Genomic DNA, 57,671 nt, shown 5'->3' on the forward strand with positions numbered 1-57,671 from the left:
GTAACGATCCGCATGGCTGGAGCCTGATTGTGCCGCAGTGGGATAACACACCGGACGCCGTTAACCGCTACCGCCTGTCGGTGACGCTGGAGGACGACAAGCAGCAGTTGGTGACTTCTAACTGGATCCAACTGCAGGTGACGCCGCCGCTGACCGCCTCTTCCGATGTGGATCCGGGGCTGCCACCGGCGAAAATACTGCAAACACCGCCGATCCCGGCAGAAAGCGGTCCGTTGAACGGTGCGGACTAACCGTTCTTCCCTTGCAGCACCCAGACGGCGGCTTCAACGCGTGATTTCAGCTTCATTTTTTTCAACAGGTGTTTGACGTGCACCTTGACGGTGCTTTCAGTGATGGTCAGCTTGCGGGCGATCATCTTGTTGGGCAGGCCCTGAGCGATCAGCTTGAGAATATCGCGCTCACGCGGCGTGAGTTGTTGGATGTCGCGTTCGGTGCTGGGACGGTTCTCACGCAGGCTGGCGGCCAGGATCGGCGTCAGAGCTTCGCTTAACACCATCTGACCGGCCGCCGCCTGATGCAGTGCCTTCAGCAGTTCCTCGGGCTCCATATCTTTCAGCAGATAACCATCGGCACCGCGTTTTAGCGCGCTGACGACATCATCTTCATGATTCGACACGCTAAACACTACGATGCGTCCGGAAAGGGCGGTCAGGCGCAGGCGATCCAGCGTTTCCAGTCCGTTGATGCCAGGCATGTTCAGATCGAGCAGGATCAGATCAGGATCATGTTCCTCGGCCAACGCGACCCCTTGTTCACCGTTACCGGCTTCAGCAATCACCTGCAGGCGTGGGTCCATGCCTATAAGCTGTTTTACGCCGTTGCGCAGCATCGGGTGGTCGTCAATCAGTAAAATAGTGGCGGCAGTTTCGGTGGTCATGGTTTTTCCCATTAGTCGATGGCGTGGTTGTCCGGTTTAAATACCACCCGGACTTCAGTGCCGCCGCCGCCGCGAGGTAAAATTTCGCAGTGGCCGTGCAGGCTTTTGGCGCGATCGCGCATAATAATCAGGCCGTAGTGGTCGGGACGATCGGTTTCTTCCGGCAACCCGCAGCCGTTATCGCAGACGCTCAGGGTGACCTCGCCACGTTGATTGACCACCTGAATGTTCACCTGGCTGGCCTGGGCATGTTTGTTGATGTTACTTAACGCCTCACGGGCGATTTGCAACAGGTGGATGGCCTGATACGCGGGCACCGTACGCGGCGTTAACTGGTAGTCGAGGTTGATGGTGATACCGAGCCGTTGGCTAAACTCTTGCACCGTCGACTGTAGCGCCGCCAATAGCCCCGGCTCCGTCAGCCGCAGGCGGAAGGTGGTCAACAGCTCACGCAGTTGACGGTAGGCAATGTTCAGCTCTTCACGCATCTGTTGCACCAGTGCCAGGTTGGCGGGCGACAGCTCGGCACCCTGCATTTGCAGGCAACTGGTTTGCATCTTCAGGCACGACAGCGACTGAGCGATGGAGTCATGCAGCTCGCGCGCTATCGCTGCGCGTTCTTCCATCAGCATCAACTGCTGTTGATGATCGACCTGGCGTTCAATCGCCAGCACGCTGGTCAACTGTTCGACCAGGGTATTCATCAATTGCCGATGATCGTCATTCAGCGGCCACTGTGGGGCATGTTGCGCGACGATCACCCCGTAATCTCCCAGCTTGTCGCTCAGACTCCAGCTTAGCGAGGGGTAGTCGGCATGCTGTTGACCCTCGCTGTTCACGCAGGCGCTGCACACCGGATTATTACAATACTCCGGCCGCAGCGGCTGGTTGCCGCTCAGTTGCACAAACTGCTCCTGACTGTTGTTTTCGTACAGGCGCACCTGAATGGCACGCAGCGGCGTCAGGGTTTGCAACTGATTGAGTATTGGCGTCAGGCGGCTGCATAACGGCTCATTGGCATGCAACTGGCGACTGGCGCGATATAAAAAGCTCAGCACCTGATTTTTTTGCTGCAGGTCGGCGGTTTTTTCCGCCACCCGCAGCTCCAGCCCGCTGTACATGGCGGCAAGTTCGTCGGACATGGTGTTTAATGCGCCGCCGAGCGAGGCCATTTCATCCTGATGCCCACGCTGGGCAAAACGGCGACTGAAATCGCCGCGGCCTGCCGACAACGCCATCGCCACCAATTGCCGCCAGGGGTGTAACAGGCGACGGCGCAGATAACAGATGGTGCCCACCAACAGCAGCAGCGTCAGTGCAATAAACACCCCCTGCACCAGCGTTACCGTCAGCAACCGGCGTTCGGTATGGTGGTCGATATCGGAAACCAGCTTATCCAACTGGGCGACGAAATGTGCTACCTGTGGCGCGGCGTCAGCCGGTTGCTGGGCTGCTCGCAACCTTGGCAACAGGGTTGTTTGCCAGTAGCCGTATAGCGCCTGAAATTGTTCGGTCAGTTGCTCTTGCGTCACCGAGTGTTGGAGATCAGGGCTGTTGGCATCCTGATCCAGCTCGCGGATCAGGGCTTCGCTGTGTGCATCCAACGGCACCTGTGCCAGCAGGCGGTAACTTTGCATCCGCAGCGAACCGGCTTTGTTGATGGCATGTGCGTTGCCCTGAATGCTTTGTGACATCCAGGCGGAAATGCTCATGCCGGCCACGCCAAGAATGCCCAGCAGCAACATCAATATGGCCACCTGATTAACGATGGAAAGCGGAGCTAACAGGCGTTTCATAGATTTTGGGTCCCCGGCGCAGAGCAAGACAACGGCGGGTAACCAGAGGACAAAGCAGGTGGCACCAGCCGGTGTGGTAACGATTCAGCGCCATTTTTTATCATACCGGGGCATAACCCCATACCTCTAACGAAGTACCCCCTAGTTTCCGCACTACGATAGTAGCGAGTGACCAAGGCGTGGAGTGCTTTTCAATCGATTGATTTATTTTGCTTTTATGAGTTACCTCGGCTTACTCACAAAGGGATGGCGAGCCTTTTTAGACCGTTGGCTACCTGCACCCGGGTTGATTTACATCAACTTTGCCATGGGGGGCGCCGCCTAGGGTGGGCGGAGTTATCATCCTGTGTCTGAGGTTTTTATGTCGCAATCTGCAACGTCATTATCAAAACAAACAGGCGCGGTTATTCAGGACTGGCAACCTGAGGATGCCGCATTCTGGCAACAGCGTGGCCAACGCATTGCCAACCGCAACCTGTGGATTTCCATTCCTTGTCTGTTATTGGCTTTCTGCGTCTGGATGTTGTTTAGCGCGGTCGCGGTCAATTTGAATAAGGTTGGCTTCAATTTCACCACCGATCAACTGTTCCTGCTCACTGCATTACCTTCCGTTTCTGGCGCTATCCTGCGCGTGCCTTATTCCTTTGTGATCCCGCTGTTCGGTGGCCGTCGTTGGACCGCCATCAGTACCTGTTTCCTGTTGGTACCCTGTCTGTGGCTGGGGTTTGCGGTACAAGACGCCACCACCCCTTATAGCGTGTTTGTGATTATCTCCCTGTTGTGTGGCTTTGCCGGCGCCAACTTTGCCTCGAGCATGGCCAATATCAGCTTCTTCTTTCCGAAGGCCAGTCAGGGCGGTGCGCTGGGTCTGAATGGCGGTTTGGGTAATCTGGGTGTTAGCGTGATGCAATTGGTGGCTCCACTGGCCATCTCTGTCGCTATCTTTGGTGCCTTTGGCGGCACGGCTCAGACACAGGCGGACGGCAGCTCACTGTGGCTGGAAAACGCCGCCTGGATCTGGGTGCCGTTCCTGCTGGTCGGCACGTTGGCGGCCTGGTTTGGCATGAACGACCTGGCCGCCTCCAAAGCGTCACTGCGCCAGCAACTGCCGGTACTGAAACGCGGTCATCTGTGGGTGTTAAGCCTGCTGTATCTCGCCACCTTTGGTTCATTTATCGGTTTTTCTGCCGGTTTCGCCATGCTGTCTAAAACCCAGTTCCCGGACGTGGTGATCCTGCATTATGCCTTCTTCGGCCCGTTCCTTGGTGCTCTGGCACGGCCGGTCGGCGGCGCGCTGTCCGATCGCTTCGGTGGCATTCGCGTCACGCTGATTAACTTTGTGCTGATGGCGGTGTTCGCTGCCTTGTTGTTCCTGACCTTACCGGGGGCGGGGCATGCAGGGTCGTTTATTGCGTTTTATAGCGTCTTTATGCTGCTGTTCCTCACCGCCGGGTTGGGTAGCGGTTCTACTTTCCAGATGATTGCCGTGATCTTCCGTAAAATTACCGTAGATCGGGTTAAGGCTGGCGGCGGCAGTGACGAAAGCGCTCAGCGTGAAGCGGTGACCGATTCTGCGGCAGCCCTGGGCTTCATCTCGGCGATTGGTGCTGCCGGCGGCTTCTTTATTCCGCAGGCCTTTGGCACCTCGCTGGCCCTGACCGGTTCACCGGCGGGGGCGATGAAAATCTTCCTGGTGTTTTATGTGCTGTGTATCCTGGTCACCTGGGGAGTCTACGGCCGTAAAAAATAGTAAAGCGTTCGAGTAACACCCGTTCCTCCCCCGCAGGGGAGGGACTCATTCCCCGCTGTCCCCGATGAAATTTTACGCCCTCAGTGAAATCCCCGCCTCCTTAGGTAATATTCTTATTATTGCGTACTGCTTTTTCCTTTGTTTATAGGTATCTCTCTCAAACTGTGACTTTCCACTGTTGATGGTTGAATATTTTTCTGTGTGTTATTTTCCATTTTTCCGTCGAATTCCTTACGAAAATAAAGCACTGTGTATGACGCATGGAAGGGTAATGAATTTTTGTTTTTTTCTGTTATTAGAGATTTATCTCATCAGGACAACAATAGGTCTGTGTATTTGGTGCTATATTTTAACCTGGCGTTCCGTGAAGGATTAAATCAGATAACTCTCATTCTGTTTTTGCAGGCTTTTTGTAGGCTATCTGGCAATCGGATTAGACGGAAAACAGAGGGTGTCCTTGACGGTGAGTATGAAATTTCACAATTTCACTTAAATAACAAAATTATAACATATTTGCATTTTATGTTTAAAAACAGTAAGTTGGCTGTATTTTATTGCCGGTAAACATGATAAGAAACCATGATGCCAACAGGGAAATAGAGACATTCAAAGAATCAGAACCTCCATTTGAGAGGTAATGTAAAAAATGAAATCAGCAAATTTTTATAAAAGTTAATATCTATTGAATGCAACCTGTTGAGTTTACATTTAATTTCTTGAACATTTTTTCATATTTCTATACAAAGTGTGCAGGACAGGCACGCTAAGGAAATTAAAAGTGAATCTTGATAAAAGAATAAAGATTAGGAATCTAGATGTTCTGACACCGTCCAGGGAAAAATTTCGTCTACGTTGGAAGGAGTATCAGATACTTTCACTTCTTGTCGCCAGATCCCCTGAACTGGTTAGTCGTACGGAAATTATAGAAAACATATGGAAAGGAACTTATTGTTCGGATTCAACGATAAATCAAACAATTAAATCAATTCGTCAAAAAATCGGTGATGCAGAACATACGCTTATCAGAACTATTCCTCGCCTGGGTTATAAGGTTGAGAATAAGGCTGTTTTTCACTTTATTTCCGAAGAAGATGAATACGTCACCGACGAAATATGGAATGTTAATGAGGATGCTAATAAAGATATTCAAGCGGAACTTTCTGAAAATGACAATAAAGATGATGAAATTCCTACTGAAGAAATAGAGCAATCGGAGGGGGATGTTGCTCCAGCGTCTTCGGCTACCACAGCTGAAATGCTTAAAAATACGGCGATAAGAAAAAAAGTGTCGATGCCGGCAGGTTTTTTCTCAGTTCCGGCCGTCAGAGTTGTAAAATATCTGTCGGTATTCGTATCCCTGCTGATAATTTCACATTTTTCATATGTGCTGGGGAATCAAACTCGTCCGCCCATTATCAATGATATTCAAAACAATACCCGCGTGGTACTTACCCTGACACTGAACAACCCACGGACTAACGGGCCACAAACTTTACTTTGTCTGTATCAGGGGGAGAGTCTGGATCAAGCGACCATAGAGTGTGTCGATCCCAAACAGGGAAAGTTGAAACAGCCGGTGAAATACGAAACCTCAGATGCGCAGGGTGCGGGTAAGATTAATCTTATACTACCGAATAAAACCATGGAATATCAGGTCGCTTACGATGTTAAAAATTAGCACGAGATAATATTTCACCTTTATCGATAATTTTACATTCGGCCAATATTTTTATTTCATTATTTGTTATTTGAAAGCTCGGTCTGTTTTGTCCAGTCTGGTTTCCATGTTCTAACGCCAATTAGCGTCCTGCCTCAATCGTGTGGTAGGGAATAATGGGAAACCGGGTTGAGTGACAAATTATGGATAAGCGTAAAGTAGCTATCATCGGGGGTTCCGGTTTTATCGGGACGCGCTTGGTTAAACGTCTGAGTGCGCGTAACGACCTGGTGTTGACCATCGTGGATAAAAAGCGGAGCGAGCATTTTCCTGAGCTCTATCAATTTGGTGATGTAACCCAGCCCGAGACCCTGCGGCAGCCACTGGCGGATTGTGACGCCGTGATTAATCTTGCGGCCGAGCATCAGGATAATGTGGATCCTATATCACTGTATTATCAGGTTAACGTTGAAGGCGCGCGCAATGTCTGCATGACAGCCTCGGCGCTGAATATCAAGCAAATCGTCTTTACCTCATCGGTGGCGGTCTACGGTTTCGTGGCCCAGGAAACCGGTGAAGAAGGGCTTTTCGAACCCTTTAACCATTACGGCAAATCCAAGCTGGAGGCCGAGTATGTCTACGAAGCCTGGCGCAAAGCCGAGGGCAGCAACAAATTAACCATCATCCGCCCGACGGTAGTGTTTGGTGAAAATAATCGTGGCAACGTCTATAACCTGTTCCGGCAAATCGCCAGCGGTCGTTTTGTGATGATTGGCAGCGGCAATAATATGAAGTCCATGGCTTACGTGGAAAATATTGCCGCCAGACTGGAGCATGCGCTGGATCAGCAGGCAACCTATCAGGTCAGTAATTATGTTGATAAACCTGACTTCACCATGAATCAACTGGTCGACGTTATTTCTTCTTCATTAGGAAAAAGTAATAAGACTATTCGCATTCCCTATTTATTTGGCCTCTGTGGCGCCACGGCATTGGATTTGGTGAGCAAAATAAGTCGCCGTAAATTCCCTATTAGCCGGGTGCGGGTGCAAAAATTCTGTGCCAGAACTCAATTTAAAAGCAATGTGCAAAGTGGTTTCGTGGCGCCGGTTGAACTTGATTCGGCAATCGAAAGAACAATTAAACACGAGTTTTCCGAGGGATAACCTTTCCTAAGGCCAGGGTTGTTTATTTTTCGCCGCTGACAAGCGGATAAATCTGTATTTAACAGGATTAACTCATGCTGACTTATATCCTGGCACTGTCAATTTTATTTCTGTTAATAGCGCATTGGGAGCTGTAACTCAAGGGCGGTAGCGTGCTTATTCGCTGGAGGGATCATGTTATATCAACTGAGTGTGATATTTATTTTGGCGCTGATGCTGGTGGTTATTGCCAGGCGCGCAGCACTGGCGGTGGGGTTAGTGGATAAACCCAATGCCCGCAAGCGCCATCAGGGGCATATTCCGCTGGTCGGTGGCATTGCCATTTACCTGATCATGACGCTGGTGACCTTCTGGCAGCCGGACTGGCTGCCGCACAGCACCACCTATTTGTTGTGCGTCACGGCGTTGGTGATGCTGGGAGTGCTTGATGACCGTTTTGATCTGCCGGTGGCGCCACGCGTCATTGTGCAGGGAGGGATTGCGTTGGCGATGATGCTGGCAGCAGGGATGCAACTTACTTCCTTCGGGCATCTGTGGGGTCACCAGGAGTTGTTGCTGGGTTATGCCGCCTTGCTGATTACGCCGCTGGCGGTATGGGGGGCGATCAACGCTTATAACATGGTTGATGGTATCGACGGCCAGCTCGGTGCGCTGTCCTGCGTCACCTTTATGGCGTTGGCCATCTTGTTCGGTCTGGCCGGGCATGACGCGCAGGCGTTGTGGTGTCTGAGCCTGATAGCGGCCCTGGCAGCGTACCTGTTGTTCAACCTCAGCGTGTTCGGTGCGCGTAACAAGATTTTCATGGGTGATGCCGGCAGCATGGTCATTGGCTTCAGCGTGCTGTGGTTGTTGATTGTCGCTACTCAGGGAGAGGACGCAATAATACGGCCGGTGACCGCACTGTGGTTAATCGCCATCCCGCTGATGGATATGGTGACGGTGATGGTGCGTCGTCTGTTGCGTCGCCAGAGCCCGTTCAAGGCCGGGCGTGACCACCTGCATCACATTCTGATGCGTCGCGGCCTCAATGCACGCCAGGCGCTGGCCATGAGCTGCATGTTGGCGGTCACTCTGGCCTGTGTGGGCATCTGCAGTGAAGTGTTGCAGTTGCCGGACCACCTGATGCTGTTGGCCTTCGTATTTTGCTTCTTCGGTTATTTTGCCCTGCTGCACGAACCTCGTCAGGCAAGGATCTTTACCGATAACCCTACCGCCGATCGTTAATCCTCCAACGGGCCGCAACGGCGGCCCGTTTTCTCACGGTACCGTTATGAACCTTCATTTGCCTCATTTGATGCCACTGGTGCTGTCCAGCGTTTTGCTTAGTGGTTGCACTGCCTTTCCGGGTTCACACTTGCCGACCCATGGCAAAGAGACAGTGACTCAACAGGACGAAGACTTTGATTTGAATAAACAGGTCCAGGTGTACCGCGTTACGCCGATGCTGCTGCAAAAAATGCGTCGGGTTGAGCCGGTAGCGCGACCAAACCTGGCACTGGACCAGCGTCTGCAAAGCTATCAGTACCGTATCGGTGTCGGCGATGTGCTTAACGTCACCGTCTGGGATCACCCCGAACTGACCACGCCCGCCGGGCAATACCGCAGCGCCAGCGACACCGGCAACTGGGTGCATGCCGACGGCTCGATCTTCTATCCCTATATCGGTCGGGTGAAGGTGGTGGGAAAAACAGTCACTGAAGTGCGTAACCAGATTGCCGGCCGACTGGCCACCTATGTGGAAAGCCCGCAGGTGGATGTCAGCATCGCCGCCTTCCGCTCGCAAAAAGTCTATGTGACCGGTGAAGTGAAAACCTCAGGGCAGCAGGCGGTGACCAACGTGCCGCTGACCATTCTTGATGCAATCAATGCCGCCGGTGGCCTGACCGATAACGCCGACTGGCGCAACGTGGTGCTGACGCATCAGGGCAAAGAGCAGCCGATTTCCCTGCAGGCACTGATGCAACGTGGCGATATCAGCCAGAACCACCTGCTGGAGCCGGGCGACATCCTGTATGTGCCGCGCAACGACGAACTGAAAGTGTTCGTTATGGGTGAGGTCGGCAAACAGTCGACGCTGAAAATGGATCGCAGCGGGATGACATTGACCGAGGCGTTGGGCAGCTCCGAAGGGATCAGCCAAACGGTCGCCGACGCGACCGGCGTGTTCGTGATCCGCCCGAACGGCGGCAAACAGCCACAGCGGCTGGCGTCGCTCTACCAGTTCGACCTGTCTGATGCCTCCGCGCTGGCGATGGGTACCGAATTCCAATTGGAACCTTACGATGTGGTGTACGTCACTGCGGCGCCGATCGCGCGCTGGAACCGTTTAATTAGCCAGTTGGTACCGACCATTTCCAGCTTTAACGACCTCAGCGAGGCCACGTTGCGGATCCGTAACTGGTAAATCCGTAACGGTGACTAAAGGAAAACCGATGATGAAGAACAATGCATTGCCGATTGTGATGGCTGAGCAGGATGACAAATTGGAGTGGGAGCGACTGATTGGCCCGCTGTGGGACAACCGCTGGCGCATTCTGCTGGTAACCGGCGTGGCCGGCATTCTCGGCTGCGCCTATGCGTTGATGGCAACACCAATCTATCAGGCTACCGCACTGGTGCAGGTGGAAAAACAGCTATCGGGTGACTCGCTGCTGCGTGAAACGCTGGACAGTTCGATTGGCGGATCCATCGGGCAAAACTCGGCGACCCAGGACGAGGTTTCGCTGGCGAAATCGCGCTACGTGATTGGCAAAACCGTCGACGATCTTGGCCTGACGGTGCGTATCAGCCCGGATTACTTCCCGCTGTTTGGCAAGGGCATTGCTCGTCTGAGCGGCGAAACGCCCCCGGTACTGAATATTTCCGGCATGAAGGTCCCGGCCGTCATGCAGGGCCAGGAATTGACCCTGACGGCGGAAGATCAACAGCGCTATAGCCTGAGCTATGACGGTAAAACCCTGTTCAGTGGCAGCGTTGGGCAGGTCGTGCAGCAGGGCGGCTGGACTGTCAATGTGACTGCGCTCGAAGCCTTGCCGGGGACCACCTTCAGCGTGGTTAACGTGCCACGCCAGAAAGCGGTGGACGATCTGCGCAACATGCTGGATGTCGCCCCGGGTGGCAAGGAAAGCGGCATCATGACCTTCAGCCTGGCGGGGGAGGATCCGCAGCGGGCGGAGGCGGTGCTGAAGAGCATCACCGATAACTACCTGCAACAGAACGTGGATCGCAAAACCGAGGAGGCACAGCGCATGCTGGCCTTCCTGCACGAACAGTTGCCGCGTACCCAGAGTTCGCTCAATAACGCTGAGAATCAGCTTAACCAGTTCCGTCAGCAAAACGATTCGGTGGATTTGTCACTGGAAGCCAAATCGGTGCTGGATACTCAGGTTCAGTTGGAAGGCCAGTTGAATGAACTGACGTTTAAAGAGGCGGAAATCTCCAAGCTTTATACCCGCGTACACCCGGCCTACCGGGCGCTGTTGGAAAAGCGCGCCACGCTGGAAGCGGAAAAGGCGCGACTGGGCAAGCAGGTACAAAGCTTGCCAAAAACCCAGCAGGAAATTCTGCGCCTGACCCGGGACGTGCAGGTGGATCAGCAGGTCTACATGCAACTGATGAACAAGCAGCAGGAATTAAGCATCAGCAAGGCCGGCACGGTGGGAAACATCCGCATTATCGATGAAGCGGAAACCGGTCTGCGCCCCGTTCAGCCGCAAAAAGTGATGATCGTTTTCTTCGCTCTGTTGATGGGCGGCGTGCTGTCGGCCTCGGTGGTGGTGTTGCGTGCCGCACTTCATCGTGGCATCAGTGACACCGATACGCTGGAAAAACGCGGCATCAGCGTGTATGCCACGGTGCCGTTATCTCCGTGGCAGCAAAAGCGTAATCGTACACAGCAGCAATTGTTGACCAAAAGCAGCAGCGGCAAACTGCCGATCCTGGCGCAAGAGGAACCGGAGGACTTGTCGGTTGAGGCAATCCGCAGCCTGCGCACCAGCCTGCACTTCGCCATGATGGAGGCCAAAAACAACATTCTGATGGTCTCCGGCGCCAGTCCCGCCAGCGGCAAAAGCTTTACCAGCACCAACCTGGCGGTGGTGATCGCTCAGGCCGGTCAGCGGGTATTGTTGATCGACGCCGACATGCGCAAAGGCTTTTTGCACCGCTGGCTGAACAACAGCGCCAAGGGCGGTCTTTCAGACATGCTGTCGGGGTTGATCGCCCCAGACCAGGCGGTGAAGAAAACCGACATTACCAATCTGGACTTTGTGCCGCGCGGTCAGGTGCCACCGAATCCGTCTGAACTGCTGATGCACCAGCGCTTTGCCGACTTCTTGCGTTGGGCGGGGCAGAACTATGATCTGGTGCTGATCGACACGCCACCGGTGCTGGCGGTGACCGACGCTGCCATTGTGGGCCATCATGCCGGTACCGCGCTGATGGTGGTGCGTTTCGAGGTCAACACCGTCAGGCAGATTGAGACCAGTATCCGTCGCTTCGAGCAGAACGGGGTGACCATTAAAGGGGTGATCCTCAACGGCATGGTGAAGAAAACCGCCACCGACGCCGGGTACTACGCCTTCGCTTACCCCAGCCATCAGGAAAAGGTCCAGTAGCCGCATGAAAGCGATGCTGATGAACTCCCTGTGGTTGATGTTGGAACGGGTATCGCTGAGCCTGTCAGGCATTTTCGTTTCGGTGTACGTGGCGCGTTACCTGGGACCGGCGCAATACGGGCTGATTAACTACCTGCTGTCGGTGATCGCCATCGCCGTGCCGCTGGTGCAATTGGGGGCCGACGCGGTGTTGTTTAACCGCGTCGCCCGGCGACGGCACAGCGGCATTCGGCTGATGCTGGCCTCAATGCGCCTGCGCCGACAGTTGTTTGCGCTGATCGCCGTGCCGCTGATGGCCTGGGCGCTGCTGACACAGGATCGCACCAGCCAGATCATGATGGCGTTGATGCTGATCAGCGCTTATTTCTCGGTGCAGGACGTTTATAAAATCTATTACGACGCGCTGCTGAAATCGAAGTTGAACACGCTGATCAACAATCTGGCGCTGTTACTGTCGATCGTGGTTCGGCTGGCGCTGGTGCATGCCAGGTTGCCGCTGGAGTGGTTTGCCGTGCCTTATGTGTTGAGCAGCCTGATCCCCTACGCGGTGCGTTGGGTGCTGTTTCGCCAAGAGCGCAGTGGGCTGCGGCCGATCAGCGGGCGTCATCAACGACGCTACGGGCGTTACCTGCTAAAGGTCGGGCTGCCGTTGGCGGTCTCAGGACTGTCGATTGTCATCTATACCCGTATCGATCAGATCATGATCGGCAACTATCTGGGCGAGCACAGCGTTGGGCTGTACAGCGCTGCCATCACCCTGAGTCAGGGGTGGATCTTTGTGCCGATTGCGCTGATCACCTCGATGATGCCGGGTGTGGCAAATGCCCGCACCCAGGTCGAACAGGAAGGGCGCATCCGGCTGTTGTATCTGGTGGTGCTGTTGCTTTCGATGCCGGTCATTTTGCTGTTGTCGCTGTTCCCCGGGCCGATAGTGGCGCTGATGTTCGGCGACAGCTACCGTGAAACCGCCACTATTCTGGCGCTGTGTTCGGTGACTTCTTTATTTTCGGTGATGGGCACCGTGTCCTATCGGGCGATTGTGCTGTTTGGCGGTTATCGGTTTATCGCGATAAAAATGCCGTTGGCCGCCCTGGCCAACGTACTGATGAATCTGCTGTTGATACCACGTTACGGCATAGCAGGCGCTGCGATTTCCACCCTGATCACCGAGTTTATTTCATTCTTTGTACTTAATGGTTTCTTCAGGAGAGGACAAATTACCCGGTTGCAGGTCACCTGTTACCGTTGTTTACCTCAATTAATAGGGAAGGTGCGAGAACTTTATGCTAAATAATCTGGTGAAGGGTTTTTACCGTAATATACCCGACGCATTATATCATCAGTTAAAATACGCCTTGTTTTTCCACAAGGTGCCACACCTGGCCAAGCCGGTAGGGTATAGCGAAAAACTGATGCGCAGAAAAGTATATCCTCTGGCAATGTACACTCAGTTATCCGATAAATATCAGGTTAGAGAGTATATCAAGAATTTGTGGGGGGAAGAGTACCTGATTGAGCTTTATGCCCAGGGTGAGGAATTAACTGAGGAGATGTATGAGGCACTGCCTGATGCATTTGTTATTAAGGCCAATCACGGCAGTGGTTATAACAAACTGGTGTTTGATAAAAGCCAGACCAGCTTCAATGAATTGAGAGTGCTGACCAACAGTTGGCTGCGACAGAATTTTTATCAGGTCTACCGCGAGCGTCATTATAAGGATATTCCCCCCTGTGTGATGGTGGAGAAAATGCTGCTGGAAGACGGCAAGACACCCAATGATATCAAGATCCACTGCTTTAACCGCGGCGGAGAAGTGCGGTTTTTCATCCAGATCGATTACCAGCGGTTTATCGATCATCGTCGCGACTTTTTTGATGCCGACTGGAACCGTACCGAGATCCGTCTGGGGGTACCCAACAGCGACGTGCCGATGGACAAACCCTGCCGGCTGGAGCAAATGCTGGCGCTGTCGCATCAGGTGGCGGAGCAGTTTTCCTATGTCCGTGTCGATTTTTATCAGGTGCAGCAACGTATCTATTTTGGCGAGCTGACATTCACCCCGGGGGCCGGCCTGCAAAGGTTGATGCCAGAAACCATTGAACAGGAGTGGGGAGGTTATTTCCAGGAGTAGTTGAATAACCGGTAGGCTGCGCGAATTTTAACCGCGTCAGGACGGGGGGTAATAACCGGACAAGGAAATTCTGGGATAACAAACTATTCCGTTGGCAATAATGCTGTTATGCCAAATGATAATATATTGTTGAGGTAATAAATGGACTTATCGATTGTCATGCCCGTTTTTAATAACTCAGCCAGTTTGGCCGCCACGCTAGTCCGGATGACCAATGCCTGCTCCGGCTTTGATTATGAAATTATCGTGGTTGATAATGCTTCCGATAAACCAGAGCTGGAAAATATGCGCAGCTTATTGGCCGCCAATCGCCGGGCGCGCCTGCATGAAAATAAAATACGCACCAATACGGCGGTTTCCTGTAATACCGGTTTTCGCCTGGCGCGTGCGGAGGTGGTTTTCTTTCTTGAACCGGAAGACTCCTTCAGTACCAACTATATTATCCGCCGCCTGAAACGCCATCAGGATACCCGGCTGGATATTATTTTTGGTAATTACGCCACGGTGAGTGACAAAAATATTCGCAGTTATCGATTTGATTATAAGGAGGGGGCGGCAGGGGCCGATTTTTTATTTCTTGATATGGGCGATATTCGCACCTCTACCATCAGCCTGCGTAAAAAAGAGGACCGACGGTTTTTATTCCCGGAGTTCCTCTACAAATACCAGGACTGGGGGTTTTTGGTCAACGCCACCAATCTGGGCGCCAGGGTGGCCTTTGACGAAGGGCACGGGGTGTTTATCCGCTGTGGTGATGCCGACACGGATCGCTGCCGGATGAACATCGACGCCAGCGAACAGTTTATTGACGCCTACCTGCACACCAGTGGCCGTTATATCAGCGGATTTGCCTGCAAACACCTGCTGGCCTCGCTGTACAGCGAAAACCTGCAGGCCTTCAACTATTACTCGTCGCGCACCGAACACCAGGCTCTGAGCAGCAAGTTCAGGGCGATCAAACTGTACGGCGACTGCCTGGCCAGACTGGGGCTGTTTCCATTGGGAGGGCGTCTGTTGCGCACCGCCCGTGAGGGATTTCGGAGATGACATGCAGCAACGAAAAGTAGCGATTGTGATTGAGAACATCGCCGAAAAGGGCGGTACCGAACGGGTCGCCAGCAGCCTGGCCAATGCGCTGTCCACGCGTTTGGGCCATCAGGTGGATCTGGTGTCGATCAGCGGTGACCGGACGTTTTACCCGCTGGATCCCGCGGTGACCCTGCGTTTTATGCCCGGCAGAACGCTGTTGTGGCCCTGGCGGCTGGCGTGGTTTCTGCGGCGTGGTCGCTATGACGTGATTGTCACCGTATCGATGGGAAAACTCTCGTCGCTGATGGTGCCGTACCTGCGTTTACTCTGTCCGCGCAGCCGCCTGCTGCTGAGTGAACACGTCAGCTTCCATCAATACGCCTGGCCGATGAAGTGGCTGAAGGTGCTGGTTTATCGGTTGGGTGACCGCACGGTACTGCTGACCAGGAAAGACCTGGCCACCATCAGCCGCTGGGTACCGGAACGTAAATGTCGGGTGATCGAGAACGTTTCCCCGTTCCCGGTGCAAGCGCCGCAGCCGACGTTGCAACAACCGGTGGCGCTGGCGGTCGGTCGGCTGTGTCATCAGAAAGGCTTCGATCGCCTGATTGCCGCCTGGCAGCGGGTGGCACAGCAAACGGCAGACTGGCAACTGCATATCGTCGGTGACGGTCCGGACCGTGCGGCGTTACAGCAGCAGATTGACGCCGCCGGGCTGGGTGAGCAGGTGAAGTTACTGCCGGCAACGTCAGACATTGCCAGCCACTATCGTCAGGCGGCGATGCTGTTGATGACCTCGCGTTACGAAGGGCTACCGATGGTGTTGATTGAAGCCATGAGCTTCGGCCTGCCGCTGGTGGCGTTTGACTGTCAGACCGGGCCCGCAGAGCTGATCGATAACGCGGGTAATGGCTATCTGGTGGCGGAGGGCGATATCGAGGCCTTCAGCCGACGCACGCTGGCGCTGATCGAGGACGGCGAGCTGCGCCAGCGCTTCTCCCAGCACTCGCTGGAACGGGCACAGCAGTTCATCCCTGAGCGGATTTATCCCCAATGGCAACAGCTTATCGCTGGAGGTTAAGATGGAAAAAGTTTCAGTTATCATGCCGGCTTACAACGCCGCGGGCTTTATCAAACAGTCGATCCTGGGGGTGCTGAACCAGACTTATCAGGATTATCACCTGTACGTGATCGACGACGCTTCCACCGATCAGACCGCCGAGGTGGTGAAACCCTTTATCCACGATCGCCTGACCTACATTCGCAACAACACCAACCAGGGCGTGGCCGAAACCCGCAATATCGCGATTGAAGCGGCGCGCGGTGATTATATTGCGTTCTGCGACAGCGATGATGTCTGGCACCCGAACAAGCTGGCGCGCCAGGTGGGTATCCTGAAAACGGCCCGCTATGACGTGGTGTGCTCGCATTATTACACCTTCGAAGATGACCCGGCGCGGGTGAAAAACTACCGGGGTTCCGGGGAGATCATCGCTTACCAGGACATGCTGAAAAGCAACTGGATCGGCAACCTGACTGGCATGTACAACCAGCGTCAGATCGGCAAGGTGTACCAAAGCAAGGTCGGGCACGAGGACTACGTGATGTGGCTGTCGGTGCTGGAAAAAGCGCGTAACCATCTGGCGTATTGCATTCCCGAACCGCTGGCCTTCTACCGCCTTTCTGCGCAGTCGTTATCTGGCAATAAAATCCAGGCGGCTGATTGGCAATGGCAGATTTATCGCCGCCATCTCGGGCTGTCCTACCAGAAGTCCTGCTACCTGTTCTTCTCTTATCTGTACAACGCGGTGATGAAACGCCAATGAAACTCAGCAAGCTAAGCATGGCCTGCCTGCTGGTGGGCTCCGGGCTGGCCAATGCCACCCCCTGCAGCAATAACCTGTTGCAGGATCCCGGTTTCGAACAGGGCGGCGCGGGCTGGTCACTGGCTTCCGCCCAGGTGGTGGCCGGCGGTCATGGCGGCCAGAGCAGCCTGTTTTATCAAAATCACAACCCTGCCAACTATCACAACATGCTGCAGACGCTGGCGGTTAAACCGGGTCAGCAACTGGCTTTTGGCAGCTGGGTGCGCGGTGAGAACCTGAAGGGCAAGGGGGATAATCAGGGCGCCGGGGTATTTATCGAAAGCTATGACGATCAGGGGCATTTTTTGGCCGGTAGCTATCCGCAGGGCCTGCTGGGTACCAGCGGCTGGCAGCCGGTCACCGGGGATTTTCGGGTGCCGCCACGGGCGGTGAAGGTGGTGCTGGGCGTTTATCTGCGCCAGGGCACCACCGGCAGCGCCTGGTTTGATGACGTCTATGCCTGTCAGCAGCCGGTGGCGCCGGAGATCTACCAGATGCGCAGTGGCAACGGCGCGGCATCGAGCCTGATCGAAGTGGTGGATCCGCAACAGGTGCAGGTAGACAGCACGCTGGTCGACGACAAAAACACCGCCGTGAAGCACGACAGCCGCCGTTACCGTATTAGTGGCAAACAGCAGGTGGAGTTTCCGCTGCCGGCCGATTTGGCCGCCGGGGAGTATCGCCTGCAACAGCAGGTGACGGATGTCGCCTCACAGCGCAGCCAGCGTAGCGAAATGCCGATCAGCGTCGGTCGTACGCAGCCTAAAGTGGCGTTGGATGCTCAGGGTTATACCCTGAAACAGGGCAAGCGTTTCTTCCCGCTGGGTATCTATATGTACGGTGAAATGGCGACGGATGAGCATCTGGCGCGCATCCGCGATGCCGGTTTTAACACGCTGCTCAATTACAACTACGGTACCGGCCGCGATCCCGATAACTATTTCCGCAAAACCCAGCAGTACGGTTTGCAGGTGATTTTCTCGCTCAAAGATATGTATGCCGGTACCCGGTTCGCGCCGGAAACCAAAATGAGCTATCCGCAACTGACGGCGAGCTATGTGGAAAGGTTCAAACATCAACCAAATCTGCTGGCCTGGTATATCAACGACGAGCTGGGGCCGGAATACGTGCCGCAGATTGAGCAAAAGCATTTGCAGGTAAAACGCCTGGATCCGGATCACCTGACGTTCCAGGTGCTGGACAAGACCGGCACGCTCAACGCCTATTTCAACAGTTCGGACGTGCTGGCCAGCGATCCTTACCCGGTTGGCCGAGACGCCGACCTGACGCGGACTCTGGAGTACAGCCGCATTACCAGTCAGGTGGCGCGGCAGGTCAAAGGGGCCTGGTTGGTGATGCAGATTATGGATCACGCCGCTTATGCGCCAGGTCGCAAGCCACGCCAACCGACGGAGGCGGAGATCCGCAATCAGGCCTGGCTGGGGTTGATTGGCGGTGCCAAAGGCCTTCTGTTTTATTCCTATACCGACTTGTTCTACAAGCGCCAACGCGGCGGTTTTAGCCAGCAGGAGTTTGAGGCTATCTGGCGGGGAGTGGCCAGCGTGGCTCAGCAGATTGTCAGCTTTAACCCTTACCTGCTGTCCGGCGAAAGCACCCTGTTACAGGGCAACAATACCGCCATCCCGGCCAGGCTGTTTATCAACGGCGAGCAGGGCCTGGTGCTGATCGCCAACCCTTACTACCGGCCAATGTCGGCGCGCTTTGACTTACCGGCCGGTTGGCAGGCGCAAGGACAGCGCCAGATCGAGGCTGAATTGCCGTCGATGGGCAGCCAGGCGGTAAGGGTGCAACTTCAAAAAGAAAACCAAGGATAACCGATCATGAATACCACTCTGAGCCTGATTATTCCGGTGTATAAGGTCGAGGCCTATATCGAGGCCTGCCTGTGCTCAGTGCTGCAACAGCTGCCGGACTGGGCGGAAGTGATCATCGTGGATGACGGCAGCCCGGATGGCGCCATCGGCATTGCCGAAGAGGTACTGTGCCGTTACCCGCAACACAAACTGCGGGTCAGCATCCTGCGTCAGAAAAACCAGGGGCTGAGCGAAGCGCGTAACAACGGCATTGCCCATGCGGAAGGGCGTTATATCGGCTTTCTCGACTCCGATGACGTGCTGCTGGAAGGGTATTTCAGCATTTTGGGTCGTCTGCTGGCGGATAACCCGCAGGCAGACATAGTGGCGTTCAATGCCCAGCGCTTCTCGGCGATCAACAACGGCAAGATCCAGTCGGACGGCACTATGGCTATCGTGCCTGGCAATGCCGCGCCGCAGCAGCGTGATACTCATATGGCGCTGCTGGCGGACAGCTTCAACCGCAGCATGTGGTTCGCCTGGGCGCGTATTTACCGCAAAACGCTGTTCGATCAGGCGCGTTTCCCGGCGGGACGCAATTTCGAAGACATTCAGTTGATTCCGCAACTCTACCTGAAAGCGCAGCGTATCGTGGTTTGCGACACGCCGCTGGTGGGCTACCGCGCCAACCCGAATGGCATCACGCGTGCACCCAAACGACGCGATCTGGATGACCTGGATTATGCGCTCGACGGTGCCGACAGTGGACGCCGCCAGGGAATGGGACATGGGCTGTACTCGGTGCTGTTCGTCACCACGCTGAAGGCGCGTTTGCTGGTGGGACTGGACTTTTTCGGGCTGCGTGACGCGCTGCGCGAAACCCGCGAGCTGAAACGCCGCTACTCCGGCCTGCGGGCGGAAGAACGTAAAATGCTGAGCCGCAAGAACCGATTGTTCTACCGCAGCCCGCTGGCTTACTACCTGATGGTCCGGCTGTATAACCTGCGCGGATAGCGGCGCCGCGTTGGTTCACTCCTCAATTGTGTAGGGGCGCTGTAGGCTGCGCCTATGTCCATTGGGGCGAATGTATTCGCCCCCTACAGGCAGAATCAAACTATGAGTATTACTGTTAGCGTCATCATACCCACCTATGGCCGCAGTGAACTGCTGGCACGCGCCATCGACAGCGTGCTGGCGCAAACCCATCGCCCGCTGGAAATTATCGTGGTGGATGACAACCCGCAGGGCGATGCACAACGCCTGGCGACCCGCGAACGCCTGGCCGGCTATATCGAACGGGGGCAGGTTATCTATTATCCACGTCGGTATAACGGCGGTGGCGCGCAGGCGCGTAACAGCGGGATCCTGCGCTCACGCGGCGAGTACATTGCCTTTCTGGATGATGACGACTACTACCATCCGCAGAAAATCGCCCGACAATTGGCGTTTATGCAGCGGGGGGATTACGACGTCAGCCTGTGCGATATGGATATCCTGAAGGACGGCCAGATCAGCGCTGAGCATTATTACCGGGCGCGTTGCGAGGGGCTGGAAGACTTTATGCTGGCCGGCGTCGCCTACACGCCGATGATTATGCTGCGACGCAGCATGGCGATAGCGGTGCGCGGTTTCTTCAATACCCCGCGCTACCAGGACCATATTTTCCTGTACCGGCTGTTGGCGGCCGGGGCGAAGGTGGGCACGCTGCATGAACGGCTGGCGGTGCATAACGACCATGACGGCGAACGCATCACCTCCAGCCCGAAAGGCGTTATTGGCTATCGCAATAAAATGCAGTTCGAGCAGCGACTGATGCCGCAGATCTCGACCCGGGCGCGCAACATCATGCGCCTGCGCCATACCTGCATTAATTCGCGCATTATTACCGACGGCAAGAACCGCCTGGCCGGGGTGTTATACGGGCTGAAGGGCATTGTTTATGTCAATAGTGGCCTGATGGCCGGCGTATACATGAAAAATATCATCCGCAATGTGTTTTTCCGTGGCGTGCCGTTCTGACGTTTCAGCAATACAGATAAAAGAACAACCCTTTCCAGAGGATGATTATGCGCTTTGAACGTTCTACGCTGATCGGCAGCGTGCTGCTGCTGACGGTACCGCTGTTCGCCTTGCTGCACAGTATTGCCACGCTGCGGGCGGGAAAGAAAAACACGGTGGCCTATCTGCTGATTGCGCTGTGTTTTTTCTTCTTCTTTATCAAGATCCCACCGCTGGCGGATCTCTACCGTCACTTTGCCAATTACGATGCCATTACCTCGGCCACCAGCCTGGGTGATGTTATTCAGGGCAAGGTGGACGTGGTGCTGTACGCCAACTTTTATATTTTCAAAACGCTGGGTATCCCGTTCTTCGTCATTCCGGGGCTGTACGTCGGCCTGTCGGTCTACTGTTACCTGAGCGCGCTGAATATTGTCATGCTGCACTCCGGCAAGGTGTTTTCAGCCCGGCAGTTTGTGTTGCTGCATCTGGCGGTGCTGTTTTTGATCAACCCGTTTATCATCGGCATGGGGTTGCGTTTTGGCTTCTCGATGGCGGTGATGACGCTGGCGATAGTGCTGTTTTGCCATAAGCAAAATCGGCCGCTCGCCGCCGGTCTGATGCTGTTCGCCATGCTGACCCACTTTTCCAGCATGCTGCTGGTCGGGGTATTTCTGTGCAGCCGGGTGATGCGCCTGAACCGCCTGCTGACGGTGGTGTTTAGCGCCATTGCGTTGCTGACCGCCAAGTTCGCGCTGCCGTTTATCGTTTCCCATATTACGATTTCCGGCATCAACAGTTATTCCGACGTTTATACCTCCGGCATGTATGCCAGCGACTACCTGACCTCCGGCAATGCCAACGGGATGATTAACTTCCTGATTGTGCTGTTCCCGGCGCTGTTTCTCGGCGTTTTCATGCTGGCTCATCCAATGCGCAACCAGACGGGGGACATCAAAAATACCGCGGCCTGGCTGGTGGTGTTTGTTTTCCTGTGTTCCAGTTCGTTACAGGCGGCCAGCCGCTATGCCAGCGTGGCGTCGGTCTTCCTGCTGTTTTACTACGTGGCTCATCAGAGCTCGTTCATCCGCGGCAGGTTTAACTACTTCTTCCTGTGCTTTATGCTGATGGCCACCGGCTATAACCTGATCGAGAATATTTATGTCCCGCGCCGACCGATCATGCTGGGGCAAATGTGGCAGTCATTTTATAAAACGCCGTTGCTGAACCTGTTCTACGGCGAACAGGAATATGAGCAGTATCTGCGTGTGATTAATCGCGACAGTGGCGAGTGGATCGGCCATGAGATGGATCTCGGCTAATCAGTTAGCAGACACACAAAGCCTGTTATTAGGGAGAGCGTGCCGTAGGGGTCGTAGCGGCTTGTCCGCCGGAGTGCCCCTCGGTGCGCTAGGCCCGGGTATCTCGGGCACCCGCCCGTATCCTACCCCCAAATACCCCGACTGACCCAGCAGCATATCCCCTCGAATATCTCACTCATCATTTCTATAATATTTTCAATTAATTAAACCCAATACTTGCCATGATACTTTAGGGGTAGCCACGCCGCTGCCGCCGTTCTTCTCCCTCCGTTCTCTTGATCGCAATCAATTTGCCACCGCAAGCGCATTAGTAGGCTGGCGGCAGATTGAGCAATGTCACTTCATATAACAATGAAAGCCTTCAGGAGAATTCCGGATGAGCAAGTTTCTAGACCGATTCCGCTATTTTAAGCAGTTGGCGGAACCCTTTTCTGGCGAACATGGCCAGACGCTGAACACCAACCGCGACTGGGAAGACGGCTACCGCAGCCGTTGGCAGCACGACAAGATTGTGCGATCCACCCATGGGGTGAACTGCACCGGCTCCTGTAGCTGGAAAATTTATGTGAAAAACGGCCTGGTGACCTGGGAAACCCAGCAAACCGACTACCCTCGTACCCGCCCAGACCTACCCAACCATGAACCGCGTGGCTGCCCACGCGGCGCCAGCTACTCCTGGTATTTGTACAGCGCCAACCGCCTGAAATACCCGCTGATGCGTAAACGCCTGATCAAACTGTGGCGTGAGGCCAAAGCGCTGCACAGCGATCCGGTCGATGCCTGGGGCTCGATCGTCAGCGATGCGGAAAAATCCAAAAGCTACAAGGTTGCACGCGGACGCGGTGGTTTTGTCCGCTCCAGCTGGCAGGAAGTGAACGAACTGATCGCCGCTTCTAACGTCTACACCGCCAAAACCTTCGGCCCCGACCGCATCATCGGCTTCTCACCGATCCCGGCGATGTCGATGGTGTCCTACGCCGCTGGTGCCCGCTATCTGTCACTGATTGGCGGCACCTGCCTGAGCTTCTACGACTGGTATTGCGACTTGCCACCGGCCTCGCCAATGACCTGGGGCGAGCAGACCGACGTGCCTGAATCGGCCGACTGGTACAACTCTTCCTACATTATCGCCTGGGGCTCTAACGTGCCGCAGACGCGTACCCCGGACGCCCACTTCTTCACCGAAGTCCGCTACAAAGGCACCAAAACCGTGGCGGTAACGCCGGACTACGCCGAAGTCGCCAAACTTTGTGACCAGTGGTTGAACCCGAAACAAGGCACCGACAGCGCCATGGCGTTGGCGATGGGCCACGTGATGCTGAAAGAATTCCACCTGGATCGTGAGGTGGGCTACTTCCGCGACTACGTGCGTCGCTACACCGATATGCCGATGTTAGTGCTGCTGGAGCCGCGCGAAGAAGGGCATTACGCCGCCGGACGCCTGCTGCGTGCCGCCGATCTGGTGGATGGCCTGGGGCAGGAAAATAATCCCGAGTGGAAAACCGTCGCCATTGATCAACGCAGTGGCGAACTGGTGGCCCCGCAGGGGTCGATCGGTTTCCGTTGGGGCGAACAGGGCAAATGGAACCTGGAACAACGCGCCGGTGAAGATCAGCAGGAAGTCGAGTTGCAACTCAGCCTGCTGGGCGCACATGACGAGGTGGCCGAAGTGGGCTTCCCTTACTTTGGCGGCATCAAAAGCGGCGGAGCCGAGAGCGAACACTTCAACAGCGTGGCGCTGGACGAGATCCTGCTGCACAAACTGCCGGTAAAACGTCTGCGACTGGCGGACGGCAGCGAAGCGCTGGTGACCAGCGTTTACGATTTGACCCTGGCCAACTACGGCCTCGAACGTGGTCTGGACGACGGCAACTGCGCCACCGATTACGACGACGTCAAAGCCTATACTCCGGCCTGGGCCGAGCAGATCACCGGCGTGTCACGCCACAACATTATCCGCATTGCCCGTGAGTTTGCCGACAACGCCGAGAAAACCCATGGCCGTTCGATGATTATCGTCGGCGCCGGTGTCAACCACTGGTATCACATGGACATGACCTACCGCGGCCTGATCAATATGCTGATCTTCTGCGGCTGCGTCGGCCAGAGCGGGGGTGGCTGGGCGCACTACGTCGGCCAGGAAAAGCTGCGCCCGCAGACCGGTTGGCTGCCGCTGGCATTTGGCCTCGACTGGCAACGCCCGCCGCGCCATATGAACAGCACCTCGTTCTTCTACAACCACTCCAGCCAGTGGCGCTATGAAACCGTCGGCACCGAAGAGCTGCTGTCGCCATTGGCGGACAAGACCCGCTTTGGCGGCAGCCTGATCGACCTTAACGTGCGCGCCGAGCGTATGGGCTGGCTGCCGTCAGCCCCCCAGTTGGGTACCAACCCGCTGCATTTGGCGGCACAGGCGCAAGCCGCCGGTCAGTCGCCGCTGGACTTCACCGTTGAAGGGCTGAAAAAAGGCACCCTGAACTTCGCCGCCGAACAACCGGACAACCCGCAGAACTTCCCGCGCAATCTGTTCGTCTGGCGCTCCAACCTGCTGGGGTCATCCGGCAAGGGCCACGAGTACATGCTCAAATACCTGCTGGGTACCGAAAACGGTATTCAGGGCAAGGATCTGGGCCAACAGGGCGGTGCCAAACCCGAGGAAGTGGAATGGCTGGATAACGGCGGTGAAGGCAAGCTGGATCTGGTGGTGACGCTTGATTTCCGCATGTCCAGCACCTGTCTTTATTCTGACATCGTGCTGCCGACCGCCACCTGGTACGAAAAAGACGACATGAATACCTCGGATATGCATCCGTTTATTCACCCGCTGTCGGCGGCGGTTGATCCGGCCTGGGACTCGAAAAGCGACTGGGAGATCTACAAGGGCATCGCCAAAGCCTTCTCCGAAGTTTGCGTTGGGCATCTGGGCCAGGAAACCGACGTGGTGACGCTGCCGATCCAGCATGACTCGGCCGCCGAGCTGGCGCAGCCTTACGGCGTCAAAGACTGGAAAAAAGGCGAGTGCGACCTGATCCCCGGCAAAACCGCGCCGCACATCATGGTGGTAGAACGTGATTATCCAGCCACCTATGAGCGCTTCACTTCGCTGGGCCCGCTGCTGGATAAACTGGGCAACGGCGGCAAAGGCATCAGCTGGAACACCCAGACCGAAGTCGACTTCCTGAAAAAACTCAACTACGTGAAGACGGAAGGCCCGGCCGCCGGTCGACCGAAGATTGAAACTGCCATCGATGCCGCCGAGGTGATCCTGGCGCTGGCACCGGAAACCAACGGACAGGTTGCGGTCAAGGCATGGGACGCGTTGGGCAAGATGACCGGTCGCGATCACCGCCATCTGGCGCTGAACAAGGAAGACGAAAAAATTCGCTTCCGCGATATTCAGGCCCAGCCGCGCAAAATTATTTCCAGCCCGACCTGGTCAGGGTTGGAAGACGAGCATGTGTCGTATAACGCCTGCTATACCAACGTCCATGAGCTGATCCCATGGCGCACCATCAGCGGCCGCCAGCAGCTGTATCAGGATCATGAATGGATGCGTGCCTTTGGCGAGAGCCTGCTGGTGTACCGTCCGCCGATCGACACCCGTGCCGCGCAGCCGTTACTGAACCAGAAGCCGAACGGCAATAAAGAGAAGGCGCTGAACTTCCTGACGCCGCACCAGAAGTGGGGCATTCACTCCACCTACAGTGACAACCTGCTGATGCTGACCTTGTCGCGCGGCGGGCCGATCGTCTGGATGAGTGAGGACGACGCCAAAGACCTGGGCATTGAGGACAACGACTGGATCGAAGCCTTTAACGCCAACGGCGCGCTCACTGCGCGTGCGGTGGTTAGCCAGCGTATTCCGGCCGGCATGACCATGATGTACCACGCGCAGGAACGTATCGTGAATATTCCCGGCTCGGAAATCACCAGCCAGCGCGGCGGCATCCATAACTCGGTAACCCGCGTCTGCCCGAAACCGACCCATATGATCGGCGGTTACGCCCAACTGGCCTACGGTTTCAACTATTACGGCACCGTCGGCTCCAACCGTGACGAGTTCGTGGTGGTGCGCAAGATGAACCGCATCGACTGGTTAGACGGTGAAGGTAATGACGACTCGCAGGGCAGCCAGCAGGAGAAAGCAAAATGAAAATTCGTTCACAAGTCGGCATGGTGCTGAACCTGGACAAATGTATCGGTTGCCACACCTGTTCGGTGACCTGCAAGAACGTCTGGACCAGCCGCGAAGGCATGGAGTACGCCTGGTTCAACAACGTGGAAAGCAAGCCCGGCGTCGGTTATCCACACGCCTGGGAAGATCAGGAAAAGTGGAAGGGCGGGTGGATCCGTAAAATCAACGGTAAGCTGGAGCCGCGCATGGGTGGCCGTGTCGGCCTGCTGTCGAAGATTTTCGCCAACCCGGACGTCCCGGCACTGGACGACTATTACGAGCCGTTCGACTATGACTACCAGAACCTGCACACCGCGCCGCAGGGCAAGCATCAGCCGATCGCCCGGCCGCGCTCGCTGATCACCGGCCAGCGCATGAAGAAGATTGAAAATGGCCCGAACTGGGAAGAGATCCTTGGCGGTGAATTCTCCAAGCGTTCGAAGGATAAAAACTTCGACAATATGCAAAAGGAGATGTACGGCCAGTTCGAAAACACCTTCATGATGTACCTGCCGCGCCTGTGCGAACACTGCCTTAACCCGGCCTGCGTCGCGACCTGTCCGAGCGGAGCCATCTACAAGCGTGGTGAAGACGGCATTGTGCTGATCGATCAGGATAAATGCCGCGGCTGGCGCATGTGCCTGACCGGTTGTCCGTACAAGAAAATCTATTTCAACTGGAAGAGCGGCAAGTCCGAGAAGTGCATCTTCTGCTACCCGCGCATCGAATCCGGCCAGCCAACGGTGTGCTCGGAAACCTGCGTCGGCCGTATCCGCTATCTTGGCGTGCTGCTGTATGACGCCGATCGTATCGAGCAGGCGGCGGCGGTCGAAAACGACAAAGATCTGTACCAGAGTCAACTGGATATTTTCCTCGACCCGCATGATCCGGCGGTGATTGCCCAAGCGTTGGCGGACGGTATTCCACAAGGGGTGATCGAATCTGCCCAGCAGTCGCCGGTGTACAAAATGGCGATGGACTGGAAGCTGGCACTGCCGCTGCACCCGGAATACCGCACGCTGCCGATGGTGTGGTACGTGCCGCCGCTGTCACCGATTCAATCCGCCGCGGATGCCGGTGAGCTGGCGCACAGCGGCGTACTGCCGGACGTGGAGAGCCTGCGTATTCCGGTGCAATACCTGGCCAATCTGCTGACCGCCGGCGATACCGCGCCGGTGCTGTTGGCGCTCAAGCGCATGCTGGCGATGCGCCACTACAAGCGGGCAGAAACCGTTGACGGCGTGCTGGACACCAGCGCACTGGAACAGGTGGGGCTGAGCGAAGCGCAGGCGCAGGAGATGTATCGTTATTTGGCGATTGCCAACTACGAAGATCGCTTTGTGATCCCGTCCAGTCACCGTGAACTGGCGCGTGAGGCCTTCCCGGAAAGCAAAGGCTGCGGTTTCAGCTTTGGCGATGGCTGCCACGGCAGTGACGGTAAATTCAATCTGTTCAACAGCCGCCGCATTGATGCCATTGATGTGACGAAAAAAACGCCTCGTCAGGAGGACGCCTCATGATCAGTCTGAAAGTGATTGCCCGCCTGCTGGACTACCCGGAGCAGGCATTGTTTGACCATCAGCAGGCGCTGGTAGAAGCGCTGGAACCGGCCAGCGAACTGGATTTGCACCATAGCGCGCAGCTGATCCTGTTTATTAGCCGTTTTTGTGCCCGTCCATTGCTGGATGTACAGGCCGAATACTGCGAATTGTTCGACCGGGGTCGTGCCACCTCGTTGTTGCTGTTTGAACATGTGCACGGTGAATCACGCGATCGCGGCCAGGCGATGGTCGATCTGATGGCGCAATACCGCGAAGCCGGGCTGGAGATCGACAGCCGCGAACTGCCGGACTTCCTGCCGTTGTACCTGGAGTATCTCGCCAGCCGCAGCAAGCAACAGGCCGCCGGAGGGCTGCAGGATATCGCGCCGATCCTGGCGCTGCTGGGTGCACGGCTACAGCAGCGGGAAAGTCCGTATGCGGTGCTGTTTGATCTGCTGCTGGCGCTGTCCGGCAGTGAAGTTCAGGCACAGGCGCTGGAGTCTCAGGTAGCAAAAGAGGCCCGCGATGACACGCCGCAGGCGCTGGACGCGGTATGGGAAGAAGAACAGGTTAAGTTTTTGGGCGAGCAGGGCTGCGCTTCGGCGCAGCAGGCGGCGCACCAACGGCGCTTTGCCGGCACAGTGGCACCGCAATACCTGGACCTGACGGATGCGCTAACCGGAACCAAAGGACGCTAATCATGCAATTTTTAAATCAGTTCTTTTTCGATATTTACCCCTATCTGGCGGGCGCGATTTTCCTGATCGGCAGTTGGCTGCGCTACGATTACGGGCAATATACCTGGCGTGCCGGATCCAGCCAGATGCTGGATAAAAAGGGCATGCGGCTGGCCTCCAACCTGTTCCATATCGGCATTCTGGGCATCTTCGCCGGGCACTTCCTCGGCATGCTGACGCCGCACTGGATGTATGAGTCTTTCCTGCCGATTGATGTGAAACAGAAGCTGGCGATGATCGCCGGGGGGGCCTGCGGTGTAATGACCCTGATTGGCGGTGCGCTGTTGCTGAAACGCCGCCTGACCAACCCACGGGTGCGGGCGACCAGCAGCTTTGCCGATATCATGATCCTGACCTTGCTGGTGGTGCAGGTGTGCCTCGGTCTGCTGACCATTCCGTTCTCCGCCCAACATATGGACGGCAGCGAGATGATGAAGCTGGTGGGTTGGGCACAGGCAGTGGTGACCTTCCATGCCGGTGCGTCAGAACATCTGGTGGGCGTTGCGCCGATCTTTAAACTGCATATGGTGCTGGGCATGACGTTGTTCGTGCTGTTCCCGTTCTGCCGCCTGGTGCATATCTGGAGCGTGCCGGTGGAATACCTGACCCGTCGCTACCAACTGGTGCGTAACCGTCGCTGAGGGGATTTCTATCTCGCTTTAAAGCCCATTCGGTGAAAATTAGCCCCGCCGAATGGGCTGATAAAAAGTGTCCTATTGAGTCTAACTGTTACCTTAAATGGATAATACTGCCTGCTGGTCAATAAGCTGCGTTTTATAGCGAAAATTGCCGCGAGCAGTCTTGCTTTGCAGGTCAAAGCACCAATTTTCATTTGCTACTCATGTGCTTAGCAAGACGTCAATAGTCTTTACTGAGTGCCAGGAAGTACAGCCGTGGGACTATACAAAAGACATGGTTTATTTCAAGTTAATGATATTGCAGACATTAACGGATGATACCCACCATCTTTTTATGGACACATGTCTGTTGCGGGGCATTTTCAGATTTATGTGTCAATTAAGCCCAAACCGTTACATTTTTTTCTCGGATTAAAGCGCATCTGGCGGCAGGTTACGCCGCCGTACGCTGGACCAGGATTGCCGTTTTTTACATTGTCAGTCTATGTCGATTACTTTGTTCGGTTTGCCAATAACGCCCGTGCGCGCTCTGGTGCCAGTGCAAACAACTCTACCTCATTGGTGATCCCTAGCTTCTGCATCAATTGGCGCTTCTGATAACTGATCGTTTTCACGCTTCTGCCCTGTTGGTGTGCAATGTCCGTCACGCTGTAACCATTGAGGATCGCGTCCAGTACCTGCTCCTCTCGGGGTGGCAATAGCCGCAGCCGGGCGGCGATCTCCTCCGGCAACGGTGGGCTGAGCAGGGATCCTAGTGCATGCAATTCGGCATTACTGTTCAATCTCAGTTTGCGCATTGCTCGCTGCTTGTGGCTGCTGACGGTGCGGATATTGCGACTCAGTTTCCAGGCAATAGCCGACAGATCCATGCCATTTATCAGAGCCTGCAGGATCTGTGTTTCTCTGGGAGTCAGGCAAGCGGCCAATGGCGCAGGTAACGAACAGGCGATTGGGGGTTCAGGCTGGGAGGTGTAAGGGGAGTAAGCATGGGGGATTTGGTAAGGTAACATGGTATTTCTCCTGTGTGCGTTGTGATTCACGGGTCTCCAGACCCGGCAATGCGTTAGTACGAGCAGGTCGCGAAGGGCGAACGGACAGGGTTACGCCTTGTTTGCGCAGCCAGCGTTTCAGCGTGCGTAGGCTGGGGAGCTCAAGTGTGGATAGTGACAGGCAGCGGCTGATGGCGACGCCGCCAGCCCCATAAATATTACGTCCGACAAACAACCGACAAGGGGGGCGATGATGGCAGATAGCGGGAACCGGCCCCCATAGCCACAACCCCATCAGGCACCAGGCCAAATGACGTAGCCTGAGGCCGCGGGTGAAGTGACGTAGTCGCGTGCAGATTGGGCGCATCGTCAGTTGCTGTACCAGAGGGTGAAGGTGGCGCTGGCATCGGCGTTACCGGCCGTCACGCTGTCGGAGGTGGCGATGTAACGAGCACTGAACGCCAGGCTGTTGACCGTGCCGCTGCCGCCTTTGATTGCCATCAGGGCGGAAGGCTGCCCCGGCGGCAGCAGGGTACCGCTGGCATCCTGCAACTGCACCGCCACGCCGGTCGCGACGCCTGGCGCAGTGGTCAGCGCTAGCGCATTGCTGTCACCACTGGCTGGCGTGCCGTCAAACTGCACTTTTATCTGACTGATTTCTGCCGGACAGTTTTTCAGACGCAGCTGAAAGGCAGTGGCCGAGGCGGTAGCCCCTTTTGCATTCAGCGCGGTACGGGAAATATTGCCCAGCGGCACGGTCAGTGGATTAACCTCCGGTTCGCAGGCGGAAGACAGAATACGGCCGGTGATGTTTACCGTGGCACTGTCGGCCAGGGCACCGGTGCTGACCAGCAACAGCAGGGGCAGCAGGCCCCGGCGGGTAAGTGAATTAAACAATGGCATCAGGTTCTCCCCGGTTACTGATAGGTAATGTTCAGTGTGGCGCTGCTGTTGGCCACTCCGGCACCGACATCGGCCAGGGTCTGGTAATAGCGAGCGGTGAACGGCAGGGACTCCTGACCGCCGAGGGATGTTTTCAGCAGGATGTTGTTGCTGATTTTTAACGGCGTGCCGCCATACAGCAACTGCACGCCGACGCCGCTGGCGGTGCCGGTTTGCCCGGCGCTGGTCAAGGCCAGCACGCTGGTTTCAGCGGTGTCGGCATTTTGCGTACCGGCCAGAGAGACGTTGATTCTGGCGTCTTTGTCGCAGCTCAGGCCGAGGTCGAAACCTTTGTCACCGGCGGTGCTGGCTATGCCGGTGAATTTGGTTGCGAAAATGTCGCCCAGTGGGACGTTGATGGAGGTGCTGTTGAGGGAGCAGGCTATTTTTGTGATGCTTGTATTACCGTCAACATATAATTGGCTGGCGTTGATAGAGTTTATGTCTAAGGATGCCAGGGGGGAAGCGAATGATAATTGTCCACTGACATCTCCGCCAATATAAAGCAGTTCTAATTTGAAGAAGGTGTATTTGCTTTCGTCATATTTCCAAAAGGTCGTATTAACAACGTAATTGGATGATGTAGGGACGGGGTTCCAGCCGGAATAGGTACCTTCGTTTCGCACCCTAACGCCGATACCAGGCACTTTAGTCTGGTAAACATCGGTATAGCCTGACACCAAGGTTTGTGCTGTATTATATTTACTATTTTCTCCATATGCGGTTCCATAAGAACATTGAATATCCAAAGTACCTGTAGATGTGCTTTTTCCACTAGCCCAAATGACTGAACCCAGTGGAGTATCGCGTTGTATTATTAGGCTGCCTGGAAGTGAAAGACGCATGTTGACAGATGTCCCCCGCAGAAGAGAACAGTCGGCAATTGCATTATTATTTACCCCTGCCATTAATATAAATGATGTGAATATTGGTGCAATTTTACGAACTGAGAACGGTATAAACTTTGTGGTCATATTTATTTTCATCATTCGCCCATTCATCGACATGCTCCCTCCATCTGACTTATCCCGCCCGGCTGCGTCGTCTGTGGCAGTTGATAACTGACCCGGCACTGTTCGCCGCTACCCCATTTCACCTGCAGGCTGCCCTGCGGCGAGACGCCGCTCAGATACACCTGACCGCCGTCGCCGACGATGCTGCTGCCCGGCGCTGCCTCTGGGTCGCTGTCGCTGACCGTGGCGCCGAACGGCACCGGCTGGCCGTTGGCCTGCTTCAGCGTCATCAGCACTCGTGCACCCACTCTTGGCGTAAAGTCGGCCCGCACCAGCGCGCCGCGCGTTGGGGTGACCCGGCGGCTGCTTTGCGGCAGATCGACATCGTCCGGCAGGGTATCCGGGCTCAGTGCCACTTCGGTGCGCCGGTACGGCGTCAGATAAGGCACCAGCGCATAGCCGCGGAAGTCGGTTCGCACCCCGGTTTGGTTGCTGATACTGGCCCCGTCTGCCCCTGGTGCGGCAACCAGCGCAGCGGTTTCACCCAGTGGTTGGCCGAGCGTGACGCCGTTGCGGTGCGCCGCTACGCTGCCGTTCAGCCCGTAATTCAGCCGTTGAGTATTCTTGTCATAGCTGTAGCCGGCGGTGGCTTCACCGTAGGTGCCGCGGTAGTCGAGGTTGGCGTTGCCGCCGTAACCCTGACCGCGGGTGCCGTAGGTTTGCTGCAGGCCCCAGCTCAGGCTGTTGTCACGTAGTGCCACGCCGCTCAGCCCCAGGTTGTGGCTGGTGGCCCCGCCTTTGGTGTTGTTGAGGCTGTAGTTGACCCAGGCATTGTTGTTGTCCCACAGGTTGAGTGGCACGTTGAGGTTAAAGGCGATTTGCTGGTCATTGGTGCGGGTGGTGCCCTGGGTGTTGCGGTTGTGGCTCCAGTTGATGCCGTAGCTGATGCCGCGCCAGCTGTTGCTGTAGCCCAGCCCGAATGAGGCCAGGCTGCGGTCGCTGTTCCAGTAATCTTCGCGCACGGCACTGAGCGACAGGCTGCCGCCGTCCTGCCACAGTTGCTGGTTCATGCTCAGTTCGGCGCGGTTGCGGCGGCGTTCGCTCATCCACAGCGGGGCGCTGCCGCTGCGCCAGCCGTCCAGCACTTCGGACAGGGAATAAAACCCGGCGGTGGAGTAGCGGTACCCGGCGATGGCGAAGTTGGTGCCGGTCTGCACCAGGTTCTTGCTGTAGCGCACCCGCCAGGACTGGCCGGTGGCGCGCTGCTTGTGTTTGGGTTGGGCGCGCGATTGGGTCATGTCCAGCGAGAAGGCACCCCAGTCACCGAGGTTGTTGCCGACGCCGAGTGCCGCCGACTGGTAATGTTGTGCGGCCTGCACGCCGCCATACAGGGTGGTGTTCCATGGCAGGCCGTAAATGGCGGTGCCCTGCACCAAGGTGCTTTTGTCGACGCTGCGGTCATAGCTACGGTACTGGCCGCCGGTCAGGCTGTACTTGAGTCGGCCTTCGCGCTGCAATACCGGCAGCGAGGCAAAGGGCACCACAATATGCTGTTCGCTGCCGTCAGCCTCTTTGATGGTGACCTGCAGGTCGCCGCTGCCGCCGGTCGGGTACATGTCGTTAATCACAAAGGCGCCGGGGGCGACGTAGGCCCGGTAAATCTCATAACCGTTCTGACGCACCACCACCTGAGCATTGGTGCGGGCGATACCGCGCACCACCGGGGCGTAGCCACGCAGGCTGTCGGGCAGCATCTCGTCGTCGGAGGCGATTTGCAGGCCGCGAAAGGGCACCGCGTCAAACACTTCGGCCGGGGCGTTGCTGTCGCCGAGGGTCAACTGGCTCTTCAGGGCTATCAGGTTGCGCTGGGCGTAGGTATACACCGTGTCCCACTTATCCTGACCGTCGCTGCTGCGGCTCCAGGTGGTGTAGTTGCGCAGCCGCCAGGGCCCGGCATTGAAGCCGGGGCGCAGGTTGGCGTACTGGCTGTTGCTGTTACTGCCGTTGCCGCCACCGCGAGCGGTGTTATTGGCGCCGCTAAGGCTGTAGTTGAGCAGCAGGGCGGTGATGCCTTCATCCCACTGTGCGGGCGGCACATAGCCACGCGGCTGACGAGCCAGCGCGGCTTGGGGAATGCTGAGCGCCAGCTGCTGGCGGTCGAACAGCAGGTGGGCGGACGCCTGGGGAATGGCAGCGAGGTTCGCACAGGCCGCATCGGGGGCACCAAGCGCCGGGAACTGGGCGACGCGCACGCCGTAGGTGGCGAGTTCAGCGACGCTGATGCAGGGTTGCAGCCCCTGACCGTCGGCCCCGGGGGCAAAGGTGACCGTGCGGGTATCGACCTGCTGCTCGTTAATCAGCACATCGACCCGGTAATCGCCGGGTAACTGGCTGCCGTTTTCTTCGAAGGTTGCGAGGTTGGTGACGCTTTGCTGTGGGCCATCCAGCTCCAGCAGCGCCGGGTTAAAATAGTCCCGTGCTTGCACGTTCTGAGCCAACAGTTGCAAAGCTATCAGGATCGCCAGCCGGGTAGGCGAGAGGCCCATCCGTTGAGGTTGTTTCATTACGTCACATCCTTGTTGTCGGTCGGTATGCCACCCGGGAAAAGGGAGTGGCTACTCTCTTTACTCCTGCAAAGTGCCCCGTTGCAGTACACCGGGGCCGCCAAAGTCATTAATTATCCGCCAGGTTATTGCATTGCCCGCCGAGGCTGGCAGGGTAAAACTGGCGGTGCTCTGTGGCGCTACGTAGGTGGCGTCTTTCACTTCCCGGCCATTGACCGTCACACTCTGGAAGTTCATATAGAAAGGGGTGGGGTTTTTGACTTCCAGTTGTGATCCCTTGCGGTGCCAGGTCAGTTTTCCTGTGGCATCTTCGGGCAGCCCTTTCAGTCCGGTCGGTCTGAAAATCAGCTTAAGGCGGGTTTTGATCGCAATTTGCAGGGTGTTGTCGCGCCTTTCTGCCGATGGAATGGACTTAACGTTCAACCAGTACAGCGTCTCCCGATCCTCCGGCAGCGCACCGCCGACCCGTACTACGCGCAGTACGTTTTGTCGGCCGGCTTCCAGGCGGAATAGCGGTGGGGTCAGGATAAAGGGGGCCTTTTCACTGCTGCCCTCCTGCGGTTCTACCCAGGACTGGATCAGATACGGCAGGGAGTCCGGATTATTCACGCTTAGCGAGGATTCTTTCTTGTCGCCGTCATACACCAGACGGGTGGCACCGACCACCACGCCGGCCTGTGCCAGTTGGCTCATCATCATCACACCGCCGCACAGGGCGGCAAGCCCATATTTCATGAGTCGTCTCCAAAAAAAGGACGGCAAATGCCGTCCTGGCGGGGAAGTCAGTTGTAGTTGATGCTGAAGGTAGCCGTAGAGTTTGCGGAACCGGCCGTCACTGCCGCTGCGGTGGAGATATATCGAGCGGTGAAGACCAGATCATTGACGTCGGCAGGTGGGGTGGCGGTTAGATCCTTTTTTAGCAGGGTATAGCTGGTGGAATTGGTGGCCAGGGGCAGCACCGCCCCACTTTTGTCGCTAAGCTGTATGCCGAGGCCCGTTGCCACACCGGTGCCGGTAGTCAACGCCAGAACTTTGTCATCACCGTTTGCTGCGATGCCATCGAACTTAACGGTAGCCGTGGTAGCCGAAGGGCAAGATTTCAACTGAAGAGTAAACTTAGTGGCGGCTGCGACGGTTCCGGCAACGGTGAATGAGCTTTTGCTGATTTTACCCATTTGCACCGCCAACACGTTAGTCCCCCCCATGTCGACGACGCAAGCAGTGTCTGTGACGGAACCAGTAAAATTGACGGTGCCATCAGCAGCAAAGGCGGAAGAGAAAGAGAATGCCGCGGTGGTGGCCAGAGCGGCCGCGAGCAGGTTTTTTTTCATGATAACAGTTCCTTGGTTGGTGCGATTCTACGCACAGATCTCCATTAACCCATTGATAGGGTTTCCTTTTTTTAATTTGATCGTCATGTTCCACTTAGCGTAAAAGGCAACATTTTGAGTCAAAATGTCACATTAAGTGAGTAGTGTTGTTCGCTAGGTAATGAGGTGGTTTTAATGGTGTAAAACACCATGGATGGTGTTTTATCGGATTAATTGACTGGTTTATTTTTTTTAATCGGTATGATGAAGTATTGCAATAGGAGTATTCTAGCCACGGATCCAGACAGAATGCGGGCTTAGCGAAATAAAGGAGAGATTACAGCCTACTGATATTTAAACAGTTATTTTATGATGCAAAATAACCCTCAAACAAATGTTGACTTTTTTTTAGGACATTCTTAAGTTATGTGTCAGTTTGACTCAAAAGGTAACATTTTCGTCTGCTTTTTCCTCCCTCCACAGATGTTTAAACCGTCCTGAATTGGCTGCGGTGTACAGCACGGTATGCTGAATATTGCGGTGCCCCAAATAGTCCTGAATCACTCGCGTATCGGCCCCGTTATCGGCTAGGGCATAGCCACAGGCATGGCGTAGCATGTGCGGATGTGCGGCCACCGCTAATCCTGCCTGTTTGCCGTAGGCCTGCAACATGCGGTAGATGCGCTGGCGCGACAGCCGGTAGCCCTTTTGCGACAGGAATAACCACTCTTCATCTTCCAGATTGCGACACGACTGACGCTTTTCCAGCCAGCGGGCCAGCAACTGTTTCTCGGTCGCTTCCAGCGGATGAATAGTGGAAAGGCCATTTTTAAGCCGGTTCATGTAAACACAACCGCTTTCCATATCCAGATCCGCCAGGCGCAGACCGTTGAGCTCACTGACGCGGCAGCCGTGGATAAAGCCCATCCAGATCAGGCAGCAGTCGCGCTCGGGTGCGCGTCCGGCAGCGGCCTGTTGCAGTAGTCGGGTGACTTCGGTGCGGGTCAGGTGTTTGCGGTGAGCGTGGGTTTTTTGCATTGCTTATCCTCAAAAAAGACAATGGCCAGCAACAAGCCGACCATGGGCGCAGTCCGTCAATCATTGACGATGCACAGCGAGTATAGTGCAGGTTTGGTGAAGAAGAGCGGCAGTCTGTGGGCAGGAAAATCTGAACTCTTGCAGCGCTTGTCTGCCATAGGTTTGCTTTATATTCGGCAATTTCGATAAGGCATTTATTTCGCGCAACCTGCTGAATTTGCGAAGCGTTACGCAGTTCGCTAATTGAACAATCCTTGCTGCTAAAGTAAGCTTTACCCCACTGACAGACAGCCACAGGAGGTGGGGTATGCGTAGTTTACCGATTCGTTTATCAAATGAAATTGATGATAATCTGAACGATATTGCCAAGCGGCATGGAATGAAGAAAACGGATGTGATCCGCTTGGCTTTTGCGTTAATTAGCATTGCCGACAGGCAATGGGTGAAACAAGACGGCTCTTCTCTTGGCATCGTACGGGAGAACGGTGAGGTGCTGGAGGCGGTAGGTCAGGTGGTGGGGGTTTTCCCATGAGCATCCAAAACCAAAGTGCGAAGGTGGATGCGGAAACACTGTATTTGGATCCGGCATTGGTGTTCGATGAAATGGAGCGCTTGCGTCTGGCTCGCCAGGTGTTGTGCGGCATCTTTGTTATCAGCGTGGGTGTTTTTGTTGCCCACGCTTATTGGGATCAAAATGAATCTATCAGGCAGGTGTTTGAACTGTTGAAGATTGGCGCACTGCCGTTGGTCACGTTGGTGATCTCTTTTTACTTCCCCAATAGCCACGCCAAATAACTCCCGTCGATTTGCCCATTCTTGCTTCCTTGCCGTAAACTTGCTATCTCAGTAGGGTTACAATTATTCGTCGGCGGCTGCCGGCAGTTTGCAGTGCATAAAAACAATCAATAGCCCCTGTTTGCGGGCACTTTGGGATTTAAATCCGGGGATGACTCGCCGCTGCCTGCTGGGGTGCGCCGGGAGATCGCTTTATGGATATTCAGGTTAGTTAACAATAATAATGACAACACAATCTTGTTCTCCGGCGTTACTGCCTCTGAAAGTCATCGCTACGGGGGCCGCGTTGCCGCCTAACCGTGTCGATTCCTCCACGCTGGATAGCCTGCTGCGCAAGCCGCCTGGCTACGTCGAAAAACGCTCCGGCATCAGTTACCGTTTTCACGCTGCGGATGATGCCAGCCAGGCTGAACTGGCGGTCGCCGCGTTGCAGGATGCTATGACCCGTGGCCGCCTCGAGGCACAATCCATCGACCTGCTAATTTCCGCGTCAGCGGTTTCAGTGCAGGCGCTGCCTTGCACCGCTGCACACATTCTTAAAGTGGCAGGACTGGCACCGGGCACCGCCGGCTTCGACATCAACAGCAGCTGCGTCAGCTTTATCTCCGCCATGCAGGTGGCCGCCGGGCTGTTGAATGCCGGTACCTACCGGCGTATTGCCATTGTCTCCGCCGATTTGGCTTCACGCGGGATTGACTGGGATCACGAAGAGTCCTCGCTGATTTTTGGCGACGGTGCGGCCTGTGCCATCGTCGAGCGTGGCGACGGCACCAGCGGTATTTTGGCGAGTCTGGTAGAAACCTATCCTGAAGGCAGTGAGTTGTGCGAGATCCGCGCCGGTGGTACGCGGCGCAACCCGCGCGCCGGTATGAATAACAGCGATTTTCTGTTCCATATGCAGGGCAAAAAATTGTTCCGTCAGGCGTCGGCGTTGATCGAAGATTATCTGGCCCGTCTGCTGGCGGCCAGTGGCCTGACGTTAGCGCAGATCGCCACGGTGGTGCCGCATCAGGCGAGCCACCTGTCGCTCGAACATATGCGCAAGCGGCTGCACGTTTCTGCCGAGGTACTGGTGGATATCTATCGTTATCACGGCAATCAGGTGGCGGCCTCTATCCCCACGGCGCTGCATGCTGCGGTCACCGGCGGGCGTTTTAATCCCGGCAAACCGGTGATGCTGATCGGCACCGCCGCCGGGCTGTCGCTGGCCGGTATGGTGCTGCTGCCATGAGGGTGCTGGTCACCGGAGCCACCAGTGGGCTGGGGCGTAACGCGGCGCAGTGGCTGCTGGAGGCGGGCCATCAGGTTCATGCCACCGGGCGTGACAGCCGTGCCGGGCAGGAACTGCTTCGGTTGGGGGCGGAGTTCACCCAGCTAGACCTGACTCAGGCGACGGAGGAACAGTGTCGTCAACTGATGGCTGGTTGCGATTGGGTCTGGCACTGTGCGGCAAAATCCTCCCCCTGGGGCAGCAAGCGTGAGTTTTATCAGGCCAACGTGGCGGCGACCGAAAAGCTGGCGCAGGCGGCGGGGCACTGTGGCATCCGGCGTTTTATTCATATCTCCACGCCGGCGATCTATTTTGATTTTCAGCCGCATCAGAATATCGATGAAGAGTATCGCGCCCGGCGTTTCGCCAATCATTACGCCGCCAGCAAATATGCCGTGGAGCAACGGCTGCAGGCGCTGGTGCCGCGCTATCCGCAAACTACCTATATTATTCTGCGCCCCAGAGGGTTGTTCGGTCCACACGACCGGGTGATTGTACCGCGGCTGTTGCAACAGCTGGATCGCGATCGCGGGGTGCTACGGTTGCCCGGCGGTGGTAAAGCGCTGCTGGATCTGACCTTCGTGCTGAACGTGGTGCATGCGATGGACCTGGCCAGCCGTCAGCAGCCACTGCCGTCCGGTGCGGTTTACAACATCACCAATCATCAACCACAGCGGTTGGCGGATATGCTGGATGCACTGCTGCACCGGCAGTTGGGGCTGCGCTACCGGCTGCAGGCCGTGCCATACCCCTTATTGCAGGTGCTGGCCGGGGGACTGGAGCTACTGGCCCATTTCACCGGCAAAGAACCCCTGCTGACGCGCTACAGCGTGGCGGCGGTGTATTTCGATATGACGCTGAGCCAAACTCGTGCCGTGGAGCAACTGGGCTACCGGCCGCGTTATTCGATGGACGAGGGGATCCGCATTACCGGAGAGTGGCTTAAACGACAGGGAGATATGCCCCATGGCTAAGGTCACCGCTTTTGAAGTGGGATACTGCACCCATATCGGCTGCATGGCGCTGCGGGGCGCAGGTTTCCGGGTGTGCAAATTCCCGGCTCGGGCCTATTTACTGGAAGTGGGGGATCGACGTTGGCTGTGGGATACCGGCTATGCACAGTATTTCCAGCAGCAGACGCAGTCCGGCATTTTCCGCATTTACCGGCAAATGACGCCGGTGTATTTCGATCCCCGTGAATCGCTGAATCAGCAGTTGTTAGCCGCCGGTTACGCCGCTAATGACATACAGGCGCTGATTGTTTCGCACTTTCATGCCGACCATATTGCCGGGTTGCGCGATTTTAACCATCTCGATTTTATCTGCTCGGGTGAGGGCTGGCGACAAACCCGGCCATTGCGTGGCTTTGCGGCATTAAAGCGCGCTTTTATCCCCGGACTGATCCCTGAAGATTTTGAGAGTGGCCTGCAGTTTATCGAAGGTTTCCCAGAGGTGAGTTTGCCCGCGTTGCTGGCACCTTTCGAACGTGGCTATGCGCTGCCAGGCAGTGATGGGCAGATCCTGCTGGTCGATCTGCCGGGGCATGCGGCCGGCCATATTGGCGCCTTTATTCTCACCGACGACGGCTGGACGCTATTGGCCAGCGATGCGGCCTGGTCGCCACTGAGTTATCAGCAGCTGCGTGGCCCTTCGCGGTTGGCCAATCTGGTGATGGACGATGCTAACGCCTATTACCACACGCTGGAGCGGTTGAATCAGCTATGGGCGAGCGGCAACGCGAATATTCTGCTGTGTCATGAGGGGGATCTATGATCTCGCTGATGACGCTGTGGCACTACTTTCGTGCCCGGCGCTTAACCTTTGACGATCGTCAGTCGCTGGAGGCTTACCAGGCCAGAAGGCTAAAGCGTTTTGCTCGTCGCGTGCTGACCAAAAGCCCTTATTTCAGCCGCTTCAACCGGCAAGCCATCGCCACCTGGCCGCAGATGGACAAGGCGCTGATGATGGAGCAATTCGACCAAATGAACACCGCCGGGTTGCAGCGCGATCAATTACTGGCCTGCGCGCGACGCAGTGAGCAACAGCGGGATTTCAGCCCGAAAATCGGCAAATACAGCGTGGGTCTGTCATCGGGCACTTCCGGCCAGCGCGGTATTTTTGTCGTCAGTCCGCATGAGCAAAGCGTCTGGGCCGGTGGCATGCTGGCGAAAATGCTGCCGGAAGGGCTGTTTGCCGGGGAGCGTGTCGCGCTGTTTCTGCGGGCGGACAATAACTTGTATCACAGCGTCAACAACCGCTGGTTGAGCCTGGAGTTTTACGATCTTTTCGCCCCCTTTGCCGAACAACTCTCGCGGCTGGAGCAGCAGGCACCGACCATCATCGTCGCACCGGCGCAGGTGCTGCGCGCACTGGCGTTGGCGGTGTTGGCCCAGCAGATTCGGCTCGAGGTCAAAAAAGTGATTTCAGTGGCCGAGGTATTGGAAGAGCAAGACCGGCAACTGCTGGCGCAGGTGTTTCCGGCAGTAGGTGAGGTGTATCAGGCCACCGAAGGGTTCCTGGCCGCCACCTGTGCGCATGGCACCCTGCACCTGAACGAAGAGTTTTTGCATATTGAGCCCCAGTGGATTGATGAACAGCGCTTTACGCCGTTGATCACCGACTTTACCCGCAGTACCCAGCCGATCGTCCGCTACCGGCTGGACGACGTGCTGGTCCGGCAGACGGAGCCTTGCCCTTGCGGGCAGCCGTCGATGGCCATAGCCCGTATTGAAGGGCGGCGTGATGACCAACTGATATTGCCGGATGCCTTTGGTCAGCCGCAGGTGGTGTTTGCCGATCTGTGCAGCCGGGCGATCGCCAATGCATTGCCGCTGACCAGTGACTACCGCCTGGTGCAGTCCGGTGAACGGCAGTTGCAATTGATGGCCGATTGTAGTGAAGCTGAACTGGCGCATTGTCAGGCGCAGCTGGCAGCCTTGTTTGAACGTCAGGGTATTGCCACAGTTGGTCTGGAGTGGCAATTGAAGGTACAGGCGGTGATGCCGCAGTTTGATCGCAAGAGAAGGCGGATTATCCGGCAGGTGGCAGTATGATGAAAACGCTGCCGTACCGGCTGTGGCAAATGCTGTTGGGCTGGGGATTCGTTGGGGTGATTTATAGCAGCAGCGATCGCCTGCAGGGCGTGGGCACGCTGCTTCCCCCTTCGGCGATTGACCGTTGGATCCCGTTCAGTCCGACGGCCATTTGGCTGTACCTGTCTTTCTTTATCATTATCCCGCTCGGTTATCTGCTGGCACCGATGCCACGGGTGAAATGGTTACGTGCCGCGATGCAACTGACGGCGTTGGGTGCCGGGGCGGTCTACCTGTTGTGGCCGACCACTATGGCTTATCCGCAAGACAGCGGGGTCGGTGTGAGTTCAAAACTGCTGGCGGCGCTGACCCAGGTGGATTCGTTGCAAAACTGCCTGCCGTCGTTACATATGGCGTTGACGGTGCTGGCGGTGTGGGCACTGAGTGACCGACAGCGTAAAGTGAGAACCGCGCTGTTGATGCTGTGGGCGCTGGCGATTGCCTTTTCCATTTTGCAACTGCGTCGCCATCTGCTGGTCGATCTGGCCAGCGGTGCATTGCTGGCATTTTTGGCCGGCTGGCTGGCACTGCGTATAGAAAGCTGGCGGCGTGACGCCGTCAAAGGAGAGATAGGATGAGCGAACTGGCGATGCCCATTGTGTTCATGCTGTTTGTCGTCATCGGTGAGGCGCTGGTGCTGCAGTATGCGCAGCGGCGGCAGGTCAACTGGCACGATCTGGTGTTCAATCTGAACTCTGGCCATATCATGCTGTGGCTGTTCCGCGGGCTGGAGATCACCTGCTACGGCTATGTGGCGGCGCATTTCAGCCTGGATTTGCTGAGCAACTGGCCGCCGGTGCTGATGTGGCTGTTTGCCCTGCTGGCGTGGGACTTCGGTTTTTACTGGCTGCATCGCTTGCATCACTATCTGCGCGTGCTGTGGGCGGTGCATGTGGTGCATCATCAGGGCGAGCATTTCAATTTATCGCTGGGGGTGCGCAACTCCTGGTATTCGTCGTTGACCTCGATCCCGTTCTTTCTTCTGTTGGCACTGCTGGGCGTGCCGCTGTCGGTGTTTGTCACGGTCTCGATCCTGCATTACAGCATCCAATTGTTTAACCATAATGCGTTGACCCCCAAACTTGGCTGGCTGGAACACATTCTGGTCACGCCTGCGCATCACCGGGTGCATCACGTTAAAGACATGGCCTATTCGAACAAGAACTTCGGCGGCAGCTTTATTTTTTGGGACAAACTGTTCGGCACTTTTTGCCCGAGCCTGCCGCAAACGCCGTTTGTGTATGGCGTTAGCGGCGATAAGCCGTCCGCTAATCCGTTCTGGGCCAGCAATCTGCCATTCTTGCGCTATTTCCGCCTGCGCTGGCGGCCCAAGGCGAGCAGTGGGGGTTTCCGCTACTCGGCGCTTAGCGTGTTCAGCGGTGCGATGCTGCTGTTTACCCTGGTGATTGGCTATGTTTACCAGTATGGCTATGGCTACAGCGATATCAGTTGGCCGCAAATGGCGCTGCTGGTGTTGCTGGCGCTGGGGTCGATGGCGCTGGGCGGCATGACCGAGGGGCATCGTTGGGCGATTGTCGTCTGGTTGTTGATGACGCTAAGCCTCCCGCTGTTGTTTATCGGTTATCTGGGCTGGCCGCAGCCTTACTGGCAGGTTGCGATGGGCATAACCGCCTTGCATGGCGTTTGTGCGGCATTGGGCTGGGGCCGGACGAGCGCTCCGGCACCGGTGGAGGAACCCTATGGCTGACTCACTGGCTCCTCTGAAGTTTCCCGCCGATGGCGAACAGGCATTTCATCGCGATCTCAAACGGGCGGCTCATGTCTACCTGGCCGGCGATCATCGTTATGCCGACGGCTGGCGGTTAGCCAAGGCGGCGCTGCTGCTGGTACTGTGCGTGGTTTTTTATGTGCTGGGCCTGATGCAGCATCAGCCGTGGGCGTTTTTCGGCTGTTATTTCCTGTTTGTGATGATGGGGATGCTGCTCAACGTGAATGTGAATCACGATGCCTCGCATAATGCTTTTCTGCGCGCCCCCTGGGCCAACCGGTTGGCGGGGCGGCTGGTGACGCTGCCGCTGGGGGTGGATCCGGATTATTGGCGGGTGCGGCATGTGGAATATCACCACGTTTATGCCAACGTCGAACACTATGATCTGGATACCGAAGAGAACGGTTTTTTCCGCCAGACGCCGTTTCAGCGTTGGCGCAGGCATATGCGCTATCAGCACCTGTACTGGCCGTTGATCGCCGCACTCTCCTTGCCCTATATCGCCTGGATATTTGACTGGTCGGATCGTTTGGGTAAAACCCCGTTGCATGAAAAGAATATTTTACCGGGCCGTAGCGGTTGGGCGGTGTTTATTCTGTGCAAGGCAGGTCATTTGGTGCTGGTACTGGCTTTGCCGCTGGTGCTGTGTCAGCAGAACGGTATCGGCTGGCCCTGGGTGCTGCTGGCCTACACCGTCAGCCAGATGTGTGCCTCGTTGTTGGTGGTGTTCTTGCTGCTGGGCACCCATTGGGCGCAGGCCGAGTTTTACGCTGTGCCGGAAGGAGGGAGTATGCCGCACGGCTGGTACCGACATAATTTCGCGACCGCCTGTGACTGGCAGACCTCGCCGCGCGGGTTGCAGCATCTGACCGGCGGGCTGAATTATCACCTGACTCACCATCTGTTTCCCGGCTGGAATCATCGCCATTATCCGGCGTTGGCCGCCATAGTGGCGCAGTTGGCGGCGCAGCACGGCATGGAATACCGCTGTATCGGCTACCGCGAGCTGCTGGCACAGCAACAGCAATTTTTACGCCGGATGGGGCAGCTATGAAGCCATTGCGTCCGTTGGCCTTCAAGCCGGATGACACCGGGCTGCATCGTGCGCTGATGCAGGCCGCGCAGGGCTATCTGGCCGACAATCGCGACCATCGTTTTGCCGACGGCGGCATGCTGGCGAAGGTGCTGCTCTTGCTGGCGCTGTGTGCGCTCTGTTACGGGCTGAGTCTGCAACAACAGAGCTTTTGGGCATTCTTTACCTGCTACTTCGGTTTCATTTTCATCGGCATGTTCCTCACGGTGAATGTGGTGCACGACGCGTCGCACAACGCATTTTTCAGGCAGCCCTGGGCCAACCGTTGGCTGAATTGCCTGGTAAGTATCCCGCTAGGATTAGATCCCGATTGCTGGCGGGTACGGCACGTTATTTTTCACCACGCGCACAACAACATTGAGCATTACGATCCCGATATCGATGCCAATGGCGTGCTGCGGCAAACGCCGTTTCAGCGTTGGCGGCCCTTTATGCGCGCGCAGCGCTTTTACTGGCCGCTGGTAGCGGCGATGACCTTTCCGTATTACATCTGGCTGTTCGACTGGTTGGATCGGGCGGGGCGGACCCGGGTCAGGACGAGGATGGCGCAGCAGGGCGTGCGTGGCTGGAGTGTTTTTCTGGCGGGCAAAGCGGCACACCTGATACTGGCGCTGGCGATCCCGTGCTATCTGTTGCCTCCGGCGATTGGCGTGGGGCAAATACTGCTGGTTTACCTGCTGAGCCAGATGCTGTCTTCACTGTTGTTTGTGATGTTGATTATCGGCACTCACTGGGCCAAGGCGAAATTTTATCAGGCACCGGAACAGGGGCCGTTAGCGCATGGCTGGTATCACCATGTGTTCGCCACTACCTTTGACTGGTTCCCACGGCCGCGTTGGCTGGGCTATTGGTTGGGCGGCGCTAATCTGCACCTGACGCACCATTTATTCCCGCACTGGAGTCACCGACATTACCCGGCGTTGAGCCGTATTATTGCTGAAGTGGCACCGCGCTTTGGTATCGACTATCGGGTGCTGGAACTGGGGGAGTTGCTGCGTCTGCAACAGCGCTTTCTCAGCGCGATGGGGCGTAAACCTTTGTAGTTATTATTAGCGTGGGCATGATACCGCCCACGCTAATGTTCTCTTTGCCAGACAACGCCTGGGTTAATGCGATCTCATGCCCGCGGCGTTCATCAATAGGCGGAACAGCGAGGCGACGGCGAACAGCCCCAGCACGCTGGCACTCCAGATCACCACCAGCCAGCCGACGCGTTTCCACCAGGGCGCCGGTGCGGGTGCGGTTTTATCCTGCATAGTTTGCTCCCTCATCAGTGATAACCATGTTCATGGCTGACCTTGCCGCGGAACACGTAGTAGCTCCAGAAGGTATAAACCAAAATAATCGGAATGATAAACAGCGCGCCCACCAGCATAAAACCGAGGCTTTGCGGCGGTGCGGCGGCTTGCCACAGGGTGATAGACGGCGGGATCAACAGTGGCCAGATGCTGATGCCCAAGCCACTCAGGCCGAGGAATACCAGCAGCAGGGTGAGCAGGAACGGTGAATAGTGCGCCGCATTTTTCACCCCATGCTGAATGCCCCAGGCGCTGAGCAGCACCAGGATCGGCACCGGCAACAGCACCAACAGATTCGGCAGTGAGAACCAGCGGGTGGCGATCTCCGGGTGGGCAATCGGCGTCCAGATACTGACCACCGCCAACACCAGCAGCAGGGTCACCAACAGTGGCGTTGCCAGCCGGTACATGCGGGCCTGCAGGTCACCGGCGGTTTTCATCACCAGCCAGGTGCAGCCGAGTAACGCATAGGTCACTACCAGCCCCAGCCCGCAGAACAGCGCGAACGGCGTCAGCCAGTCGAGGGCGCCACCGGCGTAGGTGCGGCCATTGACCGGGAAACCGTTGATGATGGATCCCACCACCACTCCCTGGCTGAAGGTGGCGAAGAGGGAGCCCCAGATAAACGCCTTGTCCCAAATGTGGCGTTTTTCCGCCGTGGCCTTAAAGCGGAACTCAAAGGCCACGCCGCGGAAGATCAGCCCAAACAGCATCAGCGTCAGCGGAATAGCCAGCGCGTCGAGGATCACCGCGTAAGCCAGCGGGAAAGCACCAAACAGCGCCGCACCGCCCAGCACCAGCCAGGTTTCATTACCGTCCCAGACCGGGGCGACGGTGTTCATCATCACATCACGGTCACCGCTGTCCTTAACCCAGGGAAACAGGATGCCGATACCCAAATCAAACCCGTCCATTACCACGTACATCATGGTACTGAACACGATGATCACAAACCAAATCAGCGGAAGATCAATGCCCATGCTTAGCTCCTGTCATCCAGAGTTTCTTTCACCGCAGACAGCGGACGCGCCGGTCGGCCTTCGGTGTCATCTTCGTGGCCTTCATGTTGCTGCGGCCCTTTGCGGATCAACCGCATCATGTAGGAGTAGCCCACGCCGAACACCGAACAGTAGACGATGATAAACGCCAGCAGGCTGATGCTCATGTGCAGGTCACCGTGTGCGGAGACCGCATCCTTGGTACGCAGCAGGCCATACACTACCCACGGCTGACGGCCAATTTCGGTAGTGAACCAGCCTGCCAGCAGGGCCAGCAGCCCGGAGGGGCCCATCCACAGGATGAAGTAAAGGAAAGGGCGGGACTGATAAAGCCCGCCGCGCCAACGCAGCCACAGGCTCCAGACCCCGGCGAGGATCATCAACATACCCAGTGCCACCATAATGCGGAACGACCAAAACACCACGGTGGAGTTAGGGCGGTCTTCCGGCGGGAAGGATTTCAGCGCCGGGACCTGCTCGGTCAGGCTGTGGGTCAGGATCAGGCTGCCCAGATAGGGCACCTCCAGCTTGAAGCGGGTTTCCTCACGCTGCATATCCGGCCAGCCGAACAGGATCAGCGGGGTGGCTTCACCCGGTGCATTTTCCCAGTGACCTTCGATGGCGGCGATTTTCGCCGGCTGATATTTCAGCGTATTCAGGCCGTGAGCATCGCCGATCATCGCCTGTATCGGTGCAACAATCAGCGCCATCCACATCGCCATCGACAGCATTTTGCGCATCGCCGGAGTATCGCGCCCGCGCAACAGGTGCCAGGCGGCGGAGGCACTGACAAAGAACGCCGAAGACAGGAAGGCGGCAGTGGACATATGCAACAGCCGGTACGGGAATGACGGGTTGAAAATCACTTTCAGCCAGTCGACCGGCACCACCTGGCCGTTAATGATTTCATGGCCCTGCGGCGTTTGCATCCAGCTGTTGGACGCCAGGATCCAGAAGGTGGAAATCAGCGTACCCAACGCCACCATGCAGGTGGCGAAGAAGTGCAGGCCAGGGCCGACGCGGTTCCAGCCAAATAGCATCACCCCCAGAAAACCGGCTTCCAGGAAGAAGGCGGTCAGCACTTCATAGGTCAGTAACGGGCCGGTGATACTGCCGGCAAACTCGGAGAAGAAGCTCCAGTTGGTGCCGAACTGATAGGCCATCACCAGGCCGGAAACCACGCCCATACCGAAGTTGACGGCGAAGATTTTTGACCAAAAATGATAGAGATCGCGGTAGGTTTCATTACGTGTTTTCAGCCACAATCCTTCCAGTACTGCCAGATAACTGGCCAGGCCGATGGTAATCGCCGGAAAAATGATATGGAAAGAAACGGTGAAGGCGAACTGTATTCTGGCAAGTTCCAGTGCATCAAGACCCAGCATGGCGCCTCCTTGGGTTGTACATAAAATGGCCTCTTCAGTATAGCGGTAATTTTTCTCTCGAAAGCTTGGCGCCAAGTTAAGCACGGAGTACATTAGCTATAATAGTGACAGTTATTTCACTTTTTCATATAACAGTTAGGGCCTATGACCAGATACGAGCAGCTTGCACAACAGATTCGTGAACAGATCCAAACCCGGGTATGGCGGGCGGGGGACAAGTTGCCGTCGCTGCGGGAAAGCGGTAAACGCGCCGGGCTGAGCCTGATGACGGTGGTGCAGTCGTATCAATTGCTGGAAAGTCAGGGCTGGATCGTCGCGCGGCCGCAGTCCGGTTATTATGTGGCGGCACGCCCGCAGCCGTTGCCGCAACCGGTTCACGGCGAGAAGCTGTTGCTGAGCGAGCAGGTGGACATCAACACCTTTATTTTTGATGTGCTGCAGGCGTGTCAGGATCCGGAGATTGTGCCTTTTGGTTCGGCGTTTCCCGACGCCACCCTGTTTGCCCAACCGAAGCTGGCGCGGGCGCTGAGCAGCGTGGCGCGCAAGTTTACGCCGCACAGTTCACTGGCCAACCTGCCGCCCGGCAATGAAGCACTGCGTCGCCATATTGCCCAGCGCTATGCCCTGAGCGGCATGCAGGTGGCGCCGGACGAAATCGTGATCACCGCCGGGGCGATGGAGTCTCTGAGCCTCAGCCTGCAGGCGGTGACCCAGCCGGGAGATTACGTGGCGATCGAGTCACCGGCGTTTTATGGCGCGTTGCAGGCACTGGAGCGGCTGCGCTTGAAGGCGGTGGCGATTGCCACGCATCCGCAGGACGGTATCGATTTGGGCGCACTGGAGCAGGCGCTGGAGCAGTATCCGATCAAAGCCTGTTGGCTGATGACCCACTTTCAGAACCCGCTGGGGGCCAGTCTGTCGGACGACAACAAGCAGCGACTGGTGAACTTACTGCGTGAGCGGCAGATTTCCCTGATTGAGGACGACGTTTACGGCGAGCTGTATTTCAGCGCCGAGCGGCCGCAGCCGGCCAAGGCGTGGGACAGTGGTGGGCAGATCCTGCACTGTTCGTCATTCTCCAAATGCCTGGCACCGGGCTTTCGCGTCGGTTGGGTGGCGGCGGGGCGCTACGCGCAGCAGATCCAGCGGTTGCAGCTGATGAGCACCGTATCGACCAGCGTACCTACCCAGTTGGCGATTGCCGACTATCTGCTGCACGGCGGCTACGATACCCACCTGCGGCGTTTGCGTCGCTTGCTGGCGCAGCGTCAAAGCATGATGCGCCAGGCGATCGCTCACCATTTTCCGCCCACAGTCAAAGTCAGTCAGCCCGACGGTGGCTATTTCCTGTGGCTGGAGCTGGATCCCGCGCTGTCGTCGATGGAACTGTATCAGCGTGCGCTGGCATTGGGCGTGAGTATCGCGCCGGGCCGGATGTTCACCACCGGCAACCATTTCAACCACTGCTTCCGCCTGAACGCCTCTTTTGACTGGAGCGACAAGCACGAGGCGGCAATCAAAACCTTAGCCAAACTTATCCGGCAGCTCGAACCGACAGGCTGAGCCGGGCGGATTGGCCGGGTATCGCAATAGAAAAATTCATAATGCTTTTTTCGGCAATGGAATGCCGGTTTCGTTGTTAGACAGCCCTCCGGCTGCCCATTACTCTTCGATAAATTTTGTCACATTTTATCAACGGGTAGACAAGGGGCAGTGGGTGAGAAAAATAAAAAATAATATAAACAGACTGTTGCAAAAACGACTGGTGCCGTTGGCGCTGGCCAGTGCGATAGGCCTTTCATTCAGTGCACAGGCGGAAACGCTGGCAGAAGGGATTACTCCGGCGAGCGATGCCGGTTTGGTGCCGGCGGCCGCCAAGCTGCGCAAAGACACCGTGGTGGCCGGTATCCTCGAGCCGCAGGGCAATTTTAACCCTTATCTGTTTACCAACGGTTGGGACGAAAACGTCACCGACGTGATCTTTACCCGGTTGATTGGCCTGGACAGTGAAGGCAAACCGGTAGCGCGCCTGGCGGAGTCCTGGCAGGTCAGCGCGGATAATTTGGTCTATACCATCAAGCTGCGCCCTAATTTGGTCTACAGCGACGGTTCGCCCATCAAGGCGGAAGACATCGCCTTTACCCTGACGCTGCTACATGACCCCGCCTACGACGGTGATACCGACATTGCCCCGGCGCATATTCAGGGTGGGGCGGAATACAAAAATGGCACCGCCCCCGCGATCAGTGGGCTGAAAGTGATTGACGATCGTACTCTTCAGATCACCACCACCCAGCCGGGCGCCACCACCCTGTTATTGATTGGCGGGCCGGTGCTGTCGAAAGCCTATTACGGCAAGGATTACCAACGCGGCAAGCTGGAGAGCGTGCGGGCGCTGAACGGCAAGCCGTTGGGCAACGGTCCTTATATTTACGACAAATACATTCCGGGGCAGGAGATCCGTTTTCACGCCAACCCGAACTTCTACCTCGGCCCACCGGCGGTGGCACGCTTTATTTACCGGGTGACCAACCCGACCACCAACTTCCAGCTGTTTCAGACCGGTGAAACCGATTACGACGCCTTTACCTCCAAGCCGGACGATATTGAGCAGTTGAAGCTGTTGGGCTTCGCCAATATCAATCTGTACAGCTCCAGCGACTACAGCCGGGTGGACTTCAACTTTAAGCGCCCGGCGTTGCAGGATGCGCGCGTACGTCAGGCGTTGATCTACGGGCTGGATCGCCAAAAACTGATCACCGTGGTGTATCAGGGATACGGCACGGTGGCGAATCAGCCCATCTCTCCCGTTTCCTGGGCCTATGATCCGCAAGGCATCAATCCTTACGCTTATGACGTCAACAAGGCGAAGCAATTGCTCGATCAGGCCGGGTGGAAACCGGGTGCCGACGGCATTCGCCAAAAAGACGGTAAAAAACTGGAACTGACGCTGCTGGTGACAAAAAAGCTGCTGAATGACGCCCTGGTGCCGATCGCCAAAGACAATTACCGGCAGATTGGCGTGCTGTTAAAGCCACAGGTGTTGGATTTCAACGCGTTGCTGGCACAGCGCAAGGCTGGGAATTATGACCTGGCGTCGCTCAGCACCAGTGGGCTGAATGACCCGCATGACGGGGTGCGCGACTTCATCAGCCAGGTGAGCGAAACCGGCTATAACAATCCGCAGGCGGACAAGCTGATTAGCCAGGCTAACGCCACGCTGGATATTGGGCAGCGCAAGCCTCTGTACCACCAGCTGTATCAGGTGCTGGCCGAAGATCCGCCGGTGATCCTGCTGGGCAACCGTAAAGTGCTCAGTGCCAGCAGCGCCCGCGTCACCGGCTTTAAGCCGGATGTCTACAACGGCCTGACCGGCAGTCTGCCGGACGTCAAACTGGCCCAGTAACGGCAAGGCACTGCCGCGCTCCCCCGTGCGGCGGTGATGGAAAACACCATGAGAAACTTTATCCTGCGCCGCCTGCTGCAAACCCTGCCGATGTTGCTGCTGGCGTCACTGCTGATTTTCTTTATCTTCGCGCTGACCCCCGGCGACTTTATTGACGGCAACATCAACCTGACGCCGCAACGCGCCGCCGAGCTGCGGGCGCTGTATGGGTTGGATCAGCCGCTGCTGATCCGCTATTGGCACTGGCTCGGCCAGTTGCTGCAAGGCAACCTCGGCTTTTCGCTGCAGTACCAAATTCCGGTCAGCACCTTGTTGAATCAGTATATTTGGAACTCGTTCCTGCTGGCCTCGGTCGCCTTGGTGTTGTACTGGGGCATTGCGCTGGCGGTGGGCGTGGCTTCGGCGATGAAACCCTATTCGCTGTTCGATCATCTGGTCACCGTTGCCGTGTTCGGCGCGATGTCATTTCCGACCTTTTTCCTTTGCCTGCTGCTGATCAAATGGTTCGCCGTCGATCTGCACTGGCTGCCCGCGGGCGGCATGTTGCGCACCGGCAGCGATGCGTCCGGGCTGGCCTGGGTGGCGGAAGTGGCGGCGCACCTGTTGTTACCGGTGCTGGCGTTGGTGATGCTGCAGGCCGGCACCCTGACGCGCTATTTTCGCGCCAGCATGCTGGACGTGATCCGCATGGACTATATCCGCACCGCGCGCGCCAAAGGCCTGAAAGAAAAAACGGTGATCGTCAAACACGCGCTGCGCAATGCGCTGTTACCGATCATCACGCTGCTGGGCTTTGAATTACCGGCACTGTTTTCCGGCGCGCTGATCACCGAAAAAATCTTCAACTGGCCAGGGGCGGGACACATCCATATCGACTCGCTGGCCGCACGTGACTATCCGGTGCTGATGGGCTTCACGCTGTTTCTGGCGGTGCTGACCATTTTGGGCAATCTGTTGGCGGATATTCTGTACGCCTATGCCGACCCACGAATTCGTTTGAGGTGAACATGTTGGTAACGCTGTTTTTTGGTCGCCGTCGCCGCTGGCGGCAGGCGCAGCTTCCGGCGCTGGCGCAACTGTCGCCGCCCCCGACCGCTCAGGCCTGGCAACGGCTGCGGCGTCACCGGTTGGCGATGCTCTTGCTGCTGTTGCTGCTGGTATTGGCGGTGCTGTGCCTCTTTGGGCCGATGCTGTCGCCCTGGCAGGACGATGCCGGGGATGCGCTGAATATCAACCAGGCCCCGAATGCGGCGCATTGGCTCGGCACGGATTTTCTTGGTCGCGATATTTACACCCGTCTGCTGCTGGCGGGGCGCATCTCGCTGACCATCGGCCTGGTGTCGATGCTGCTGTCCGTCACGCTCGGTTACCTGTTGGGGGCGCTGTCCGGCTATTTGGGCGGCATGGTGGACAAGCTGATCATGCGCTTTGCCGATCTGTTGATGACCATCCCCAGCCTGCCGCTGCTGATCATCATGGGGGCGATGTTGTCCGAGCTGGACGTCTCGCCGGATTACCGCATCTATATGGTGATGATTATGCTCAGCCTGCTGGGCTGGCCGTCGCTGGCGCGGCTGGTGCGGGGGCAGATCCTGTCGCTGCGTGAGCGTGACTTCATGCTGGCAACCGAAGTGCTGGGGCTGTCCACCCGGCGACGTCTGTTCGGCCATCTGCTGCCGAATACCATTCCGATCCTGGTAGTAGTGGCCACCATGGGCGTCGCCAATGCCATCCTCAGTGAGTCGGCACTCAGCTATCTGGGGCTGGGCGTGGTGCCGCCAACGCCGTCGTGGGGCAACATGATGGATGCCGCCAACAGCCTGATCGACTTTCAGCGCCGTCCCTGGCTTTGGATGCCGCCGGGTCTGGCGATTTTTATCACTGTGGTAGCGATCAATATTCTGGGTGACGGTCTGCGGGACGCGCTCGATCCGAAAATGAACGGAGTAAAACCATGAGCCGACCCCTGCTGGCTTTTAATCAACTGTCTGTGGCCTTCAATGGTGAGCAGGGCCGGGTGCAGGCGGTGCAGCAACTGAGTTTTGAACTGCATGCCGGACAGACGCTGGGCGTGGTCGGCGAGTCCGGCTGCGGTAAAAGCGTCACCGCCATGGCGCTGATGGGGCTATTGCCGCAGCCGCTGGCGCAAATTGACGGCGGCGAAATCCACTTCGACGGTCAGGATTTATTGAAGCTGCGGCCGCAGCAGATGGCCGATCTGCGTGGCAACCGGCTGGCGATGATTTTTCAGGAGCCGATGAGCGCGCTGAACCCGGTGCTGACCATCGGCGAACAGTTGGTGGAACCGCTGATCCGCCATCGTGGTACTTCGCCGAAGGTGGCCTGGCGTGAGGCGACGGCATTGATAACCGAGGTTGGGTTGGCGCGCGCGGAACAGTTGATGACCAGCTACCCGCACCAGCTTTCCGGCGGCATGTTACAGCGCATTATGATTGCCATGGCCATCAGCTGTCGCCCGGCGCTGTTGATTGCCGATGAGCCGACCACCGCGCTGGACGTCACCGTGCAGGCGCAGATCCTGGCGCTGCTGCGTGAGCAGACCCGTAAAAATAACATGGCGATGATGTTGATCACCCACGACCTTGGCGTGATTGCTCAGATGGCCGACCGGCTGGTGGTGATGTACGCCGGACGGATAGTCGAGCAGGGGGGGACGCGTGAGGTACTGGCTAACCCCCAGCACCCTTACACTCAGGGGCTGATGGCTTCACGGCCGGTGGCCGGGCAGCGGCGACGCAGGCTGTATTCGATCCCCGGTCAGGTGCCGGATCTGGCCAAGCTGCCGGACCATTGTGCGTTTGCCGATCGTTGTGCTCAGGCCAGTGAGCGCTGCCGCGACGGCATTCCGCCGTTATATGGCACATTGCAGCGTCAGTCGGCCTGTTTTCTGAATGCGGGAGGGCGTATTCATGTCGGCTGAGTGGTTAGTGGAAGTCAAAGGCTTGAAGAAGCATTTTCCGCTGCGGGAAGGCCTGTTCGGCCGGACCACCGGGCAGCTGCGGGCGGTGGATGACGTCAGCTTCGGCATTCGAAAAGGCACGATTTTCGGCCTGGTGGGCGAGTCCGGCAGTGGGAAAACCACCGTCGGTCGCACGCTGCTGGGGCTGCATGATAAAACCGCCGGTGAGGTGTTGTTCAACGGCCAGGCGCTGGATGCGCTCAGCCCGCGTCGGCTGCGAGAGATGCGCCCGAAGATGCAATTGGTGTTTCAGGATCCCTACAGCTCACTGAACCCGAGGATGCGTATTGGCGATGCGATTGGTGAAGCCCTGTTGCAACACGGGCTGGCGCAGAAAAGCGAGCTGCGTGACCGGGTGATCGACACCATGGAGATCTGCGGACTGTCGGCCCAGCATTATGGGCGTTTTCCGCATGAGTTTTCTGGTGGCCAGCGGCAGCGTATCGGGATTGCGCGCGCGTTGATCCTGCAGCCGGAATTTATCGTCGCCGACGAGCCGATTTCGGCGCTCGACGTCTCGATTCAGGCGCAAATCATCAACCTGTTTTCCGATCTTCAGGAGCAGCAGGGAGTGACCTTCCTGTTTATTTCGCACGATCTTGGAGTGGTGGAGCACCTGTGCCAGGACGTGGCGGTGATGTATCTCGGCCAGATTGTCGAGAGCGCAGACCGCGACAGCCTGTTTCGCCAACCGCGTCACCCTTATACCCAGGCGTTGCTGGCAGCGGTGCCCAGTCTGGAGCCGCAACGTCAGCCGCAGGCGATGGCGCGGGGTGAACTGCCTAACCCGGCGCAACCGCCGCAGGGTTGTCGTTTTCATCCCCGTTGTCCACAGGCCACCGCACAGTGCCGGGAACAGGCCCCTGCGTTACGTACGGTGGCTGCGGGGCATCGGGTAGCCTGTCATTATGCCGATTAACCTAGGCCAGATAATGCTTGAGCGCCCGTCCGGCCTGATGGATGGCGGAATGCACCGCCGGCACATGGGCGATGGGGTTCAGCAGGCCATAATCATGGATCAGGCCGTTATAGCGGGTGGACGTGACTTCCACCCCGGCGGCATTCAGCAGCCGGGCATAGGCCTCGCCTTCGTCGCGCAGCACGTCCAGTTCGGCGGTCTGTACCAGGGCCGGTGGCAGGCCTTTTAACTGTTGCAGCGTGGCATTGAGCGGTGAGGCGTAGATTTCCTTGCGCTGGGCTTTATCGGTAGTGTAGTTGTCCCAGAACCACTTCATCATGTTGCGGGTCAGGAAATGGCCTTCAGCGAACTGGTGGTAAGAGTCGGTATCAAAGCTGGCGTGTGTCACCGGCCACAGCAGGATCTGGGTGCGCAGGGCCGGGGTGCCTTTCTCTTTGGCCATCAGACTGACCACCGCCGCCATATTGCCGCCGACGCTGTTGCCGACTACCGCCAGCCGGGAGCCGTCGACGTTGATTTTCTCGCCGTATTCCGCCACCCACTCGGTGGCGGCATAGGCCTGGTTGATGGCGGTGGGGTAATGGGCTTCCGGTGACGGGGTGTAGTTAACGAACACCGCCGCCGCGCCGGAACTGTAAACCAGATCGCGCACCAGCCGTTCATGGGTAGGGAAATCTCCCAGCACCCAGCCGCCGCCGTGGAAGAACATAAATACCGGCAGTGCTTCCTTGACCTTGGCCGGTCGCACGATGTGCAGCAGGATGTCCTGCCCCTCGACATGAATGGTTTTCTCGCTGATTTCGACCTCGTGCAGCGGCACTTCGACGCTACGCTGCGCGCCTTCCAGCACCTTCCGCGCCTCTTTCGGTTTCATCTGTTCCATCGGCTTGCCGCCACCGGCATTCAACGCATCCAGAAAAGTGCGGATATCGTGCTGAGCGGCGGGTTGGGTTGGGTCTACAGTTTTCTTGGACATCATGACTCCTCATGCGCTTTTCGGTCGAGATCACAGTGTAGTTGAATGATGCACGTTTGCTGGCCCGACAGCACGTTGAGAAAAGGCGTGCCACACCACGCTTTTTGCCGCCTGAGTTTGACTTTTCAGCGAGGCGAAGATACTTTTTAAACACCAATGGAACACGTGTTCCATTGGCACTGAACACCGGAAGTCCCGGTGCCTCTCTTTGGGCGCTCAACGCCGTGCGGGAAACAAAATCCTATGATTGTGATTGCAAACTCTGAAGGACATCCGGGCATCGGTCTGTCGGCCGAACGGCTGCAGCAGGGCCACAAAGGCCTGCGCGCTATCGTTGACGGCATCAAGCGGGTGGAGCTAGATCCGAGCGTGCGCACCGTGGGCTATGGCGGCTGGCCCAACGTCCTGGGCGAGATGGAACTGGATGCCTCGGTGATGGACGGCGACAGCTTGCGCACCGGCGCGGTGGGGGCATTGCAAGGATACCTGCATCCGGTGGAGGTGGCGTACCGGGTGATGGAAGATCTTAACCACGAAATTCTGGTCGGCGCCGGGGCGGCTCGCTTTGCCGCCGAAATTGGCGCGCTGGCGGGTGACAACCTGATTGCCGACTCCAAACGCGTGTGGTGGGAAAAACTGGAGCAGGCGATGAGCGCGGAACAGCGCCGCGACTGGCCGAATATTCCGCTGGCCGGGCTGTCGAATAACGCCACCGATCCCGAGCGAGTGCGCGATACCACGGTATTTTTAGCGCAGGATGGCGGGGGCACCCTGAGTGCGGCTACCTCTACCTCGGGCTGG

The 57,671-nt window shown here is 56.9% G+C and carries 50 protein-coding genes (2 of these 50 running past the window's edge); 37 read left to right on the forward strand and 13 right to left on the reverse strand.

Annotation, left to right across the window (positions count from 1 at the left end):
* On the forward strand, positions 1-251 hold the 3' end of the coding sequence (locus OC597_RS07645; RefSeq protein ID WP_262208261.1) for a YchO/YchP family invasin. The gene continues 1,252 nt to the left of window position 1, outside the view; 251 of the gene's 1,503 nt are visible here — the last part of the coding sequence; its start codon lies off the left edge, out of view; its stop codon occupies positions 249-251.
* On the opposite strand, the gene narL is transcribed toward OC597_RS07645, so the two are convergent.
* Complete coding sequence (narL, locus tag OC597_RS07650; protein WP_262208262.1) at positions 248-898, reverse strand: two-component system response regulator NarL; 651 nt, start codon at positions 896-898, stop codon at positions 248-250. The genes OC597_RS07645 and narL overlap by 4 nt on opposite strands.
* Positions 899-909: 11 nt before the next feature.
* The gene (narX, locus tag OC597_RS07655) at positions 910-2,694 is read right to left on the reverse strand and encodes a nitrate/nitrite two-component system sensor histidine kinase NarX (RefSeq protein WP_261284851.1); all 1,785 of its coding nucleotides are present in this window, start codon (positions 2,692-2,694) and stop codon (positions 910-912) included.
* A gap of 361 nt (positions 2,695-3,055) precedes the next feature.
* On the opposite strand from narX, the gene OC597_RS07660 reads away from it, so the two are divergent.
* The 19 genes from OC597_RS07660 to narI all read left to right on the forward strand — a co-directional run bounded on the left by OC597_RS07660 (position 3,056) and on the right by narI (position 29,136).
* Positions 3,056-4,444: a NarK family nitrate/nitrite MFS transporter gene (locus OC597_RS07660; RefSeq protein WP_262208263.1), complete on the forward strand. Its 1,389-nt coding sequence runs from the start codon at positions 3,056-3,058 to the stop codon at positions 4,442-4,444.
* Positions 4,445-5,222: 778 nt separating this feature from the next.
* Positions 5,223-6,122 carry a winged helix-turn-helix domain-containing protein gene (locus tag OC597_RS07665; RefSeq protein ID WP_262208265.1) on the forward strand — a complete coding sequence of 300 codons (900 nt, stop codon included), beginning with the start codon at positions 5,223-5,225 and terminating at the stop codon, positions 6,120-6,122.
* A gap of 182 nt (positions 6,123-6,304) precedes the next feature.
* A complete protein-coding gene (locus OC597_RS07670) occupies positions 6,305-7,267 on the forward strand; it encodes an NAD-dependent epimerase/dehydratase family protein (protein ID WP_261256375.1) in 963 nt (320 codons plus the stop codon).
* Between the two features lie 174 nt (positions 7,268-7,441).
* A complete protein-coding gene (wecA, locus tag OC597_RS07675; protein ID WP_262208267.1) occupies positions 7,442-8,491 on the forward strand; it encodes a UDP-N-acetylglucosamine--undecaprenyl-phosphate N-acetylglucosaminephosphotransferase in 1,050 nt (349 codons plus the stop codon).
* A 46-nt stretch (positions 8,492-8,537) separates the two neighbouring features.
* A complete protein-coding gene (locus tag OC597_RS07680; RefSeq protein WP_261256380.1) occupies positions 8,538-9,671 on the forward strand; it encodes a polysaccharide export protein in 1,134 nt (377 codons plus the stop codon).
* 28 nt (positions 9,672-9,699) lie between these two features.
* Entirely contained in the window at positions 9,700-11,883 is a 2,184-nt protein-coding gene (locus OC597_RS07685; protein WP_261256382.1) for a polysaccharide biosynthesis tyrosine autokinase, read from the forward strand.
* 4 nt (positions 11,884-11,887) lie between these two features.
* The gene (locus OC597_RS07690; RefSeq protein WP_261256384.1) at positions 11,888-13,177 is read left to right on the forward strand and encodes a flippase; all 1,290 of its coding nucleotides are present in this window, start codon (positions 11,888-11,890) and stop codon (positions 13,175-13,177) included.
* The gene (locus OC597_RS07695; RefSeq protein ID WP_261256386.1) at positions 13,167-14,015 is read left to right on the forward strand and encodes an ATP-grasp fold amidoligase family protein; all 849 of its coding nucleotides are present in this window, start codon (positions 13,167-13,169) and stop codon (positions 14,013-14,015) included. Before OC597_RS07690 ends, OC597_RS07695 begins: the two co-directional genes overlap by 11 nt.
* Positions 14,016-14,156: 141 nt before the next feature.
* Positions 14,157-15,062, forward strand: a complete 906-nt coding sequence (locus OC597_RS07700) for a glycosyltransferase family 2 protein (protein ID WP_262208268.1) — start codon at positions 14,157-14,159, stop codon at positions 15,060-15,062.
* 1 nt (position 15,063) lies between these two features.
* The gene (locus OC597_RS07705) at positions 15,064-16,125 is read left to right on the forward strand and encodes a glycosyltransferase family 4 protein (RefSeq protein WP_261462872.1); all 1,062 of its coding nucleotides are present in this window, start codon (positions 15,064-15,066) and stop codon (positions 16,123-16,125) included.
* A gap of 1 nt (position 16,126) precedes the next feature.
* On the forward strand, positions 16,127-16,870 hold the full coding sequence (locus tag OC597_RS07710) for a glycosyltransferase family 2 protein (RefSeq protein ID WP_261256391.1): 744 nt from the start codon (positions 16,127-16,129) through the stop codon (positions 16,868-16,870).
* Positions 16,867-18,744 carry a carbohydrate binding domain-containing protein gene (locus OC597_RS07715; RefSeq protein ID WP_262208269.1) on the forward strand — a complete coding sequence of 626 codons (1,878 nt, stop codon included), beginning with the start codon at positions 16,867-16,869 and terminating at the stop codon, positions 18,742-18,744. The genes OC597_RS07710 and OC597_RS07715 overlap by 4 nt, the downstream gene beginning before the upstream one ends.
* Before the next feature lie 6 nt (positions 18,745-18,750).
* Positions 18,751-19,737, forward strand: coding sequence for a glycosyltransferase family 2 protein (locus OC597_RS07720; RefSeq protein ID WP_261424212.1), 987 nt, complete (start codon positions 18,751-18,753; stop codon positions 19,735-19,737).
* A 102-nt stretch (positions 19,738-19,839) separates the two neighbouring features.
* Positions 19,840-20,742 carry a glycosyltransferase family 2 protein gene (locus tag OC597_RS07725; protein ID WP_262208270.1) on the forward strand — a complete coding sequence of 301 codons (903 nt, stop codon included), beginning with the start codon at positions 19,840-19,842 and terminating at the stop codon, positions 20,740-20,742.
* A 47-nt stretch (positions 20,743-20,789) separates the two neighbouring features.
* Positions 20,790-22,043: an EpsG family protein gene (locus OC597_RS07730; protein ID WP_262208272.1), complete on the forward strand. Its 1,254-nt coding sequence runs from the start codon at positions 20,790-20,792 to the stop codon at positions 22,041-22,043.
* Positions 22,044-22,419: 376 nt separating this feature from the next.
* Positions 22,420-26,196 (forward strand): nitrate reductase subunit alpha, encoded by a 3,777-nt coding sequence (locus OC597_RS07735; RefSeq protein WP_261284843.1) that lies wholly within the window; start codon positions 22,420-22,422, stop codon positions 26,194-26,196.
* Positions 26,193-27,737 (forward strand): nitrate reductase subunit beta, encoded by a 1,545-nt coding sequence (narH, locus tag OC597_RS07740; RefSeq protein ID WP_085117243.1) that lies wholly within the window; start codon positions 26,193-26,195, stop codon positions 27,735-27,737. The genes OC597_RS07735 and narH overlap by 4 nt, the downstream gene beginning before the upstream one ends.
* Positions 27,734-28,456 (forward strand): nitrate reductase molybdenum cofactor assembly chaperone, encoded by a 723-nt coding sequence (gene narJ / locus OC597_RS07745; RefSeq protein ID WP_262208274.1) that lies wholly within the window; start codon positions 27,734-27,736, stop codon positions 28,454-28,456. Before narH ends, narJ begins: the two co-directional genes overlap by 4 nt.
* Before the next feature lie 2 nt (positions 28,457-28,458).
* On the forward strand, positions 28,459-29,136 hold the full coding sequence (gene narI, locus OC597_RS07750; RefSeq protein ID WP_085117241.1) for a respiratory nitrate reductase subunit gamma: 678 nt from the start codon (positions 28,459-28,461) through the stop codon (positions 29,134-29,136).
* A gap of 488 nt (positions 29,137-29,624) precedes the next feature.
* Here narI and OC597_RS07755 read toward each other — a convergent pair whose 3' ends face one another.
* From OC597_RS07755 to OC597_RS07785, 7 genes are all read right to left on the reverse strand, one after another.
* Positions 29,625-30,143: a LuxR C-terminal-related transcriptional regulator gene (locus tag OC597_RS07755; protein WP_261256409.1), complete on the reverse strand. Its 519-nt coding sequence runs from the start codon at positions 30,141-30,143 to the stop codon at positions 29,625-29,627.
* A 348-nt stretch (positions 30,144-30,491) separates the two neighbouring features.
* Entirely contained in the window at positions 30,492-31,025 is a 534-nt protein-coding gene (locus OC597_RS07760) for a fimbrial protein (protein ID WP_262208276.1), read from the reverse strand.
* A 14-nt stretch (positions 31,026-31,039) separates the two neighbouring features.
* On the reverse strand, positions 31,040-32,071 hold the full coding sequence (locus OC597_RS07765) for a fimbrial protein (RefSeq protein ID WP_261462878.1): 1,032 nt from the start codon (positions 32,069-32,071) through the stop codon (positions 31,040-31,042).
* Positions 32,062-34,581, reverse strand: coding sequence for a fimbria/pilus outer membrane usher protein (locus tag OC597_RS07770; RefSeq protein ID WP_262208278.1), 2,520 nt, complete (start codon positions 34,579-34,581; stop codon positions 32,062-32,064). The genes OC597_RS07765 and OC597_RS07770 overlap by 10 nt, the downstream gene beginning before the upstream one ends.
* A 60-nt stretch (positions 34,582-34,641) precedes the next feature.
* Positions 34,642-35,316 (reverse strand): fimbrial biogenesis chaperone, encoded by a 675-nt coding sequence (locus tag OC597_RS07775; RefSeq protein WP_261424203.1) that lies wholly within the window; start codon positions 35,314-35,316, stop codon positions 34,642-34,644.
* A 47-nt stretch (positions 35,317-35,363) separates the two neighbouring features.
* A complete protein-coding gene (locus OC597_RS07780; RefSeq protein ID WP_261284838.1) occupies positions 35,364-35,912 on the reverse strand; it encodes a fimbrial protein in 549 nt (182 codons plus the stop codon).
* Positions 35,913-36,332: 420 nt separating this feature from the next.
* Complete coding sequence (locus tag OC597_RS07785) at positions 36,333-36,929, reverse strand: tyrosine-type DNA invertase (RefSeq protein WP_261462880.1); 597 nt, start codon at positions 36,927-36,929, stop codon at positions 36,333-36,335.
* Between the two features lie 307 nt (positions 36,930-37,236).
* Between OC597_RS07785 and OC597_RS07790 the strand changes: the two genes are divergently transcribed.
* The 10 genes from OC597_RS07790 to OC597_RS07835 all read left to right on the forward strand — a co-directional run bounded on the left by OC597_RS07790 (position 37,237) and on the right by OC597_RS07835 (position 45,951).
* Complete coding sequence (locus tag OC597_RS07790; RefSeq protein WP_099064339.1) at positions 37,237-37,461, forward strand: YlcI/YnfO family protein; 225 nt, start codon at positions 37,237-37,239, stop codon at positions 37,459-37,461.
* Positions 37,458-37,724 (forward strand): hypothetical protein, encoded by a 267-nt coding sequence (locus tag OC597_RS07795; RefSeq protein ID WP_261256420.1) that lies wholly within the window; start codon positions 37,458-37,460, stop codon positions 37,722-37,724. Before OC597_RS07790 ends, OC597_RS07795 begins: the two co-directional genes overlap by 4 nt.
* A gap of 223 nt (positions 37,725-37,947) precedes the next feature.
* Positions 37,948-38,955 (forward strand): 3-oxoacyl-[acyl-carrier-protein] synthase III C-terminal domain-containing protein, encoded by a 1,008-nt coding sequence (locus OC597_RS07800; RefSeq protein ID WP_261256421.1) that lies wholly within the window; start codon positions 37,948-37,950, stop codon positions 38,953-38,955.
* Positions 38,952-39,968, forward strand: coding sequence for an NAD-dependent epimerase/dehydratase family protein (locus OC597_RS07805; RefSeq protein ID WP_261256423.1), 1,017 nt, complete (start codon positions 38,952-38,954; stop codon positions 39,966-39,968). Before OC597_RS07800 ends, OC597_RS07805 begins: the two co-directional genes overlap by 4 nt.
* Positions 39,961-40,767 (forward strand): MBL fold metallo-hydrolase, encoded by an 807-nt coding sequence (locus tag OC597_RS07810; protein WP_262208281.1) that lies wholly within the window; start codon positions 39,961-39,963, stop codon positions 40,765-40,767. The genes OC597_RS07805 and OC597_RS07810 overlap by 8 nt, the downstream gene beginning before the upstream one ends.
* On the forward strand, positions 40,764-42,047 hold the full coding sequence (locus OC597_RS07815; RefSeq protein WP_262208282.1) for a F390 synthetase-related protein: 1,284 nt from the start codon (positions 40,764-40,766) through the stop codon (positions 42,045-42,047). The genes OC597_RS07810 and OC597_RS07815 overlap by 4 nt, the downstream gene beginning before the upstream one ends.
* Positions 42,047-42,664, forward strand: a complete 618-nt coding sequence (locus tag OC597_RS07820; RefSeq protein ID WP_261256790.1) for a phosphatase PAP2 family protein — start codon at positions 42,047-42,049, stop codon at positions 42,662-42,664. The genes OC597_RS07815 and OC597_RS07820 overlap by 1 nt, the downstream gene beginning before the upstream one ends.
* Positions 42,661-43,794 carry a sterol desaturase family protein gene (locus tag OC597_RS07825; RefSeq protein WP_261256430.1) on the forward strand — a complete coding sequence of 378 codons (1,134 nt, stop codon included), beginning with the start codon at positions 42,661-42,663 and terminating at the stop codon, positions 43,792-43,794. The genes OC597_RS07820 and OC597_RS07825 overlap by 4 nt, the downstream gene beginning before the upstream one ends.
* Positions 43,787-44,869, forward strand: a complete 1,083-nt coding sequence (locus OC597_RS07830; protein ID WP_261256432.1) for a fatty acid desaturase family protein — start codon at positions 43,787-43,789, stop codon at positions 44,867-44,869. The genes OC597_RS07825 and OC597_RS07830 overlap by 8 nt, the downstream gene beginning before the upstream one ends.
* The gene (locus tag OC597_RS07835) at positions 44,866-45,951 is read left to right on the forward strand and encodes a fatty acid desaturase family protein (RefSeq protein WP_261256434.1); all 1,086 of its coding nucleotides are present in this window, start codon (positions 44,866-44,868) and stop codon (positions 45,949-45,951) included. Before OC597_RS07830 ends, OC597_RS07835 begins: the two co-directional genes overlap by 4 nt.
* 63 nt (positions 45,952-46,014) lie before the next feature.
* On the opposite strand, the gene OC597_RS07840 is transcribed toward OC597_RS07835, so the two are convergent.
* From OC597_RS07840 to OC597_RS07850, 3 genes are read right to left on the reverse strand one after another with little or no spacing between them, the layout of a single operon-like run.
* On the reverse strand, positions 46,015-46,164 hold the full coding sequence (locus tag OC597_RS07840) for a DUF2474 domain-containing protein (RefSeq protein WP_085117222.1): 150 nt from the start codon (positions 46,162-46,164) through the stop codon (positions 46,015-46,017).
* 14 nt (positions 46,165-46,178) lie between these two features.
* Positions 46,179-47,186, reverse strand: a complete 1,008-nt coding sequence (gene cydB / locus OC597_RS07845) for a cytochrome d ubiquinol oxidase subunit II (protein WP_261256437.1) — start codon at positions 47,184-47,186, stop codon at positions 46,179-46,181.
* Positions 47,187-47,188: 2 nt separating this feature from the next.
* Positions 47,189-48,589, reverse strand: a complete 1,401-nt coding sequence (locus tag OC597_RS07850) for a cytochrome ubiquinol oxidase subunit I (RefSeq protein ID WP_085117220.1) — start codon at positions 48,587-48,589, stop codon at positions 47,189-47,191.
* A 144-nt stretch (positions 48,590-48,733) separates the two neighbouring features.
* Between OC597_RS07850 and OC597_RS07855 the strand changes: the two genes are divergently transcribed.
* From OC597_RS07855 to OC597_RS07880, 6 genes are all read left to right on the forward strand, one after another.
* On the forward strand, positions 48,734-50,152 hold the full coding sequence (locus OC597_RS07855; protein ID WP_262208285.1) for an aminotransferase-like domain-containing protein: 1,419 nt from the start codon (positions 48,734-48,736) through the stop codon (positions 50,150-50,152).
* Between the two features lie 154 nt (positions 50,153-50,306).
* The gene (locus OC597_RS07860) at positions 50,307-51,995 is read left to right on the forward strand and encodes an ABC transporter substrate-binding protein (protein ID WP_262208286.1); all 1,689 of its coding nucleotides are present in this window, start codon (positions 50,307-50,309) and stop codon (positions 51,993-51,995) included.
* A 48-nt stretch (positions 51,996-52,043) separates the two neighbouring features.
* Positions 52,044-53,000, forward strand: a complete 957-nt coding sequence (locus OC597_RS07865) for an ABC transporter permease (RefSeq protein WP_261256443.1) — start codon at positions 52,044-52,046, stop codon at positions 52,998-53,000.
* A gap of 2 nt (positions 53,001-53,002) precedes the next feature.
* Positions 53,003-53,953 (forward strand): oligopeptide ABC transporter permease, encoded by a 951-nt coding sequence (gene opp4C, locus OC597_RS07870; RefSeq protein WP_262208287.1) that lies wholly within the window; start codon positions 53,003-53,005, stop codon positions 53,951-53,953.
* Positions 53,950-54,936 carry an ABC transporter ATP-binding protein gene (locus OC597_RS07875; protein ID WP_261256445.1) on the forward strand — a complete coding sequence of 329 codons (987 nt, stop codon included), beginning with the start codon at positions 53,950-53,952 and terminating at the stop codon, positions 54,934-54,936. The genes opp4C and OC597_RS07875 overlap by 4 nt, the downstream gene beginning before the upstream one ends.
* A complete protein-coding gene (locus OC597_RS07880; RefSeq protein WP_261424195.1) occupies positions 54,926-55,894 on the forward strand; it encodes an ABC transporter ATP-binding protein in 969 nt (322 codons plus the stop codon). The genes OC597_RS07875 and OC597_RS07880 overlap by 11 nt, the downstream gene beginning before the upstream one ends.
* A 1-nt stretch (position 55,895) precedes the next feature.
* Here the strand turns inward: OC597_RS07880 and OC597_RS07885 are convergent, their stop codons facing one another.
* Positions 55,896-56,870: an alpha/beta hydrolase gene (locus OC597_RS07885; protein WP_261424194.1), complete on the reverse strand. Its 975-nt coding sequence runs from the start codon at positions 56,868-56,870 to the stop codon at positions 55,896-55,898.
* Between the two features lie 243 nt (positions 56,871-57,113).
* On the opposite strand from OC597_RS07885, the gene OC597_RS07890 reads away from it, so the two are divergent.
* Positions 57,114-57,671, forward strand: the 5' portion of a protein-coding gene (locus tag OC597_RS07890; protein WP_261284822.1) for a glycosylasparaginase. 369 nt of this gene lie beyond the right edge of the window; only the first 558 of its 927 coding nucleotides appear in the window; its start codon is at positions 57,114-57,116; the stop codon falls past the right edge of the window.

Source organism: Serratia proteamaculans, assembly GCF_946227095.1.
Lineage (GTDB): Bacteria > Pseudomonadota > Gammaproteobacteria > Enterobacterales > Enterobacteriaceae > Serratia > Serratia proteamaculans_E.

Excerpts from the sequence above, each read along its gene's own strand:
- narL (WP_262208262.1), bottom strand. The coding sequence starts at position 898 with ATGACCACCGAAACTGCCGCCACTATTTTACTGATTGACGACCACCCG.
- narX (WP_261284851.1), bottom strand. The coding sequence starts at position 2,694 with ATGAAACGCCTGTTAGCTCCGCTTTCCATCGTTAATCAGGTGGCCATA.
- OC597_RS07660 (WP_262208263.1), top strand. The coding sequence starts at position 3,056 with ATGTCGCAATCTGCAACGTCATTATCAAAACAAACAGGCGCGGTTATT.
- OC597_RS07670 (WP_261256375.1), top strand. The coding sequence starts at position 6,305 with ATGGATAAGCGTAAAGTAGCTATCATCGGGGGTTCCGGTTTTATCGGG.
- wecA (WP_262208267.1), top strand. The coding sequence starts at position 7,442 with ATGTTATATCAACTGAGTGTGATATTTATTTTGGCGCTGATGCTGGTG.
- OC597_RS07680 (WP_261256380.1), top strand. The coding sequence starts at position 8,538 with ATGAACCTTCATTTGCCTCATTTGATGCCACTGGTGCTGTCCAGCGTT.
- OC597_RS07685 (WP_261256382.1), top strand. The coding sequence starts at position 9,700 with ATGATGAAGAACAATGCATTGCCGATTGTGATGGCTGAGCAGGATGAC.
- OC597_RS07690 (WP_261256384.1), top strand. The coding sequence starts at position 11,888 with ATGAAAGCGATGCTGATGAACTCCCTGTGGTTGATGTTGGAACGGGTA.
- OC597_RS07695 (WP_261256386.1), top strand. The coding sequence starts at position 13,167 with ATGCTAAATAATCTGGTGAAGGGTTTTTACCGTAATATACCCGACGCA.
- OC597_RS07700 (WP_262208268.1), top strand. The coding sequence starts at position 14,157 with ATGGACTTATCGATTGTCATGCCCGTTTTTAATAACTCAGCCAGTTTG.
- OC597_RS07705 (WP_261462872.1), top strand. The coding sequence starts at position 15,064 with ATGCAGCAACGAAAAGTAGCGATTGTGATTGAGAACATCGCCGAAAAG.
- OC597_RS07710 (WP_261256391.1), top strand. The coding sequence starts at position 16,127 with ATGGAAAAAGTTTCAGTTATCATGCCGGCTTACAACGCCGCGGGCTTT.
- OC597_RS07715 (WP_262208269.1), top strand. The coding sequence starts at position 16,867 with ATGAAACTCAGCAAGCTAAGCATGGCCTGCCTGCTGGTGGGCTCCGGG.
- OC597_RS07720 (WP_261424212.1), top strand. The coding sequence starts at position 18,751 with ATGAATACCACTCTGAGCCTGATTATTCCGGTGTATAAGGTCGAGGCC.
- OC597_RS07725 (WP_262208270.1), top strand. The coding sequence starts at position 19,840 with ATGAGTATTACTGTTAGCGTCATCATACCCACCTATGGCCGCAGTGAA.
- OC597_RS07730 (WP_262208272.1), top strand. The coding sequence starts at position 20,790 with ATGCGCTTTGAACGTTCTACGCTGATCGGCAGCGTGCTGCTGCTGACG.
- OC597_RS07735 (WP_261284843.1), top strand. The coding sequence starts at position 22,420 with ATGAGCAAGTTTCTAGACCGATTCCGCTATTTTAAGCAGTTGGCGGAA.
- narH (WP_085117243.1), top strand. The coding sequence starts at position 26,193 with ATGAAAATTCGTTCACAAGTCGGCATGGTGCTGAACCTGGACAAATGT.
- narJ (WP_262208274.1), top strand. The coding sequence starts at position 27,734 with ATGATCAGTCTGAAAGTGATTGCCCGCCTGCTGGACTACCCGGAGCAG.
- narI (WP_085117241.1), top strand. The coding sequence starts at position 28,459 with ATGCAATTTTTAAATCAGTTCTTTTTCGATATTTACCCCTATCTGGCG.
- OC597_RS07755 (WP_261256409.1), bottom strand. The coding sequence starts at position 30,143 with ATGTTACCTTACCAAATCCCCCATGCTTACTCCCCTTACACCTCCCAG.
- OC597_RS07760 (WP_262208276.1), bottom strand. The coding sequence starts at position 31,025 with ATGCCATTGTTTAATTCACTTACCCGCCGGGGCCTGCTGCCCCTGCTG.
- OC597_RS07765 (WP_261462878.1), bottom strand. The coding sequence starts at position 32,071 with ATGTCGATGAATGGGCGAATGATGAAAATAAATATGACCACAAAGTTT.
- OC597_RS07770 (WP_262208278.1), bottom strand. The coding sequence starts at position 34,581 with ATGAAACAACCTCAACGGATGGGCCTCTCGCCTACCCGGCTGGCGATC.
- OC597_RS07775 (WP_261424203.1), bottom strand. The coding sequence starts at position 35,316 with ATGAAATATGGGCTTGCCGCCCTGTGCGGCGGTGTGATGATGATGAGC.
- OC597_RS07780 (WP_261284838.1), bottom strand. The coding sequence starts at position 35,912 with ATGAAAAAAAACCTGCTCGCGGCCGCTCTGGCCACCACCGCGGCATTC.
- OC597_RS07785 (WP_261462880.1), bottom strand. The coding sequence starts at position 36,929 with ATGCAAAAAACCCACGCTCACCGCAAACACCTGACCCGCACCGAAGTC.
- OC597_RS07790 (WP_099064339.1), top strand. The coding sequence starts at position 37,237 with ATGCGTAGTTTACCGATTCGTTTATCAAATGAAATTGATGATAATCTG.
- OC597_RS07795 (WP_261256420.1), top strand. The coding sequence starts at position 37,458 with ATGAGCATCCAAAACCAAAGTGCGAAGGTGGATGCGGAAACACTGTAT.
- OC597_RS07800 (WP_261256421.1), top strand. The coding sequence starts at position 37,948 with ATGACAACACAATCTTGTTCTCCGGCGTTACTGCCTCTGAAAGTCATC.
- OC597_RS07805 (WP_261256423.1), top strand. The coding sequence starts at position 38,952 with ATGAGGGTGCTGGTCACCGGAGCCACCAGTGGGCTGGGGCGTAACGCG.
- OC597_RS07810 (WP_262208281.1), top strand. The coding sequence starts at position 39,961 with ATGGCTAAGGTCACCGCTTTTGAAGTGGGATACTGCACCCATATCGGC.
- OC597_RS07815 (WP_262208282.1), top strand. The coding sequence starts at position 40,764 with ATGATCTCGCTGATGACGCTGTGGCACTACTTTCGTGCCCGGCGCTTA.
- OC597_RS07820 (WP_261256790.1), top strand. The coding sequence starts at position 42,047 with ATGAAAACGCTGCCGTACCGGCTGTGGCAAATGCTGTTGGGCTGGGGA.
- OC597_RS07825 (WP_261256430.1), top strand. The coding sequence starts at position 42,661 with ATGAGCGAACTGGCGATGCCCATTGTGTTCATGCTGTTTGTCGTCATC.
- OC597_RS07830 (WP_261256432.1), top strand. The coding sequence starts at position 43,787 with ATGGCTGACTCACTGGCTCCTCTGAAGTTTCCCGCCGATGGCGAACAG.
- OC597_RS07835 (WP_261256434.1), top strand. The coding sequence starts at position 44,866 with ATGAAGCCATTGCGTCCGTTGGCCTTCAAGCCGGATGACACCGGGCTG.
- OC597_RS07840 (WP_085117222.1), bottom strand. The coding sequence starts at position 46,164 with ATGCAGGATAAAACCGCACCCGCACCGGCGCCCTGGTGGAAACGCGTC.
- cydB (WP_261256437.1), bottom strand. The coding sequence starts at position 47,186 with ATGGGCATTGATCTTCCGCTGATTTGGTTTGTGATCATCGTGTTCAGT.
- OC597_RS07850 (WP_085117220.1), bottom strand. The coding sequence starts at position 48,589 with ATGCTGGGTCTTGATGCACTGGAACTTGCCAGAATACAGTTCGCCTTC.
- OC597_RS07855 (WP_262208285.1), top strand. The coding sequence starts at position 48,734 with ATGACCAGATACGAGCAGCTTGCACAACAGATTCGTGAACAGATCCAA.
- OC597_RS07865 (WP_261256443.1), top strand. The coding sequence starts at position 52,044 with ATGAGAAACTTTATCCTGCGCCGCCTGCTGCAAACCCTGCCGATGTTG.
- opp4C (WP_262208287.1), top strand. The coding sequence starts at position 53,003 with ATGTTGGTAACGCTGTTTTTTGGTCGCCGTCGCCGCTGGCGGCAGGCG.
- OC597_RS07875 (WP_261256445.1), top strand. The coding sequence starts at position 53,950 with ATGAGCCGACCCCTGCTGGCTTTTAATCAACTGTCTGTGGCCTTCAAT.
- OC597_RS07880 (WP_261424195.1), top strand. The coding sequence starts at position 54,926 with ATGTCGGCTGAGTGGTTAGTGGAAGTCAAAGGCTTGAAGAAGCATTTT.
- OC597_RS07885 (WP_261424194.1), bottom strand. The coding sequence starts at position 56,870 with ATGTCCAAGAAAACTGTAGACCCAACCCAACCCGCCGCTCAGCACGAT.